This window comes from Mycolicibacterium sp. XJ1819, assembly GCF_053483675.1.
Genome location: NZ_JBEFST010000003.1, coordinates 285,990 through 343,237 on the forward strand (window position 1 = coordinate 285,990; position 57,248 = coordinate 343,237).

The window sequence follows — 57,248 nt, forward strand, 5'->3', positions numbered from 1 at the left end:
GGAAACGCCGCGAAGGCCGGCAGGTCGAGGCCGTCGAGGAAGACCAGCTCGGTCTCCAGCCCGCCGTCGGTGACGAACAGTCCGCCGCCGAGCTGCGCCAGCACGCTCATCGGGCGGTCTTTCGCGCGACGTAATAGTCGTTGATCGGATCGGAGTCGAGCCCGTGGACCGCCACGTCCTCGAAGCCGGCGTCGGCCAGCATCGAGGTGGCCGTCTGCCGACCCCAGCAGGTGCCCAGCCCGTCGCCGTCCAGCCCCAGCGACACGCTCATGCAGTGCATCGTCGACACGGTGTAGAGGTACGGCGCGAACGGCATTCCGACGTTGTCCTCCAGCCTGCTCGACGCCTTGATGTCGACCATCAGGAAGACGCCGCCTGGCCGCAGCGCGCGGTAGATGTTCTGCAACACCGTCGTCGGGTGGGCCTGGTCGTGAATGGCGTCGAAAGCGGTGATGACGTCGTAGGTTTCGGCCGCGTCGAGGTTCGCCACATCGGCGGCGACGAACGTCGCGTTGGTCAGACCCAGCCGGTGGGCCTCGTCTCGGCCGGCACCGAGACCCTCGTCGGAGAAGTCGATGCCGGTGAACCTGCTGGTCGGAAACGCCCGCGCCATCACGTTGACGGCATGTCCACTGCCGCAGCCGATGTCGGCGACCTCGGCGCCCTCCTGCAGCCGGTGCGGCAGTCCGTCGGCCATCGGCAGGATGACGTCGACCAGCGCGGCGTCGAACACCGCGCCGCTCTCCTCGGCCATCAGCGTGTGAAATCGCGGGTACTCGCTGTAGGACAGGCCGCCTCCGCGTCGGAAGCACTCGATGACCTTCTGCTCCACCTCCGCGAGCAGCGGGATGAATTGCGCGACGCGCGCGAGGTTGTCGGGCCCCGCGGCGCGGGTGAGCGCCGCGGCACGATGCGGCGGCAACGCGTAGGTGCCTGCGCCGGGGTCGTAGTCGACGACTCGCGCCGCCACCACCCCGCCGAGCCATTCGCGCACGTACCGTTCGTTGAGCCCCGCGGCGTCGGCGATCTGCGCGCTGGTGGCCGGGGGCAGGTTCGCCAGCGTGTCCCACAGCGCGGTCTGATGTCCGATGGACAGCAGGATCGTCAGGCTTGCGCTGTCGATGGCACCGACGAGCCGCTCGGCGAACTCCTCGGTGGTTTCCGTCTCGTGCTGCAGTGTCGTCATGGTCGAACGGTAGGCCTGCCGGGCCCCGGATGACATCGGTTGAACCATGTAATTTGCCCCCGCGCCGTGGGGCAAATGATGCACCTGGCTACAGCAGGTTGTTCTCGTGCGCCCATGTCAGCGCCGCCGTGCGCGACGAGACCCCGAGTTTGGCGTAGATGTTGGCGAGGTGGCGCCCGACGGTCTTCTCGCTGATGCAGATCTGCTCGGCGATCTGCCTGTTGGTCACGCCACCGGCGACCCGGCACAGGATCTCGACCTCTCGCTTGGTGAGGCCCCCTGGTGCGCTCGGACCGCACGGTTCGACCGGTTCGACCCCGAGTTGGCGGTAGATGTTCTCGGCCGTCGCGGTGTCGGCGGCGGCCGCCTCCGTGTCGCCGATGCCGTTGTGCGCCAGTGCCATCCACTCGTAGACCTGAGCGGTGTCATAGCGGGACTGCTGGGTGCGGTACTCCCGAAGCGCCGCCTCCAGCGCTGTCATCGCCTCGGCGTGTCGGCCCTGTCGCACCAGTACCGCACCGCGGGCGTGCGCGGCCCACGCCCGAAATCCCGGCGTCCCGAACATCTGCGCACCGGATTCCAGTTCCTCGCAATGTCTTTCGGCTTCGTCGAGGCTGTCGCGGACCAGCGCGACCTCGACCGCGCCGGGTAGCAACGACATCCGGTCGAGCAGGTCGAGCCCGGCCAGCGCCACCCGCAGATCCGTCCAGGCGGTGTCGCTGTCCCCGATGCGGCAGCGCAGCAGCGCCTCGCCGGGTTGCGGCTCGATGCCCCACGTCCTGGCCCGGGCGAACGCCGCGAACGCGCCCTCCACGTCGCCGCGCATGCGGCGCACCTCACCGAGTTGGTAGTAGCCCTCGCCCGCCGCCCAGCCGTTGACCTCCTCGAGCGTCCGGCTGGCGCTGTCCAGCTGTTCCTCGAGCAGGCGCAGGTCGCCGGTGGCCGCCTGCACCTGCAACCGGTGAACGTCGCAGACCCCGCCGTAGGTGTCCGATCCGGCGTACTCGTGGCACCACCGCTGCATCGACTGCGTCCAGGCCCGCATCCTGGGCAGGTCGGCCAGCCGGTGACAGTGGTGCAGCACGATGCAATAGATGTCGCCGGCCCATTCCAGCGGAATCTGGTCGGCCAGCACGGGCAGCATCGCCTCGTCGATCAGGCCGTAGGCCTCGGGCATCCGGCCGCCCAGCATCGCCTCCAGACCCTCGGCGACCCGGCACAACGCGGTCACCGGGGGCGATTCAAGCCGGGCGCACAGCTCCCGCAATTCCGCCACGCGCTGCGTGAGCATCGCGGTGTCTCTGCTCATCACCGCCACGACCGCATCGAGATAGGCCAGATATCCGTGGGTCGTGCTCTGCGGTGTGTCCACCAGCAGCCGCCGCGCCCGGTTCATCCAGCCCTGCCCGATATTGAGGTCGCCACGGGTCAGCCACGCCAGCGCGACGTCGACGGCCTTCATCGCCGCCGACTGCGGATCGCTGCGCGACAGCAGCGTGAACACCCGCTCGGCGACCCTCAGCGCCTCTTTGCCGCGGCCGAGGCGCCAGGCCGCGGCGGCCATCGCGTCGAGGTCGTCGACTCCCAGCGACATCTCCTCGGCCGCCCGCAGGTAGGCCTCGTAGGAGGTGTGCCAGTCGCGGCGGGCGTGGGCATTGCGAGCCGCGAGCAACAGCTCGGTGGTGTGGGTATCAATTCCGGTGACCATCTGTTCTGTGAACGGTATTCCCCTCAGTCCAGTTCGATCGACCGTTTGGCCAGGCCCATCCAGTATCCGTCGATCACCTGGCGCGGGGGTTCGCCGGCGTCGGAGGCCGCCCCGAGCGTGATGAACAGGGGCGCGAAGTGCTCGATCGTGGGATGCGCGTAGGGCATACCGGGCGCGCGGTGGCGGAAGTCGATCAGCGCGTCGACGTCGCCGGCGGCGAACCGCTCGGCGGCCCACGCGTCGAACTCCGTCGACCAGTCCGGCGGTGCTGCGTCCGGTGTCCAGTCGGTCAGGAACGGCAGCCCGTGCGTGGTGAACCCGGATCCGATGATCAGCACACCTTCGTCGCGCAGCGGCCGCAGCCGCCGGCCCAGCTCCAGCAGTCGTTGCGGTTCCAGCGTCGGCATCGAGATCTGCAGCACCGGGACGTCGGCGTCGGGATACATCACCGTCAGCGGGACGTAGGCGCCGTGGTCGAGCCTGCGGTGCGGGTTCTGGCGGACGCGTTCCCCCGACATCAGCGACTCGACGCGGGCGGCCACCTCCACGGCACCGGGCGCGTCGTAGGTGACGTCGTAGTAGTGCTCCGGGAAGCCCCAGAAGTCGTAGGTCAGCGGCGTTTGCGTGGAAGTGGACCCGATGGTCAGCGGCGCGGCGTCCCAGTGCGCGGAGACGACGAGGATCGCCGCCGGCCGCGGCAGCTCACGGGCCCAGGCCGCCAGTTGCGACACCCACAGTTCGTCGTCGACCAGCGGGGGCGCCCCGTGGGACAGATACAGCGCGGGGATCATGAGTTCAGCCTCGCACTTCGGCGTGATCGGCGAATCCCGATAGGTTGGAATGTATGAGTCAAACGGTGCGCGGTGTGATTTCACGCAAGAAGGGTGAGCCGGTCGAGGTGGTGGATGTGGTCATCCCCGACCCCGGCCCGGGCGAAGTGGTGGTCGACGTCGTCGCGTGCGGGGTGTGCCACACCGACCTGACCTACCGCGAGGGCGGCATCAACGACGAGTTTCCGTTCCTGCTCGGCCACGAAGCCGCCGGCACCGTCGAGTCGGTGGGGGCGGGCGTGACCAACGTGGCACCCGGCGACTTCGTGATCTTGAACTGGCGCGCGGTGTGCGGTCAGTGCCGCGCCTGCAAACGCGGTCGCCCGCACCTGTGCTTCGACACCCACAACGCCGCGCAGAAGATGACGTTGACCGACGGCACCGAGTTGACTCCGGCGCTGGGCATCGGCGCGTTCGCCGACAAGACCCTGGTGCACGAGGGCCAGTGCACCAAGGTCGACGGGGCGGCCGACCCGGCGGCCGCGGGCCTGCTGGGCTGCGGGGTGATGGCAGGGCTGGGCGCCGCGGTCAACACCGGCGCGGTGACCCGTGACGACACCGTGGCGGTGATCGGCTGTGGCGGGGTGGGCGACGCCGCGATCGCGGGGGCCCGACTCGTCGGCGCCAAGCGCATCATCGCGGTGGACACCGACGACAAGAAGCTGGCCTGGGCGCGCGAGTTCGGCGCCACCCACACCGTCAACGCCCGCGAACTGGACCCCGTCGAGACGATCCAGGACCTCACCGATGGGTTCGGCGCCGACGTGGTCATCGACGCCGTCGGTCGCCCGCAGACCTGGAAGCAGGCGTTCTACGCGCGCGATCTGGCGGGCACCGTTGTGCTGGTGGGTGTTCCGACGCCGGATATGACGTTGGAGATGCCGTTGGTCGATTTCTTCTCCCGCGGTGGCTCGCTGAAGTCGTCGTGGTACGGGGATTGTCTTCCCGAGCGCGACTTCCCCACCCTGATCGACCTGTACCTGCAGGGCCGATTCCCGCTGGACAAGTTCGTCACCGAACGGATCGCGCTCGACGAGGTAGAAGTAGCGTTCGGGAAAATGCATGGTGGAGAGGTTCTGCGCTCGGTGGTGGTGTTGAAATGAGCGCTCTGGGGAAGAGGAGACATTAAATGAACGGTGGACCGATTCAACGGGTGGTCACCTCCGGAAAGTTCGAACTCGACGGGGGCAGTTGGGACGTCGACAACAACATCTGGATCGTCGGCAACGACTCCGAGGTGGTGGTGTTCGACGCGGCCCACGACGCCGAACCGATCAAGGCGGCCGTCGGCGACAGGCATGTGGTGGCGGTGGTGTGCACGCACGGCCACAACGACCACGTGACCGTCGCCCCCGAGCTCGGCCAGGCGCTCGACGCGCCGGTGCTGATGCATCCGGCAGACGATGTGCTGTGGCGAATGACGCACCCCGACAGCGAATTCCGCACGGTCGACGACGGCGACACCTTGACCGTCGCGGGTATCGAGCTGCGGGCAATCTACACGCCGGGGCACTCCCCCGGGTCGGTCTGCTGGCATGCGCCCGAACTGAACGCGGTGTTCAGCGGCGACACCCTGTTCCAGGGCGGACCGGGCGCCACCGGCCGGTCGTATTCGGACTTCCCGACGATTCTGGAGTCGATCTCGGGGCGACTCGGCAAGCTACCCGGCGAGACCGTCGTCTACACCGGCCACGGCGACTCCACCACCATCGGTGACGAGTTGGTCAACTACGACGACTGGGTGGCCCGCGGACACTAGGGCCCAGCCGGGGTTCAACCGAGAATGCGCCGCTTCTCGGCGGTGTACTCGTCTTCGGTCAACGCCCCCGAATCGCGCAACGCGGCCAGCTGCCTGAGCTGCTCGAGCCGGATGCCCTGTTCGCTCGGTACGGCCGGCTGCTCGGGCGGCGGCGGCGTCGGCAGCGGGTCCGCCTCGGCGGCGTTCCTGGCGATACGCGCCGATCCTGTCAGCGCAGCCGCCAGCATCACCAGGCTCAGCGCGAACAGGCCGCCGAACGGCCACAGCAGCCAGCCGTGGGAACGGTCGTCGCCGAACGCCAGCCGGGGGTCGATGTAGCCGCCGACCTCTCCGTCGGTGACGATCTCGTAGTCACCCGGTTCGGCGATGTGGGCCGTCCAGACGCGGACGTGCGCGTCGTTGTTGACCGTCGTTGTGCCGCCGAGGCTCTCGGTCACCGTGGGCTCCGGTACGCCCGGCGGCGGGGTGATCGACATCTGCAGTTGCGGCACCGGCAGCCCGCTGGTGGGTTGGCCGCTGATCAGCGTGTGGAAGCTGATCGTCACCTCGCCCTGCGGCAGGTGCAGGCTGCCCGTGCCGGGGACGTCGACCTCACCGTGGGCGTCGAACTCGTCGAACACGAATGCGTTGAGGATCAGCACTGCGATGAAGCCGACGATCGCTGTCACCAGAGTCAAGATCGAGCCCACCAGCACGATCCGCACCGCGCGCCTCATGGGCGAAAGTCTGTCATGGCCGGGGGCTGACCACCGCGACAACGCGGACTACGGTCGGGGTTGAGACATATGTCCGCTGGCACGACACGGAGGTCGCGATGTTGCCCGAATCCAGCATCGTCGTGCGCCCGGAACCCTTGGGAAGCGCCTCCTTCACCGCGAGTTCGCGGCTGCAGGCGGCGGGTCTGCGCCCGGCGATCGCCCTGTTCGAGGCGGCGGCGTCGGATGTTCCGTTGCCGAGGCCGCCCCAGCCGATCGTCATCGCCGACTACGGCGCCGCGACGGGCCACAACTCGTTGCTACCGGTCGGTGCCGCGATCGCCGTGCTGCGCAAGCGGACCCGGGCCGACCACTCGATCCTCGTCGTACACACCGACGTGCCCGGGAATGATTTCACCGCGACCTTCCGCACCCTGGCCGACGATCCGGACAGCTACCTGCACAACGACGCGGCCACGTTCGCGTCGGCGGTCGGCCGGTCGTTCTACGAGCAGATCATCCCGTCCGGCAGCGTGCTTCTGGGCTGGAGTTCGTGGGCGGTGCAGTGGCTCAGTCGCGTGCCGGGGCCGGTTCCCGACCACATCCACGTGGCCTACAGCGCCGACGCCGACACCCGGGCGGCCTACGCCAGACAGGCGGCCCACGACTGGCGCGAGTTTCTCGCCTTTCGCGGCCGGGAGTTACGGCGGGGCGGCCGCCTCGTGGTGATGACCATGGCCGTCGACGAGCACGGTGAATTCGGGTACCGACCACTGCTGGCCGCGCTGGCCGACACGCTCGACGAGTTGGCCGCCCAGAAGGTGCTCACCTCCGACGAGGCCAGGCGGATGAGCATCCCGACGTTCGGGCGCAGCGAAGCCGACTTCCTGGCGCCGTTCGCGCCGAAGGACCGGTTCGAGCAACTCGAGATCGAACACCTCGAGGTGTTCAACGCCGAGGACCGCTTCTGGAACCAATACCAGATCGACGGGGACGCAGACGCATTCGGTGCACAGTGGGCGGCTTTCATTCGGGCGGCGGTGTTCTCGACCCTGGCACGCGGACTCGACGGTGGCCCTGCGGACCCGCGCACCGGGCAGTTCTTCGACCGACTGGAGGCCGGTGTCGCCGCGCGCATGGCCGCCGCACCCGAACAGCTTCACATCCCGCTGGCGCACGTGGTGTTGGTCAAGCGGCCGAGAGCGCACTGAACCGACGGCGGTCACGGCCGCATCTCGTAGGCGCCGTCGTAGGCGGCCACCCGCTGCCACACCCGGTCAAAGCGCTCGGCGTCGGGCACGGGTTTGCGGATCGCCGATACCGCCCAGTCCTGTTGGGCCGGGGTCGAACTCGGCTTACCGTGCAGCGCGACGGCATACGCGCTGAAGTCGCGCACCTGGAAGTCGAAGATCTGGTCCACGACGTCGTCCTCGAGGCCGGTGAGCGCCGCCTCCTCCAGAATCAACTGACCGTAGACGACCAACGAGAACAGATGCCCGACGTTGAGCAGAAAATCCAGGTCTTTCTGCTGCTCGGCGTCGGGCGCGGCGGTGAGCAGTAGATCCCGAAAGGCCTTGGCCTGCTCGTAGAACACCGCGACGTTCGGGATGCCGAGATGCCGTTCGTAGACCGGCGCCCAGTCCGCGAACCGCACCTTGCCCGCCCCGCGGGTCGGGCCCTGGTTCCAGAAGAACACGTCGTCGGCGGGATCGTGGCGTACCGGAATCTCGGGATACTCGGCGGGATTGAGCATGTAGTTCGGCATGAACTTGAGCACCAGGCCGACGTTGACGTGCACGGTGCCCTCCAGTCGTGGCAGCGTGCCGATCAACTGGGCCACCTCGCGGAACATGGTGTTCTTCTCGTAGCCCTTGGCGGCGATCACGTCGTGCAGGGCGCGCAGCACGGTCTCGCCCTCCATCGTGACCTTGGCCTTGGTCATCGGGTTGAACAACAGGTAGCGGCGGTCCTCGAGGCTGGCGCTGCGGAAGTAGTCGACCGCGCGCCTGCTGAACAGCTTCATCGCCACCAGCCGGGCGTACGCGTCGACGAAGTTGGCCCGCACATGGCGCAAGTCGGTGACCCGGTTGCCGTACAGGATGCGGTTGTGCGCGTGGGTGATCGCCTCGTAGAAGGCGTGTTCGGCCATGCCGATCGACGCCGAGCAAAGATTGAACTTGCCCACGTTGACGGTGTTGAGTGCCGCGGCGAACGCTTCCACGCCGGTGTGCAGGAGGTCTTCTTCCCGGACCGGGTAGTTCTCCAGCCGAAACGTGCTCACGTAGATCTGCATGTGCACGACGTTGTCGATCAGCTTGTAGTTCTCGTGTGCACTGTCGGCCACGAAGAACACGTATTCGTCCCCGTGCCTGCCGAACACCGACACCATGCTGGCAACGTTTCCGTTGCCGATGTAGTACTTCTCGCCCGTCGCCCGGTACCGGATGCCCTCGGCGCGGTCCTGTTCACTGGCCGGCGTCAGGATCATGTCGGTGTTGTAGACGTCGGCGCCGTGCTCACGTTCGGACAGCCCGAAGGCCATCACGTGCCCGGCGTCCAGATCCTCTGCCGCCCGCAGCTTGGCGTCCTTGTTCTGGCTCTGCCAGATCGGACCGAGCCCCAGGATCGTGACCTGTTCGGTGTACCAGTAGGTCAGACCGTAGAAACCGAGGATCTCGGCCAGCGCGGCGTTGCGGGCGGCATCCCAGCGCTTGTCCGGATCTCCGTCGGCGAACTCCGACGGAGTCAGAAACGTCGCGAACAGCCTTTCCTGCCTGACGAATTCGACGAAGTCCGCGGGCCACCGCGCCGCGAGGTCGTCGTCGAGGATGCGCTTCTTGCCCAGGCCCTCGAAGAAGTCGATGGTCGCCCGCAGCAGCCGCCGCGTCCCGGCGTCGAACTCCTGCGGGTCATAAGTGTTCGGATCGAAGAGCAAGCCGTCGGTCTTGGCCATGGCGACAGCCTAGGGGCCTGGGGCCGGCTGTCCGGGCAATTGCGGCGCCGGGACCCACGGCAGCCCCGGGATGGTCGGGTACGGCGCGGTGGGACTCCACGGCGGCGGCTCCGGACTCGGCGGCGGTTCCTCCGCCGGTGGCGGTGGCTCCTCGGCCGGCGGCGGGGGTGGCGGCTCTTCGGTCGGTGCCGGCGGAGGTGGTTCCTGCGTCGGCGGCGGTTCGGTGATCGTCTGGGTCACCGGTGGGGGCGCCTGCCGGGTCACCGTCTGGCGCGGCGGTGGCTGTTGTGTCGTCTCCGGTGGCGGCGGTGGTGCGGCGCTGGTCGGCGGCGGGGCCGGGCTGGTGGCGGGTTCGGTGGTCGACGCCGGCGCGGGAGTGGTGTCGTCGCTCATCACCCACAGCACCACGGCACCGAGGCCCACGACGAGCACCACCAGGCCGGTGGCCAGCGCGACGGTCGGCTTGCGATACCACGGCAGAGGCGCGGCGGCGTCGTCATACGCGTCGTAGGCGTCATCGCGGTGAAACTGCATCTGCGGGCGCACCGCGCTGGGGTCTTCGTAGGACTGGTAGTCGTAGGGGTCGGTGGCCGCCACCTCGGGGAGGTCGTCGGCGTCCGACCAGGCAAGCGCGTTGGACGCCTCCTCGGGGGGCGCGGTCACTTCGGGTGCCATCGCGGTGGCGGCCGCCGCGGCGGCTGCGGCGGCGGGGGCCGCCGACATCGAGGTGGCACCCTCCTCGACGGTGCCGCGCGTGGCGGCCAGGCCCGCGCCGATGGCGGCGGTCAATTCCGGTTGCCCGGTCGTGATCACCGGCACGCGAAGGTGTTCCGACAGCGTGGTGGTGATGATCGGAATCCGCGCGCCGCCGCCCATCGTCGCGACGGCCGCCAGCCCGGCAGCGCCGACTCCGTTGCGTTCCAACGATTCCTGCAATACCCCGGCGAAGTCGGCGAGCGGTTGGCGCAGCGCTTCGTCCAACTCGTTGCGGGTCAACCGCACCTCGCTGCGGTGGCCGGGCAGTTCCGCCATCAATGAGGTGACGCTGGTGGTGGACAGCCGCTCCTTGGCGCTGCGGCATTGCGCCCGCAGCGCGGAGAGCGACCCGATGGCCGAGGTGCCCGACAGGTCGATGGTGCCCGCGGCGGAGAGGTCCTCGATGACGTGGGTCAGCAGCGCCTGGTCCACCAGATCGCCGCACAGGTCGGTGTGGCGGATCGTCGCGCCCAGCGGGGCGTAGCCGTTGGCGGCGTCGACCAGGGTGATGCTGGTGCCGGTGCCGCCGAAGTCGCACAGCGCGACGACGCCGGTGCTGGGCAGCCCGGGGTCGTCCTGCAGCGCGGTCAACGCCGCGGTCGCGTCGGAGACGACGGGTGCGGGCGCCGGACGCTGGAATTCGGGGACGGCGGCGAGCGCGGTGCGCAGCGCGTCGGCGGCGGCCGGGCGCCAGTGCGCGGGATGCGTGACGACGACTGGTCCGGCGGGCGGACGACCACCTCCGACGGTGTGCAGCAGCGCGCGCAACGCGTCGGCGAGCACCTCCTCGGCGCGGTGGGTGGAGCCGTCGGCGGCGACGATGCCGACCGGGTCACCGACCCTGTCGACGAAGTCGGTGAGGATCAGCCCGCGCTCGTCGAGGTTGGGGTTTTCGCTGGGCACCCCGACTTCCGACGGCCGATGCGGGTAGCGGGTAACGACCGGTGACCGCGTCACGGCGGCCCGGCCGACTATCACCGCCGCCAGCCGGGTCGCCCCTACCGACAGCCCTACCCCGTCAGACATCTGCTCCCGCCTCGATCGAAAACACTAATCGGTCATCAGTGCGATTGGACGAGGTTAGCGTTAGTCAACGGATTGTTCCCAACCCTTGGCGTACCGCCGGTGCAGAAGTTGCCTCGCTACACCGAGTACCGCGCCGATCTCACCCCACGACAGGCCGCAGACTCGCGCCGACCGGATGGCCTCGGTGTATCGGGATTGTGCACGCTCGAGATCGTCGCGTGCTGAAGCGAGTTCACGTCGGCTGGCGCCGGAGAGAACGTCGTTGAGTATCGGGTCGGGCTCGTCATACGGTGGGCGCTCGGGTGCCGCGTCCACCTCCTCGAGCGCCTGACGACGAAGCGCCAACAACTCGGGATGGTTGAACCACCACGGCTCGGGCCCCACCCCACCCCACACACCGTCCGACCCAACGCCGTCATCAATTGATGACACCCCAGACTCGACACCCACCTCCCCGGGCTCGTCGGGCTCGTCACACGGTGGACGGTCCGGCGCCGCGTTCACCTCCTCGAGCGCCTGACGACGAAGCGCCAACAACTCAGGATGGTTGAACCACCACGGCTCGGGCCCCGCCCCACCCCACACACCGTCATCAATTGATGACGCCCCGGGTTCGTCGGGCTCATCACAGCTTCCCATCGGCACCCCCTGCTCCGGATCGTTGACCACAGCGTGCCAGCACCCTGTGACGAACGGAGCTCACAGATTGATGGGATCCTCCGGTACGGTCCTCGTGGAATCTCTCAGCGCCGCCTTGAATTGCATTGCGCGGTAAGGCCACCCGGTTTCGGTGTTCCACTGCGACACCACCAGCCCGATACCGCCCTGGATGTCGAAGCGCGAGCCGGGCAGCACGTATCCGCCGTAGAGTTGGGCGACCTGGTTCTGCCGGTGGTTCTCCCCGGGCCACGCGCATCCGAGCACCGGTGTCTGTAGCGGCGTCGTGTGCATGTTGGCCACCGGCGCGTCGACGACCCGGTAGGCCAGCGCATACCGTGAGGCCAGGAATCCGCCGAGCAGCCACTTGCCGCGCTCCATCCGCCGAAACGTCAGCTCGCCCCATCGCTCACCGTCGGGCGTGATCGGCGTGGCCCGACTTCCCCACCGCCAGGAACCGTCGGTAAAGCCCCAGCTGAGATAGCGCGACCGGGCGCCGATGTCCTCGGGCCGTACCCGCATCAGGATGATGCCCTTGTCGCGCTGGAAACCCGTGGCCGTCACGTACACCCAGTCGTCGTCGGGATCGTGGTCCCACGACCAGCACTGGGCGTGGCCGTCGTGCAGATCGGCCGGGAACTTCGCGTCCGGTCCCAGGTGGGTCCATGACACGCCGCTGTCGTCGGAGCGCCAGATCTCGGTCCAGATCACGTTGCCGAAACCGCGATTGACGATGGCGTGCAGGTAGATCGAGTCACCCACCCGCAGCAGGTCGGAGGGGATCACCGTGCTGATGCCGCCGCGCGTCCAACCGCTCGACGCGTCGTCGTGGACGTAGTGCCACAACTGGCGGGCGTAGTCGGGGTCGGCGCCGCCGGCGCGTTCGTAGACGATCTCGTGGTCGGCGTCGCCGCTGCCGATCAGCACCACCGGTGAGCGCCAGTCGCCTTCGCCGACCTTGCGACCCGAGAACGTGTCGCCGAACACCGACACCAGCTTGCCGTTCGGCGCCACCACCGACGCACCCAGGTCGGTGCAGGTGACGCCCCAGCGGTCGGTGAGCCCCGGCCCCGTCAGGTCGACCACCTTGCCGTTGAGCAGCGGCACCCGGGCGCGTTCGCGGGGATTCAGGCCCCGTCCCGCGCCCCGACCGATCGACGGCCCGTCGGACAAGGTCAGAAGCAGCGGCGCAGGCCGCCGGGCTCGCAGATCAGCGGATACTCGGTGACCGGGATCGGCAGCGGCTCCTTGAACGACATCGTCAGCGGGACGCTGTGCATGGCGGGTTGCTCGCCGCAGACCGCGCCGTGGATGACCTGCTTGGTGCCCACAAACGTGTAAGGGTCGAACGCGTAGAGAGTTCGTTGTGGGGCGGTGCTGCCGTCGGGGCATATGCGGCCGTCGATCGTGTCGTACTCCACCGTGAACCGGCCACCCACCAAGTCGGCCTCGGCGCCGGGCTGACCTTTCGGGGTCACCTTCAACCGGCACCCGACCGGCAGCAGCAGCGGTTCGCGAAGGTCACCGACCACCGGCGCGCAGATCGGAAAGATCTCCCAGGTGGTCGGCGGCTCCCCCTCGACGTTGACGGCGTAGACGCCTTCGGGCACACCCGGCGGGTTGACGTCGCCCTGGGCGTTGGCCGGAACGGCCAGCCCGAGCGCAACGCCGACGCAGACGGCGGCCACTGCAAGTCCGCGGATGATCCTCACGACGTGCATCCCTTCAGCCGGCCCCGACGTCAGACGCTCAGCAGTATCCCAGTGTGCACTGCCCTCGTCACCCGTTTGACTGGGCTGGGCGTTTCTAGCGGCCCGTTCTTCGGGTAGAGAGGGGTGATGGCCCCGGGAAGACCAGCGGTGCGGTCCGCTGTGGTCGCCGTCGCGGCGCTCGTCCTCGCCCTGAGCGGGTGTTCGGTCGGTGAGCGGGTGGATCTCGGCGGCGAGTCCTCGGGCCATCTCATCGCGGCGATCGCCGGCGAACCCGATCAACTCGACCCGCACAAGACCACCGCGTACTTCTCGTTCGAGGTGCTCGAGAACGTGTTCGACACGCTCGTCGAAGCCGACGCCAACCTGGAGATGCGGCCGGCGCTCGCCGAGTCGTGGCAAGTCAGCCCCGACGAACTCACGTGGACGTTCCACCTGCGCCCCGGGGTGCGATTCCACGACGGCAGCCTCCTGACGGCCGACGACGTCGTGTACTCCTATCGCCGCATCATCGACGAACAGTTGGCCAACGTCGACAAGTTCAGCGCCGTCGCCGACGTCAGCGCTCCGGATCCTGCCACCGTGGTCATCCGCGTCGACCGGCCTACCCCCAACCTGCTGACCAACCTCGGCGGCTTCAAGGGCATGGCCGTCGTGTCCCGGCGCAACGTCGAGAGCGGACAGATCGCCACCCACCCGGTCGGCACGGGACCGTTCGCCTTCGCCGGCCAGAAGAGCGGCGACTCGATCACGCTGGAGGCCAATCCGTCGTACTGGGGTGGCGCGCCGAAGGTCACGGGGGTGACTTTCCGGTTCATCTCCGAACCGTCCACCGCGCTCTCGGCGCTGCAGGCCGGTGAGGTCGACTGGACGGATTCGGTTCCGCCGCAGCGGGTTGCTCAATTACAAAACGACGACTCGATTCGCCTGGCGGTGACGCCGAGCAACGACTACTGGTATCTGGCGCTCAACCAGGCGCGGGCGCCGTGGAACGACGTGCGGGTGCGCCAAGCCATCGCCTACGGCATCGACCGCGATGCCATCGTGCAGGCGACGAGCTACGGGACGGCTACCGCCAACCAGCTCGCAATACCCGAGGCCAACCCCTGGCACACCGACTACCACCGCTACCGCCACGACACCGACGAGGCGCAGAAGCTGTTGGCGCAGGCCGGGATCGACGACACCGATCTCGACATGCTGGTGACAAGCGAGTACCCCGAAACCGTGACCGCCGCCCAGATCATCGCCGACAACCTTGCGGCGCTCGGCATCACGGTCAACATCCGCACGGTGGACTTCGCCACTTGGCTCGACGAGCAGAACAACGGCAACTTCGACATGCTGATGATGGGCTGGCTGGGGAACATCGACCCCGACGACTTCTACTACGCCCAGCACCACACCGACGGCACCAGCAACGCCCAGAAGTTCTCGGACCCCGAGGTGGACCGCCTGCTCGACGCCGCGCGAACCCAGACCGACAGGCCGGCCCGCGCCGACCTCTACGACCGGGCGGCGACGCTGATCGCCGACCAGGTCAGCTACATCTTCCTGTACAACCCGTCGGTGATCCAGGCGTGGACACCCGCGCTGTCCGGCTACCAGGCACGCCGCGACGGCGCGATCCGGTTTCGCAGCGCCGACCTGGCTGAGGACGAAAGCCCGTGACGGCGTTGACGACTCATCCGGTGGTGCGGTTTGTGGCCCGTCGCTTGCTGTATTCGACGGTGGTGCTGGCCGGTGTGCTGGTGGTGGTGTTCACCCTCGTGTACCTGGTGCCGGGCGATCCGGTGCGCATCGCGCTGGGCACGCGTTACACCCCGGAGGCATACCAGGCGCTGCGGTCGGCCAGCGGTCTGGACAAACCGATCGTCGAGCAGTTCTTCGGCTACATCGCGTCGGCGCTGACCGGTGATCTCGGCGTGAGCTTCCGCAACGGCGACCCCGTCACGGTGATCCTGCTGGAGCGGTTACCCGCGACCGTGTCGCTGGCCGTGGCGGGTATTTCCATCGCACTGCTGATCGCCCTTCCGGCCGGTATCTGGGCGGCACTGCATGAAGGGCGGCTCAGCGACGCGATCGTGCGGGTGGCCAGCCAGTTCGGGGTGTCGATTCCCGACTTCTGGATGGGCATTCTGTTGATCGCGCTGTTCGCCTCGACGCTGGGGTGGCTACCGACATCGGGATACCAACCGCTGCTTGCCAATCCGGGCGGATGGTTGCGCCATGTCGTGCTGCCGGCGTTGACGGTCGGACTGGTCGCGGCGGCGATCCTGACGCGCTACGTGCGCTCGGCGGTCCTCGACGTCGCCGCGATGGGCTATGTGCGCACCGCCAGATCCAAGGGGCTGCCGCCGCGCATCGTGACGTTTCGCCACACCGTGCGCAACGCGTTGATCCCGGTGCTGACGATCACCGGGATCCAACTGGCGACGATCCTCGGCGGGGTCATCGTCGTGGAGGTCGTGTTCGCCTGGCCTGGGTTGGGACGCCTGGTCTACAACGCGGTGGCGGCCAGGGACTATCCGGTCATCCAGGGTGCCGTGCTGCTCATCGCGACGCTGTTTTTGCTCATCAACCTGCTGGTGGACATGCTCTACGCGGTGGTCGACCCGAGAATCCGGCTGTCATGACCGACGATCGGGGCGGCCGGGTGTCGTCGTGGCGGTTGCTTGCCGCCAATCGGGTCACCGTGGTGAGCGCGGCGATGCTGGCCGTGGTCGCGTTCGTGGCGCTGGCCGCGAACTGGATCGCGCCCTACGGGGTCAACGACATCGACGTGCCGAACGCATTGGCACCGCCGAGCGGTTCGCACTGGTTCGGCACCGACGAACTGGGCCGCGACGTGTTGTCCCGGGTGCTGGTGGCAACGCAGGCATCGTTGCGGGTGGCGGTGGTCAGCGTGGCGTTCGCGGTCGTGGTCGGGGTGCTGATCGGGGTGGTGTCCGGTTACCGCGGCGGTTGGCTGGACGCGGTGTTCATGCGCGTCGTCGACGTGATGTTCGCGTTTCCGGTGCTGCTGCTGGCGCTGGCCATCGTCGCGGTGCTCGGCCCGGGGGTGACGACGACGATGCTCGCGATCGGGGTCGTGTTCACCCCGATCTTCGCCCGGGTGACGAGGGCCAGCACGCTGAGCGTGCGGGTGGAACCGTTCATCGCGGTGTCACGCACCATGGGCACCGGCCACCTGTACATCCTGGGCCGCCACGTGCTGCCGAATGTCGCTGGGCCGTTGGTGGTTCAGACGTCGCTGTCGCTGGCCTTCGCGATCCTGGCGGAAGCGGCGCTGTCGTTCCTCGGGCTCGGCATCCAGCCGCCCGAGCCGTCACTGGGCCGGATGATCTTCGACTCGCAGGGCTTCGTCACGCTGGCGTGGTGGATGGCGGTGTTCCCCGGCGCCGCGATCGTCGTCACCGTGCTGGCGCTCAACCTGCTCGGCGACGGCCTTCGCGATGTGCTGGATCCCAAGCAGCGCACGATGATCGAGGCGCGGAGGAGATCGTGAGTCCACCGGTGCTGAGCGTGCGCGAGCTGGAAGTCCGCATCGGACGGCGAGACGTCGTCCGCGGGGTGTCGTTCGACGTGCGGCCGGAGCAGACGTTGGGCATCGTCGGTGAGTCGGGCTCGGGAAAGTCGATGACCGTGCTGGCCGCCACCGGACTGCTCGACGCCCCCGGCGCCGCGGTCACCGGCAGCAGCACACTGGCCGGCCCCTCGGGGCGCACCGAACTGATCGGCGCGTCGAACCGGGTACTGCGCGGCGTCCACGGCGGCCGCGTCGGGTTCGTGTTCCAGGATCCGGGCACCTCGCTGAACCCGCTGCTGACCATCGAGCGACAAATCACCGAATCCCTTGAGACGCATCGCCGTCTGTCGCCACGGCAAGCCCACCAGCGAGCGCTGGAGCTGCTCGAGGCGGTGGGCCTTCCTGATCCGCAGTCGCGGCTGCGCAGCTATCCGCACCAGTTGTCGGGCGGCCAGAAGCAACGGGTGATGGTGGCGGTCGCGATGGCGTGCGACCCCGAGTTGCTGGTCGCCGACGAGCCGACCACGGCGCTCGACGTCACCACCCAGGCCCAGATCGTCAGCCTGATCAAGGATCTGCAGCGCGACTTCGGCACCGCGGTGGTGTGGATCAGCCACGATCTCGGCGTCATCGGGCAGGTCGCCGACGACGTCACGGTGCTGCGCGACGGTCGCGCCGTCGAACAGGCCCCGGTGACCACGGTGTTCGACGACCCACAGCAGTCCTACACCCGGGAGTTGCTCAACGCCCGCCCACTGGTGGGACATTCGGGACCCGCGGCGGTGTCCGACGACGCCGAGGTGCTGCTCGACGTCAGCGGTCTCGATGTGCGGTTCAGCGTCGCCACGCCCGTCGGCAAGTCCACGGTGCACGCGGTCAAAGACCTGTCGTTTCGGATCCGGCGGGCCAGCACGCTGGGCCTCGTCGGCGAATCCGGGTCAGGCAAGTCCACGGTGGCTGCCGCACTGACCGGTCTGGTCAAGCCGGATGCCGGATCGGCGACCCTGGATGGCGCCGCGGTCGTCGGGGTTCGCGGTGCGGCCGAGAAGGCGTTGCGCCGGCGGATCAGCCTGGTGTTTCAGGATCCGTTCGCCTCGCTGAATCCGCGGGCCCGGGTCGGCGCCGCCGTGGGCGAACCGTTGTGGGTGCACCGCCTGGCGCGGGGCCGGGGCGCGCGGCGGGCGCGGGTGGCGGAGTTGCTCGAACTCGTCGGGCTGCCCGCGTCGTTCGTTTCGCGTTACCCACACGAACTCTCGGGTGGAGAGCGTCAGCGGGTGAGCATCGCGAGGGCGCTGGCCGGTGAACCGGACCTGATCATCCTCGACGAAGCCACCGCGTCCCTTGACGTCTCGGTTCAGGCGCGGGTGCTGGACCTGCTGGCCGGCCTGCAGCGCGAGCTGGGGTTGACGTACCTGTTCATCGCCCACGATCTGGCCGTGGTGCAGCAGATGAGCCACGACGTGCTGGTCATGCGCGACGGTGAGGCCGTCGAGTATCGGCCCGCGGCGGCTCTGTTCGCCGGGCCCGAACACGACTACACCCGCGCGCTGCTGGCCGCCGTCCCACCCGAACACCCCGAATTCCGTGCCGCCTCAACATAGTTTGTGCTCGATCACCGTGACCAGGCGCGGCTTTCGCCAATTGCCGCGCACGCCTTCGATGCGTACGCCGACCTCACCGCCCGCGATCTCCAACGTGCCGATCTGGTTGCGGAAGTGCGGCATGGTGACCGGTCGCCACCGCAGCCGCGGCCACCCGACGCTCGTGGTCCGCACCAAGAGCCTGCCGAGGGCCTCCGCAGCCGCGGTGTGCCCGAGCCGCAACACGATTCGTTCGGCGGCCGAGGGTTCCTTGCGCAACCCGGAGCACACCACATGCCAGATCTTGGTCGCGACGCCGGGAGTGGCCGGGGTGTAGTCGGGCAGCTGCACTTCGGACACCCAGCAGTGGTGGACGTCGCCGCCGAACATCACCATCGACGTCGGCGGTGCGCCCTGGGCGCCGGTGGCCACGGCGACCACGAAGTCCTCCAAGCGCCGGAAGCTGTGCTGGAAACACGCCCAGTGGTCGAGGTTGGCGCCGATGCGCACCTTCTCCCCCAGCCCGCTCAGCCACCGCCCCCAGGCGCCGTCGGAGACCGCCTCCGACCAGGCCTCGATGTGGTGCACCCCGTACGGCAGCAACATCGGCAGCGAGCTGGCGAACAGGAGGTGTTCGTAGTTCCCGTCGGCTCTGTCGATGATCCAGTCCCACTCCTCGTCGGTCATGATCCGCCGCTGCCCCGGGCGAAGCCGGCGTCCGGTGCGCGAGTCGGCGACGATCAGGCGGGCGGGCCCGAGGTCGCGGCTCATGGAGAACTTCGATGTGCCGTCGTCGCTTTCGGCGCGCTTGGCCAGATGCCTGACCGCCTCGCTGCCGCGGCGCGACTCGACGACCTCGCGGTAGGTCTGGTCCTGCGCGAGTTCTTGCGGCGACAGGTTGCCGAGGTGCTGGTAGATCCAGTACGCCATCAGCCCACCGATGATGCGGGTCTGGTACCAGTCGGTCTTGCGCTTCTCCTCCAGCCAGGCCTGTGAGGTGTTCCATTTGTCGTTGATCTCGTGGTCGTCGAACATCATCGCGGTGGGCAGGGTCGAAAGCATCCAGCGCACAACGGGATCGCTCCAGGCGTCCCAATAGCCGATGCAGTACTCCTCGAAGTCCTCGAGAACCTCGACAGGCCCGTCGGCGTGTACCTCACGGTCGGCGACCAGGTCCTTGATGGTGTCGTTGACCTGGTCGGCGTAGAGCTGATCGCCCATCATCAGCAACGCGTCGGGCCACAGCGCAGAGGGTTGGCGGAGCATTCGCAGGCCGTAGGTGCGCAGCACGTCGATGCCCTTGCCCCGTGGATGCCACCAGTGCTGGTGGGTGTAGGGCGGGTGATGCGGGGCCGACGCGCGACACGAGCCGAACAGCAGCCGAAGCGAACCGTCGCGGGGCATCAGCCGCACCCGGGGCGGCGGGAACTCGTAGTCCGGCGGCGGCCAGGCGTGCACGCCGTCGAGGCTGACGGTGTAGGGATGCTCGCGGTCGGGGGCGAGGCCCGTCACGCAGACGAGCGCGAAGTGATGTCCCTCGACCTCAAAGGTGTTGGCGCTGTGGCCAAGGATGTCGACCCGGCACGGCCCGTCGGTCTCCAGCCAGATGGTCGCATCGGTGTGGCCGACGTGCCGGAGCAGCGGCCCCACCCGAACCGCGGACATCACCCCATCATGCCAGCGATTTCGGCGTGGCCGGTCGCGGTCAGCGCAACCAGCCACGCCGAAGTCACTCGACGATCAGTGCTCCGGGCGGCGGCGTCCGAGATAGAACGCCATCGCGATGGCGCCGAAGCCCAGCGTGCCGATCACCCCGGCGGTGACGAACAAGAAGATGTCCCTGCTCGTGAAGCCGGCGTCCGACGAGTCGTCGGCCAGCAGCCTCAGCTGATAGTCGCCGGGCAGCGGCGCCTCGGCCGGAGCGTCCAGACCGGGGAACTGCTGCGTGCGGTGCACCTCGAACTGCCGTTCACCGGTGGGCGTCTGGGTCCACACACCCCATGCCGGGGTGGCGCCGTCGAGCAGCACCTTGCGCTCGCCGAAGCGGGGATCCTCGCCGACATCGACGATCTGGCGCACCCGGAAAGGCTCGTACCGCGCGTTCGAGTAGTTCACGAAGACGGGCACGTTGTCATAGCGCAGCACCGGCGGCGGGGGCGGCGGCAGCGGCCGGCCGAAGCCCGGGTAGTAGCCACCACCGAAGAAGCTGCCCACCGCGATGTTGGTCAGCGCCTGAGCGGTGTCGATCGCGGCGTTGATCGGAGCCAGCACCGCGGCGGTGAAGCTGTACGCCGCGAACTGGGCCGCCTCGATCACCATCCGCGCCAGCGGCGGGATGATCACGAACCGTGGCCGCATGTCGTATACGTAGACGATGCGGACCGGGGCGCGGAACGGGTTGAGCACGATCGGCCGGTAGTACTCGTCGTACTCGATCCAGTCCGAACGCCATTGGCGCACGTTGCTGACCAACTCGACGTCACGTCGACGTTCGAGATTGATCTCGGTCTTGGCCTGCGCGCCGATGTCGAGGCCCGGCACCTTCAGCGTGGTCTCGATCGCGTTCGAGAACGCCGCCACGTCCTCCTCGGTGGCCGGCTCCGGTTGCTCCTCGATGACGATCGGCTCGGCGGCCCTGGCCAGCTGGACGTCCTCCACGGGCGCCTCCAGCTTCTGTGGCTCGACGGTCTCGATCTCCTTGGCCGCCTGCGTGAGTGAAACCGTGGGGGTCTCGGACTCGTCGGAGTTCGACTCGCTGGTCTCGCTGTCCTCAGCCGGCGTCTCGGAGGCGGACTCGCTGGGGGCGGTCTCGCGCGCGCTCGGCTCCGGTGTCCGGCCGTTCTCCGATTCGGGCGATCCCGGCGCGAGCGCCGCCGAGGGGGCCGTCGGAGTGGCCGAGGTCTCGGCGTCGTCCGACCCGGCGTCGTCCGCATCCGCGGCGGGTGCATTCGAGGTCCGCGGCGCCGAACTGGTCTCGGCGGGTGCCGACGACGTCGCGGGCGCACGCTGGGCCGTGGTCGGCTCCTGGGTGGGCTCGGCGGGCTCGACGCTGGTCACCGGCGGTTTGGTCGCGGTGCTCGGCGCCTGAGTCTGCGGCGCCTGAGTCTGGGGTGCCTGCGTCTGCGGCTCAGGGCGCAGCGCCGGCGCCTGCGATGCCGGGGCCTGCGTTTGCGGCGCCGGTTCCTGGGTCTGCGGCTGCGGAGCCTGCGTCTGCGGCTGCGGCGCCTGCGTCTGCGGCTGCGGGGCCTGGGTCTGTGGCGCCGGCGCCTTCGGTTCCGGAGCCTTCGGTTCCGGAGCCTTGTCCTGGCGGCCTTCTTGGCGTTCGGGCGCCTTGGGCTCGGGCTTCGGCGCGACGATCGTCGTGCTCGGCGCCACCGGCTCGTCGTCGGGCTGGGCGAGCGCCGGGGTGATCCCGCCGGTGAGCGCCGTCAGCGAAAGCACCATGCCGGATGCCAGTACTGCGACAACATTTCGCTTTGAGCAAAATTCAAGCGGTGCACTCATGGTGCATCGACTCCTCTGTTCCGGAGGAGCGCGGCGGTCACGGCGCTGAGGCACAGCCTTTCCCCGAGTCGGCCTGGTCCAGCAGCTGCCGGGAGACGTCACGCTCCTGCGACACCAATCTGGTCAACGAAACTGGAGCGAACGCCTTGACGGCGACCCCGACGCTCCGGTCTCAGATACTTCATCGTCGATCCGGCCGCAGCGTTACAGCTTCGTCGGCCCGGGTCGTCGCCGCCACGCCCCCACCGCCAGGGCCACGCCGATGAGCACGATGATCGGTCCCAGGATCGACCACGTGGTGGTGTTGCTCATCGGGCTGCCGCCGACGACACCGAACCCCTGCAGCGTGAACAGCAGGCCGAACAGCGCGACGATCACCCCGAGCACGGCTATGGCGACTCGCATGTCCCCCACCTTAGGCGCCGCGTGCTATCGCGAGCGGCGGTACTTCGCGTAGGCCTCGGCGGCGGCGGCCAACTCCGGACGCGCGTCGAGCAGCGGCTGCATCTTGCGCCGGGCTTCCTCGCGTTTGTAGGGCAGGAACTCGGTCGGGAAGTTGCCCTCGTGCGGCTCGTAGTCACGCAGCACCCGGCGCGCGACGGTGGCCTTGTGCACCTCGTCGACGCCATCGGCGATGCCCATCGTCGGGGCGCCCGCGTACATCGCCTGGATCGGGGTGAGGTCGGTGGTGCCCAGTGAGCCGAGGATGTGCAGGGCGTTGAACGACACCTCCCGCAGCACCCGCGCCATCGTGAACTTGACGGCGGCGATGTCGGTGCGGGCCTCCTGGGTGGAGGTCTGGTCGATCTTCCACGCAGTTTCCAGGACGAACAGCCGCAGCATCCTGATCATCGCGTAGGACTCGGCGATCTTCTCCTGCACCATCTGGTGTTCGGCGATGACCTTGCTGTGCGATTCGCGGCTGAGCGCCCGCTCACACATCATGTCGAAGGCCAGGTTGCACTGCGCGATCGTGCGCATGGCGTGGTGGATGCGGCCGCCGCCGAGACGGCGCTGCGCCAGGACCCTGGCGCCGTCCTCGGGGCCCAGCAGGTGGTCGAGGGGCACCCGCACATCGCGGTAGACGATGTGGTTGTGGTTGCGCGGTTCGGGTTTGATCTCCACTCCCGGCGTCTTGCGCGGCACCACGAACATGCCGTTGGTGCACATCACGAACAGGATGTCGGCCACACGCCCAGCCGAGGTGAACCACTTCTCGCCGTTGATCACCCACTCGTCGCCGTCGCGCACGGCGTGGGTCACGAACAGGCTGGGGTCGCTGCCGCCCTGCGGTTCGGTCATCGAGTACGCCGAGAACATGTCCTGGTTGAGCAGCGGCACCAGCCAGCGTTCCTTCTGCTCCTCGGTGCCGTAGGCGGCGAGCATCTCCATGTTGCCGGTGTCGGGGGCGGACGCGCCGAACATGTGCGGTGCGCCGGCGTAGCGCCCGATGACCTCGTTGAGCAGACCGAGCTTGAGCTGACCGAAGCCGGGGCCACCGAGTTCCTCGTCGAGGAAGATCGCCCACAGGCCCTGGTCCTTCACCTCCTGCTGAAGCTCACGCACATAGGCCTTGACCGCAGGGTCGGGCAGGCGCACCGCGTGCGGAAACACGTGGTCGAGCGGCTCGACCTTCTCCTCGCAGAACTGCTTGACCCAGTCCAGCTTCTGCTGAAATTCCGGTTCGGTGCTGAAATCCCACGCCATAGCGTGCAGTGTGTCAGCTGTGCCGAGGATAGGACTTCGAGACTGCGCAGTTGTGGTCGTCACCGCCCTGTTCGTTGCCGGTTGCTCGACGTCGGCACCCCCCGCTGTCACGGGTGCGCCGGTGAGCAGCGTGGCCCCCGCGGCCCCGCCACCGCCGCCCGCGCCCGAGAATCCGCGCCGGGAGTTGGCCTCCGATCCTGCCCAGATCGCCGAGGATCTCGTCGCCGACGAGCGCGTGCTGCGTGACCCGTCGTCGTCGGAGGCGGTGCTGATCGCGGCCGCACACCGCCAGCAAGCGGCCTACCGGACCATCGGACGCCACCCCGAGTGGGATCCGATCGTGCGCCCACGCATTCCCGCTGCGCTGCTGGAGGTCTATGACCGCAACGTCGACGCGCGTCGGCAACTCACCGCCCTCAGTGAGGGGACCGAGAAGGACACGGTGCCGGCGTGGCGGATCGTCGCACCCGTACCGGCCGACGAATTGCTGAGCCACTACCGCGAAGCGGAATCGGCCTCCGGTGTCGGCTGGAGCTATCTGGCGGCGATCAACCTCATCGAGACCGCGTTCGGGCGGGTCGCCGGGGTGAGCACCGCGGGCGCCCAGGGGCCGATGCAGTTTCTACCCTCGACGTTCGCCGCCTACGGCGACGGCGGCGACATCCTCTCCGCCCGCGACAGCATCATGGCCGCCGGCCGTTACCTGGCCGCCAACGGCTTTGCCACCGACCGCGCACACGCCCTGTACCGGTACAACAACTCCCACCGCTACGTGCGCGCGGTGGACCAGTACGCGACGGTGATCGCCGCCGATCCCGCCGCCTTCGGCGCCTACCACCGGTGGCAGGTCTACTACAAGACGACCGCCGGTGATGTCCTGCTGCCGATCGGCTATGCCTCCGACACACCGATTCCCGTCGCGGAATACCTTGTGTCCCAGACGTTGTCGACGGCTTCACCGACGCTCCCCGCACCGCCTCGCTGAACCGGGCACCGGCCGCGGGACACGCCGCGAACCACTTCTGTGATTCCAGCAAACGAAGCGCCCGCGAGGCGTAATTTGCGGGGAAGCAGATTTCTGCGGTGGTCTGCACCGCCGCGGTCCGGCGCGGGGTGAACGAACGAAAGGGAGCCGCCATGGGGTACGCCAAATACATCGGTCGCGTCGGAGCCCTGGCGGTGACCTTGGGGGTCGGAGCGGCGATGGCCACCAGCCCGGGTGTCGCGTTCGCCCAGGACACGGATTCGTCGGGCACGACGACCTCCACGGACGGTGTGACGACGACCGATACCTCGACGACGCCTGGTGGCGGCGACGCGGGCGAGGGGCTGGGTTCACCCTCCGCGTTGACCGAGGACGGCGCCGAACTGGCCGACGACCCCGAAGGCGAGGACGTCCCGCCGGGTGACGAGGGCGAACTCGGCGAGCTGGACGAGCTCGGCGGCGACGACGAGGTCGTCGACGAGGATCTGAACGAGGACCTCTTCCCCGGGGCCGACGGTGACGCGACCGGCGGCGGGAATACCGTCGCTTCGCAGATCAACCAACACGACACGGGTGAGCAGGACCTGAAAACGGTTGAGCAGGACGGATCGGACGGCGTCGAGCCGACGGGCACCGAAGGGCTCGAGCTCACCTCGACGGTCGACGAGGAACCGGAATTGAGTGGCGCAGGCGCGGCGGACGACGGCACTGCGCGCCTGCTGTCCGAAGACACCACCGCCGACGCGCTGTCCTTCACGACGACCGTTGCCCCGGAGGCCGAGGTGCCCGTGGTGGCACAGCCGCGGCCCACGCTGATCAGTCTGGTCTCGGATCTGGTGGCCGCGGTGTTGCAGCCGCTGATCAGCCTGGGTACCGGGGTGCCGATGCAGACACCGCTGTTGTGGACGATGCTGGCGGCGACGCGAAACGAGTTGCAAGGGCTGTCCCGCAACACCTCACCGGCCGCGGCCCGCTACACGGTGTCCCAACTCAACGGCCCGGCGCTCAACAACGTGGACGCGACCCCGCACGTGCTGGTGATCGGCGTGGACGGCACCAATCTGAGCCGGATCCTGGCCGACGACTACAACCAGAACTTCTTCACCCTGATGAACGGCAGCACCACCGCGGCGTCGAGCATCGTCGGGCACACCACGATCTCCAACCCGTCGTGGTCGGCGATTCTGACCGGCCAGTGGGGCGAGAAGACGGGCGTGATCAACAACGTCTTCACGCCGTGGACCTATGACAAGTGGCCGACGGTGTTCAACCAACTCGAGACGCACAATCCGAACATCGCGACCACGAGCATCGCCAATTGGGATGTCATCTCGGCCATCTCGGGGGCGGGCTCCATTCCCGCCGACAGGATCGTCTTCATTCCGCAAGAGGCCAACGACCCCAACTGGTTGGGCACCGACGACGCGGTCGGCCTGGCCACCGTCGACGCGATCAACGGCACCGCGGCGGGTGTGCCGTCCTTCATGTTCACCTACTTCGTCGGCGTCGACGAGAACGGGCACATGTACGGCGGCGCATCCGAGGAGTACAAGCTCGCGATCCGCAACGTCGACGACAACCTCGGCGAGATCATGGACGCGATAGCAGAGCGCGAGAAGTGCAACCCCGGACTGTGTGAGGCCTGGACCGTCATCGTGGTCACCGACCACGGTCATCAGCCGCAGAAGGGCTTCGGCCACGGGTTCCAATCACCGGACGAGACAGAGACATTCGTCATCGCCCGCGGTCCGAACTTCCAGGACGGCTACCTCAACCTCAAGTACGAGATCGTCGACACCACCCCGACGGTGGTGACCCTGCTCGGTGGCCAGGTGCCGACGGGTTCCGACGGCGTGCCGCTGATGTCGCTGAGCGAATTCGACGAGTTGCCAGTCGATCTGCACCTGGCGCTCGAAGAGGCGATCGCGATGAACCAGCCGCCCGACCTCATCACGAACGTGGCGTTGAGCCTGCGCACGATCTTCGCCACCATCCCCTATTTCATGTACGACTTCACCGGCGACGCACTGCCGATACCGTTCCTCGGCGACTTCCTGTATGTGGCGACCAACGTTCCCGCGCAGATCGTCGCGCGGCTGACCGGGGTGACCGGCGCGAGCATCTTCCCGCTGCTGCCGCCGCCGCCGCCGTCGTGGCCGGGCCAGGACCAGGCGCCGCAGATGATCACGGTGCTGACGTGCGGCAGCGGTGTCGGGGCGGCCACCGAGGCGCAGTGCAGCGCGAGCGTGGCCTAGGCAACTGGCACCGGTAGCGGGCCGGCACGCCGTTCAAATCTTGGCGAAACGCGGCTCTCCTACAACGTTACGTTGTAAAGTGCACGGCGATCGCAGAGCCCCGTCGACCCGGAGGGAAACGCATGACAAGTGTCACCACATCGTCGAGCGAGGCGCCCTACGACTTCCGCCTCTCCGACTATGCCCGCGCCATCGAGACGATGGAGCACCCGCAGCAGTACCTCGCCGACAGAGCAACGAGGCGCTACGAACGCTCGGCAGACGGCGCCATCTACCTCTACCGCCATGACGACATCCTGCGACTGAACCGGCATCCCAACGTGCTGGGCAATGGTGGTCGGGGTCCCCTGGTCGCGGGAATGCCGATGATCCCGCTGGAGATCGACGGCCAAGAGCACGTGAAGTGGCGCAGGCTCCTTGACCCATTGTTCGCGCCAAAGCAGGTCGCCCGACTCGAGACGACGATTCGTGAACTCACCGCCGATTTGGTCGAAGGCTTCTCCGAGGAATCGGCGGTCGAGATGTACTCGCAGTTCTGTGTGCCCCTGCCCTGCATCACTTTTCTGCGGCTGTTCGGCGCACCGGTAGCGGACCTCGAGTTCTTTCTCGACTACAAGCGAGACATTTTGACGCCGGACTGCGACACCCCAGAAGAAAACTTCGCCAAGATGACCGAGGCGGCGCTGCGGCTGGCGGGTTACTTCGGGGAGATCATCGGGCGGCGACGAGCAGAAGGCCCCCGTGACGACATTCTCTCGGCGCTCATGCAGGCGCGGGTCGACGGCGAACCGATCGCCGATGCCGACCTGATGAACATCATCATGTTGATGATGTTCGCCGGACTCGACACGGTGACGTCGTCGTTGTCACTCATGATCACCTGGCTGGCCCAGCATCCGGGCGAGCGGCGGCGGATCATCGACGACCCGACGTTGACGCGAGGGCTTGTCGAAGAGCTCCTTCGATACGAGTCGCCGGTGCAGGTGGGCACCCGCTATGCCGCCGAGGACGTCGACCTGGGCGACGGGCTCGTCATCAAGAAGGGTGAGGCGGTCCTTGCGTCGTGGGCGGCCGCCAATCTCGACCCCGGCGCCCATCCCGATCCGCTCAACGTCGACATCGACCGCCAGCGCCACCAACACATCGCCTTCGCCAGCGGCACACACCGGTGCCTGGGCTCCCATCTCGCGCGCCTCGAGCTTCGCGTCGCGATCGAGGAACTGCACAAACGGATGCCCGAGTACCAGATTCAGCCCGGCGAGACCATCCGATGGGTCAACATGCCGGTCCGGGCCGTCGAGTACCTGCCGCTGCGGATCGGAACGGACTGACCGAGCCCGACCGCGGAATCCGCAAACCTGCAGTCCAGCACGCCAGGTTTGGGACGCGACGGGCTGCTGTCGAGGAAGCGGGCAGCCGAATTGCGGGCTCGCGATACCGTATTGCTCTAGCCACCTCCCGAGTGAAGGGTGACCAATGGGGTCCATCTCTCTGTACGCGCGACGTTTGTTCATCGCCGGCGGCTTCGCGGTCGCGGCAGCTATCCCTGTGGCCGGGATCGCGGTGGCCGCTCCTGCGGACCTGCCGACTCAGGCCACCGCCTGCCCGGCGGGCGAGGAGACCGACCTCTTCACCGGGCAATGCGCCCCGTACCTGGTACCGACCGCTCCCGGCCGCTCGGCCACCCCGGCTTCCACCGACCTGTGTCCTGCCGGTGTCAGTGGCGCGGAATGCACCCCGTCGACGGGCAACGACCTCGGCTCGCCGCAGCCCAAGATGCCCGCCGCGGTTCCGCCGCAGGAGCCTGAGCAGGAACTCGCGGACGTCGTCACGCCCGACTACTGAGTCGAGCTCCCGACCACCGCGTGGATTCGTCCACGGGGGTAGGGCAGTTCGATGCCGTGCTCGTCGTAGGCGGACAGGATTTCCTTGCGCAGTCGGCGCTGCACTCCCCATTGTGCGTTCGGGCGGGTCTTCACCAGCATCCGCAGCGTGAGAAGGTCCGGCGACAACTCCTGCACGCCGAGCATCTCCGGTTCGCCGAGGACCTTTTCCGACAGTGACGGGTCGGCGATGGCGTCCTCGGCGGCTTCGAGTGCGACCTGCTGAGCGCGGTCGACGTCGGCGGTCAGCGCGACCGGGACCTCGATTCGTGCGACGGCGTACTCCTGGCTCATGTTGCCCACGCGCAGGATCTCGCCGTTGCGGATGTACCAGAGGGTGCCGTCGATGTCGCGCACGGTGGTGACCCGTAACCCGACGCTTTGCACCTCGCCGATCACCTCGCCGAAGTCGACGATGTCACCGACGCCGTACTGGTCCTCGAGCAGCATGAAAATGCCGCTGACGAAGTCACGAACCAGGTTCTGGGCACCGAAGCCGATGGCCAGTCCGACCACACCGGCCGAGGCGATGAACGGGGCGATGTTGACGCCGAGCACGTTGAGAATCGCCAAAGCGAGCCAGATGACCAGGATGATCGACACGGTGGACTTGAGGACCGATCCGATGGTCTGCGCACGCTGTTTACGCCGTTCGGCGACCTGCGCAGCGGTGGCCGCGGCCGTGGTGCGATCGCGCAGGTGGCGCAGCAACGGTGGCTTGGGGCGTGTCTCGTCATCGGATTTACGTGCCTTGCGTTCCCTGGTGGTCGCCCTGTCGATCATTCGGTGCAGGGCAAACCGAGCGACGAAAACCGCGACGACGTAGGCGGTTATCCGGATCGGAACCTCGATCAACCAGTGCCGATTGGTCTCAGTCCATTCGAAGGCGAGGTAGAGGAGATCCATGCCTCTCCACCATACAAACGAAATTCCTTAGTTCTGCGGCAGGCGGCCCCAGTCGACGGCGTCGCTGATCGGCTTGGAGTTGTTGCGTTTGGCGCTGCTACTGCCCTCCGGGCCGGGTTTACCGCAGAAGTCGTTGATCTGGGCCTGACCTCGTTGATCAACTGCACGTTCCAGGACATCTCGCGCTGTTCGAGCAGGTCGACGATGGATGAGGATTGGGTGTCTCCACCAGACTCGGCGGGAAGCAGAGGTCTTTGCGAATACTGATCGCAGGTCAAGCCTCCCTCACCCGAGTACGCAATGTATCCAAACACGGGGCGATTCAGGATGTGCTGGATTTGCGGACGTCCGATTCGATGAATTCATGTTGGTTGCTCGTCATTTGGCCGCCAGCTCGATCCCTCGGCGTAAACTCCGCCCGTGTAACAGTTCGTCGGCGGAGGGGGCCACGATCATGACGAAACTGTCCGGCGGTGCGCTGCTCATCGGTGCTGCGGTCACCGTCTCGGTAGCGCTGGTGGCATGTGCCCCAATGGAATCCGAACGGCCCTCATCACCGGCCGCGACCCAACCGATGACACAGGCCGACACTCCACCGCCCTCACCCGTCACCTCGGGGCCGCAATCGATCAGCGGTACGTGGACGACGTCCGACGGCGAAACCATCACCTTCAGCGACGACGGACCGTGCGAAGACGCGTTCTACGCGAGCGGGAAGCCGCTCGACATCGGCGGGCCGATGACCTGCCATCTGTCGAGCAACCCCGACTCGTCGGGCCGGTATCAGCTGATCGTGCGGCAGGAGCCCAACAAGGCGACGTACCTCGTGGAGTTCACGGGCGCAGACACCGCCAGCGTCTACACCAGAAAGGGCGAGTTGATCTACACGATGACACGGTTCTAGGCACCAGACGACCGGCGTGGGGGTATCAGATGAACTTCGACCTGTTTACTGTACGAGAGCCCGGTGAGCCCGAAACATGGTTGTGCCCAGGGCTGAACGACGATCTCTCGATTCGATGGGAAAGCATCGACGGACACGTCATCGGGCCGTTCGTCGGCACCACCGTGTCCGAGATGATCAAGGACGGCCGACGCAACAAGTTCGTCAAAATGGCCGGCGTCGAAGACACCGAGTTCTACTTCTACCTCACCGAGTCGCGACTCGTTTTCGTGTGCCCGAAGTACGACAAGGGCGGCGGATGGTGGGGAGTCGGCGAGTTGGGTCTGCCAGCCGCCATGGTGGCCAACGCGGTGAGCAAGGCCAGGGCGACACGACGCTCGCGCGGGAGCGCGCTGGTCGGACAGATCCGCCATCCGTGGGTGTGGAGCGTGCAGTTCTGGCAGAAGACAGGTTGGGCGAGCAATGAAACCATTCGCCTCTACTACACCCATCCCGGCCCGGAAAGGCCCAGCCAATACGCCGAAATCGTCCTGCGAAAGGATATCGACGCGGCGGACATCGCGTACAAGCTGACGCAGAACATCGTGCGCTATCGACTCAGTGACCGCGACCCCAAAGACGAACGGACCCGCACAGCACTCAACAACCTGCTGACCGCGGGTCCGGCCAAAATCGCCACCCGAGGAGACCTCACCGACTACGACATTCCCGGCGTAGCTTCGTCGCCGGCGGCGGACACGACGTCGCACCGCTGTACCCGCCGTCCTCCGGTCAGAACGTGCCCGTCATCGCGCCGCCACCAAAGCCCGAGGAGTCGACGTCGCAGGAACAGAAGGCGTCGCACGGCATCATCAGCGCCCACGAACCGAACGAGCCCGAAGACTTCTCCTACCCAACGCTCAATGACGATCTGTCAATTCGCTTCGACGCCCTCGACGGCGACATCGTCGGGCCGATCATCGCCACATCGGTGACCGACTACGTCTTCTATGACCAGCGCGACGCGTGGCTCGACGACGACCAGATCTTCGTGTACCTGACCGAGGCACGCCTGGTTTATGCGTGCCCGACCTACAACACGACGACGGGGATTCCCGACGGCCGATCCGCCGCGGCCGGCCAACTCAGATACCCGTGGATCAGCCTCGTCGAATTCACGCCTCGACACGGTTGGATCATCAAGAAGACGCTGCGCTTCTTCTACCACGACGACGGCACACACATCTTCCACATCACCCTGGACAAGAACGAAGACGCCGCGGCCCTGGCTCGAACCGTGGTGCAGCGCATAGCCAGCTATCAGTTGGCCGCGAGTGACCCCAAGGACCAGGACACGATTCGACAACTTCACGAGCTACGCGCGACGGATCACTTGCCAACTCCGGGAAAGTTGGACTACACCAGTGTGCCCATCCCGGTGTCCTCGCCCATGGGTAGCGGCCGACAACACGCCCCTAAAGCCGCGCCATCGCGCGTGTTGGGCAACCCCGCCGCCATGCGCCCAACACCGGCCCCAAAGACGTTGCGCTTCAATCCCCCTCCGACCCTGGCCCGCCCCGCCGCCCGGATGGACACCGCCGCCTGACTGGAAACCAGACCCGTCATGGCCGCCGCCTCCACCGGGCTGGAACCTGTGGGTGTGATCGTCGGGCAGCAGGCCGAGTGGCGGTGGATGTCGGACGCACCACCGGTGTTTGCGAATAGACCCGAAGGCCGCCGGGCACCCCGGTGTGGGGCGGCCCCCTGCCCACCACCGTCGAGATGGGCGCGCCGAGGGGCTACCAGACTGTCTCCGTACACCCAACTATGCGGATAACTGGGTGAAAAATGACGAGATGGACCCACGTGAGGTCGGCGATGTCTGCACTAACGGCCGCCTGATAGGTGCCTTTCTGTCGTTGCGCTGCGCGCACATGTGAATCTCCCAGATCAGCGTCTCGTAGTCGACGGCGGTGCTGGCATGCCGCCGGGTCACAAATATTGCTCTTCTGACCGAGGAGTTGGGCATCGAGTCGAAGCACGCGCGTCTGGCGCTCGCTTGAGATCATCGCAGCACTTGATGCCTTTGCCGACCGCGCACGTCGGAGAGTGTCAAGGATCAGCCGAAGCAACTGTCAGGCTTCACCCGACATAGGAATCTCACCCATCAACCGACGTAATACACATATACGGTGGGGCGGGCGGGGCTCGAACCCGCGACCAACGGATTATGAGTCCGCGGCTCTAACCAACTGAGCTACCGCCCCCGGCGATCGACGCGGCACCTATCGTGCCACGCGCGGTCACACCGGCACCGTCTGACCGTCGGCGTCCACCCGGAACAGTTCGGTGCCCTCAGTGACCAACGGCGCATCGGCGGCCAACGACACCGCAATCTTGTTGGCCGCGTTGCGCATGATGTCCAACGTCAACTCCAGCGCCTGACCTTCCGTGAAGTACGTGCGCACCCCGGCGACCACCTCCGCGCCGATCTGCGACGGGGACCAGATCAGCGCGTCCACATACTGCAGCGCCGCCCTGTGCGCGGCGCTCAGGCCCTCCGCCGTCTCGTACCGTTCTATCTGGCCGTACAGGTCCTCCGAACCGCCGGCATCCAGCGCGCTGCTTTCCCGCCGCGACTTGCACAACCGGCAGTTGTGCTGCGTGGCCCCTCGCAACCGCACGATCTCAGTCGTCACCGGGTCCAACGCGCGCATCCGCGCCACTGCAGGCACGAACCCGTTCAGCAGCGCGTCGACCGGATCGGAGTCCCGGTCCCACGACAGCGCCCGAATCTCCCCCGGCCTGTCCAGTCCCAACGCCGCGCATCCGGCCCACACTCTGGGCACGAAATCCGCGACGAAGATCGACACCACAGTTCGAAACGCATTGTCGCCCAGGATGATCAGCAGATGAGACCGCAGATCGTCGGTGATTCCGGACACGTCGACACTGAACTGCTCGGCGAACGCCGCCACAACCGACTCCCGCTCCGGGGCCAGCTCTGCCCCGTCGTCTCGCACCGGCAGCGCCGGCAACGCCAGTGCCCTACCGCACGTGGTCCTGATCAGCCGGTCCAGCGCGGCGTCCCCCGACGACATCGCTACCAAAGCGGCCAGGCGATCGGCCGGTTTCTCGTAGGTCACGCAAGGATTATTGCGCCTGGCTCACCGACGACATGTGAAAGTCCGGTATCCGCAGCGGCGGCATCGCCACCCGGGTCACCCAGTCGGCCCATTCGCGCGGCAGCGTGCGGTCGGTTGCCCCGGCTTCGGTGGCGCGCCGCAGCAGGTCAAGCGGGCTCTCGTTGAACCGGAAGTTATTCACCGCCGCCGTCACCTCACCGTCTTCGACCAGATAAACACCGTCGCGGGTGAGCCCCGTCAATAGCAGCACCGCGGGATCGACCTCGCGGATGTACCACAGCGTGGTCAGCAGCAGGCCCCGCTCGGTGGCTGCGATCATGTCTGCCACGCTGCCCGTGCCGCCGGTCATCAACAGGTTGTCGGCCGGCACCGCCACCGATTCGCCGAACTCCGCGGCCGCCGCGCGCGGATACGCCAGCGTGTTGATGCTGCCGTCGCGAATCCAGTCGACACGCCCGATGTCCATCCCGTTGTCGAACACCGAGAATCGCTCCGAGGAACTCGTCGCGGTGACAAACGGCGTGCACACCAGCCCCTCGGCGTGCGGATCGGAGTACATCGTCAACGGCAGATCAGTCAGCTTCTCCCCCACCCGCGTACCGCCGCCTGGCGCCGACAACGCCGTGCGGCCCTCCTGCGCGCCGCGGCCGTCCATCGACCAGGACAGGTAGATCATCAGATCCGCCACGGTCGACGGCGGCAATATCGTCTCGTACCGACCCGCGGGCAGCTCCACCGTGCGTTGCGCCCAGCCCAGCCGCGTCGACAGCCGCTCGAGCATCGAATCCGTTGGCACATCGGCGAAGTCGGGTGTGCCGTGTCCCACCCACGCGCTGGCCCCGTCGCGCTTTCCGGTGATCTCCACCGAACCGGTCGGCTGCGTGAAGCGCCGCCGCAGCCCGTTCGACGTCGCCAAGAACGTCGTCTCCACCTCGTGTCGGGCGAAACCGAACAACTGGTCACGGCCGCCGAACCCCCGCGCGGCGAGGCTGCCCGCCACCCCCATGAACACCTCGGCGCTGGTGTGCGGCACCGGCTCATCCCAGTCCTCCGGCGCCTCCGTGGCCGGCAGCGGCGGCGCGGTATCGCGGGCTTCGGGCGCCGTGCGCGCAGCGTCCTGCGATGCCGCCACCAACCCAGCGATCGTCGAGGGATCCACCTCACTGGACCGCACCGAACCCACGCGCGCGGACTTGCCCTCGCGCACAATCGATATCACGGTGGTGTGCCGACGCACCGATTCACCGTTGGTGGTCATCGAGTTGTTCGCCCACCGCAGTGAGGCGTCGGAGCGGTCGCTGACCATGACGACCGTCTCGTCGACCTTACCCAACCGCTTGGCCTCGGCCAGCGCCATATCCACGACCTGCTGTGCGCCGATCATCGACTACCGCCCCGCCTCGGTTCGGGTGTTGAGCACGTTGACGCCCCGGAACAACGCCGACGGGCATCCATGGCTGACCGCGGCGACCTGACCCGGTTGAGCCTTGCCGCAGTTGAACGCCCCGCCGAGGCGCCACGTCGACGGCCCGCCAACAGCTTCCATCGACCCCCAGAAGTCCGTCGTCGTCGCCTGGTAGGCGACATCACGAACCTGCCCGTCGAGCCGGCCGTCGCGGATCTTGAAGAAGCGCTGCCCGGTGAACTGAAAGTTGTAGCGTTGCATGTCGATTGACCACGACTTGTCGCCGACGATGTAGATCCCGTCGGTCACCCGGCCGATGAGGTCCTCGGTGCTGAGGTCGTCGGGTGCGGGCTGCAGCGACACGTTGGCCATCCGTTGGATCGGTACGTGATGCGGGGAGTCGGCATACGAGCAGCCGTTGGACCGCCCCACGCCCAGCCGCGGCGCAAACACCCGATCGAGCTGATAGCCGACGAAGACGCCGTCGCGCACCAGATCCCAGCTCTGCGCCCGCACGCCCTCGTCGTCGAACCCCACCGTCGCCAAACCGTGCTCGACGGTCCGGTCGGCGGTCACGTTCATCACCGGCGACCCGTACTGCATGGTGCCCAGCTTGTCGGGGGTGGCGAAGGAGGTGCCGGCGTAGGCCGCCTCGTAGCCGATCGCCCGGTCGTATTCGGTGGCGTGGCCGATGGATTCGTGGATCGTCAGCCACAGGTTGGTGGGGTCGATTACCAGGTCCGTCGGCCCTGGCGTCACGCTGGGCGCCTTGGCCTTCTCGGCCAGCAGCGACGGGATCTCGGCGATCTCCTGCGACCAGTTCCACACGTCGTCGCCGGCCAGCACCTCCCAGCCGCGTCCGGTCGGCGGCGCCAGCGTGCGCATGGTCTCGAAGCTTCCGGCGGCGGCGTCGACGGTCACCGCCTCCAGCGACGGCATCAGCCGCACCCGCTGCTGGGTGATCGACGACCCGAACGTGTCGGCGTAGAACGTCTGCTCCTTGACCGCGTGCAGGCCCGCCGACACGTGGTCCACGCCGTCGGCGGCCAGTAGCCGGCCGGAATACTCGCCGAGCACGGCGATCTTGTCCGTCGACGGCACCGCAAAGGGGTCGATCTGGTAGTCCGACACCCAGCTGACGTCGGAGTAGACCGGTTCGGGGGCGAGTTCGATGCGCTCGGCGTTCAGCGGCGCCAGCCGCAAGGCCACGTGCACCGCGCGCCGGGCGGTCTCGGCCGCGACGTCGGCGTCCAACTCGGCGTGCGAGGCGAAGCCCCACGTGCCGTCGACGATCACCCGCACCGCCAGCCCGATCTCGCGGTTGACGACGGCGGCTTCGAGTTCACCGTCGCGCAACTGCACGCGCTCGGTGGTGATCGCGTGAATGCGCAGGTCGGCATGGCTGGCACCGGCTGCCACGGCCGCGGACATCGCCGCATCGGCGAGGTGATGTCGCGGCAGCGCGAGGAAGTCGGCGTCGACTCGTCGGCGTGCTGTCACGCCCCTACCGTAATGGTGGCCCGCCGCGGCTGCGCCGCAGACGCCAGGAGCTACCCGCTGGTGCCGAGGATGGTCAACTCCAGCGCCAGCGCCGTGCCGCAGACCACCGCGACGACGGCCAGCGCGACCCAGTCGATGCGCTTGGGCCGTGACGGCGCCGCGGAGATCTGGCCCGCACCGCCGCGCGCGGTGATCGCGTCGCCCATCTCGTCGGCGCGGCGCAACGCGACGGTGACGGCCGCGGCCAGCAGGTCGATCACCCCCAGCCACCACCGGCGGTATCGGCCGCGGCGCGTGGCGGGCACCTCCTTGGGCCGCAGGCTGCGCGCCGCGTAGAGGATGCGGAACTCGTCGATCAGCAACGGAAACGCCCGCAGCGCCAGCGCCAACGACACCGCCCAGTCGTCGACGGGAATCCGCAACGCCCGCAGCGGACGGCCCAAAGTGGCCACCGCCGGGGCGATCTCGGCGACATTAGTGGTCCACGACACCATCGCGCCGAGTCCGAGCAACACGATCGACAACGCGGTGATGCGCAGGAACTTCAGCAGCCCACCGAGACCGACCTCCACCGAACCCAGGTCGATCACGGGGCTGCCGCCCGCAAGCGCGGCGGTGACGGCGCCGAGCAGCAGCAGAAGCCACAGCCAGCGCGGAATCGACGGCAGAGCGCCACGCGAAATGCGCGCCATCCGCGCCGCGCTCAACAACAGCACAGCCACCATGCCGATCGGCACCCAGCCGGGATAGAAGGTCATCAGCACCCCGATGCCGGCAACCGTGATGAGCTTGGTGCCCGCCCACAGCCGATGGATCACGCTGTCGCCGGGCACCGGGCGCAGCAGCACCACCGGTCGGCGTTGCCGCCGGGAAGCGGTGCGGCGGTCCCGAAGTGCGCCGGAGGTCATGTCATTCCTCCCGCGGTGGTCGGCGTCGGGGTCAGCATGCCGCCCTCCAGATGCAGGGTGCGCGGGCACAGGTCCTCCAGGCCGGAGAAGTCGTGGGAGATCACCACGACGGTCAACCCGGCGCGGCGGCGCAGATCCTCCAGCAGTCGCAGCAGCCCACGCGCGCTGGCGCCGTCGAGGCCGGCCAGCGGTTCGTCGAGGATCAACGCTCGCGGTGAGCGCGCGAGCAGGCCGGCCAGTACCACGCGACGCATCTGGCCACCGCTGAGTTGATCGATTCTCCGCCCGGCCAGGGTCTCGTCCAGACCGACGGCACTGAGCGCCCCCGCCACCCGGGCGTGGTCTCGCGGCGAGAACCCGGCCGCCGACGCCACCTCCCAGTCGACCCGGGCACGCATCAACTGAAGCCGCGCCGCCTGAAACGAGATCGCGACCGCCCCAACCTGATCGGAGACGGGCGCACCGTCGAGCAGGCAGTAGCCCGCGGTCGGGACGGCCAGGCCCGCCATGATCCAGGCCAGCGTCGATTTGCCCGAGCCGTTCAAACCGTGGATCAGCAGCCCGTCGCCCTCGCCCACGGTGAAGTTGATGTCGCGCAGAGCGGTTGTGGCCCAGAGTGTTCCGCTGCCGTACTCGTGGCTGACGCCGTCGAGTTCGAGCACCGGCTCTTCCCGCCGGTGGCCGGATGCGACGGTAGGGCTCGGCGCCTCGGCCGTCTCGACCATGTCGGTGTTGTCGGCGGCGCCACCGCCGGTGAGGTCGACGGTGCGGTCGGCGGCGTCGGCCTCGTCGTTGTAGTGGGTGATGTGCACCAGCGACATCCGGTGCCGCTGCGTCAGCCCGGACAGCACCGACAACAATGCGTCGCGGCCGTCCTGGTCGACCATGCTGGTGACCTCGTCGGCGATCAGCAGCGACGGTTCGCGCGCCAGCGCCGCCGCGACGGCGAGGCGCTGCAGCTCACCTCCCGACAGCCCGCCGGTGTCGCGCTCGGCGAGCCCGTCGAGGCCGACCTCGGTGAGCAGTTGATGCACGTCGGTCTGCTGGCCCGGCGGCAGACCCCAGACCACGTCGTCGGCCACCCTGGTCCCCAGCACCTGACTTTCCGGGTGCTGCATGATCACCGCTGTGCCGCCGAGTTTGCCCAGCCCCACCCCGCCGGACCGCTCGACGGTGCCCGAGGTGGGTGCGCGCCCGGCCAGCATCAGCATCAGCGTGGTCTTCCCGGAGCCGTTGACGCCGGTGACCGCCAGGTGCTCACCGGGTTCGACGCTCAACGACACGGGGCCCAGCGCGTCGTGATCGGAGTTGGGGTAGCGGAACCGGACGTCGGTCAGCCGCACGGGCACCGGCGCGATCGGGCCGATGTCGTCGGAGACTTCGAGCTTGTGCACATCGGGGATGACGAGCAGGCGCTCCATCACCCGCGACAGCGCCCACCAGCCGACGAGGCTGACGAAGGTGATGGACAGCACGCCCGCGCCGAAAATGACCAACGGCCAGTAGTGCAGGGCGGTGGCGAAGTCGCGTTTGAGTTGGTCGGCGACACCGGCCATGTTGGGCAGGTGCGCGAGCACCGCGGCCACGCCGTCGATGTTGGCGGTCATCGTGTCGAAGATCAGGTGGCGCAACCGGGCCAGGATGGCCAGCGCCACCACGCCGGCCACGCCGAAGACCGCGCCCGCCACCAGCGCGGAGAACAGCACGGTCGGCGTCCCGCGGCCGCGGCGCTTGACAATGCCGGTCAGCCCGCCGATGTAGGCGCAATTGACCACGGTCATGAAGCCGCCCATGCCCGCGATCAGGAACGCGATGACGCCACCGGCCACGGTCGCGGCGATCAGCACCCGCAATCGGTAGCGGTAGGACAGCAGTCCCATCGGGACCGTGCCCAGCAGCGCGAGCCCGGCCGCGAACGGGACGACGACGGCGATGATCGCGGTGGCCGCACACAGTGCCGCCATCACCGAGGCCTGCGCGAGTTCGGCGGGATGCAGCGCACCGGTGCGTCGAGTGATGCTCGAGCCCCCGGTTGCGGTCATTTCACGATTCTGCCAGCATGCGGCCGGATACTCGGCGGGCCGGGTTGATAACATAGAGAACCTATGCAAATATGGCGGCATGCCCCAGATTCTCGGAGCCGATCTGCTTTCCGTGGTCGCCCGGATCAATCGACTGGCCACCCAGCGGGCCCGATTGCCGCTGGGCTACGCCCAGGCCCGGCTGCTTTCGACCATCGAGGACCAAGGGGAGGCACGGATCTCCGATCTGGCCGTACTCGACCACTGTTCGCAGCCGACGATGACCACCCAGGTGCGCAGGCTCGAAGACGCCGGACTGGTGTCGCGCACCGGTGACCCGTCGGACGCGCGGGCAGTGCTCATCCGGATCACGCCCAAGGGCGTGGAAACCCTGCGGCAGGTGCGGGTGAATCGCGGTGCGGCGATCAGTCCGTATCTTGACCGCCTCGACGAGGCCGACCTGCAGAAGCTCAGCGATGCGGTGGGCGTGCTGCGGCGGATCCTGCAGGATGCGGCGGTGCCGCTGCCGCCGTCGGACACCGCCGACTCGACCGTCTGACTGTCTATCCGACTATCTAAGGAGAATCCGCCCCGAATGTGGCGTCAATCCAAGGCCGTCTGGGCCGTTGCCTTCGCGTGTGTGGTCGCGTTCATGGGCATCGGTCTGGTGGACCCGATACTCAAGCCGATCGCCGAAGGCCTCGACGCGTCGCCGTCGCAGGTTTCGCTGTTGTTCACCAGCTACATGGCGGTGATGGGGGTGGCGATGCTGATCACCGGCGTGGTGTCCAGCCGGATCGGTCCCAAACGCACACTGCTGCTCGGTCTGGTGATCATCATCGCGGGCGCCGGGCTGGCTGGCTTGTCCGACACGGTGATGGAAATCGTTGGCTGGCGCGCTCTTTGGGGGCTGGGCAATGCGTTGTTCATCGCCACCGCCCTGGCCACGATCGTCAGTTCGGCGCGCGGGTCGGTGGCGCAGGCCATCATCCTCTACGAGGCCGCACTGGGTGTCGGCATCGCCGTCGGCCCACTCGTCGGCGGTGCGCTCGGATCGATCTCGTGGCGCGGCCCGTTTTTCGGGGTGTCGGTGCTGATGGTGCTCGCGGTGCTGGTGACGGCCTTCTTGCTGCCCTCGACGCCACCGTCCGCGCGCGCGACGACGCTGCTCGATCCGTTCCGCGCCCTGCGGCACCGGGGTCTGTTCGGCGTGGCGATCACCGCGCTGCTCTACAACTTCGGCTTCTTTACACTGCTGGCGTTCACGCCCTTCCCGCTGGACATGGGCGCGTATGCGATCGGGCTGATCTTCTTCGGCTGGGGTGTGGCGCTGGCGTTCACCTCGGTGGTGGTCGCCCCGCGACTGCAGCGCCGCTTCGGCACGCTGCCCACGCTGCTGGTCAACCTGCTGGCCATGACCGCGACGCTGGTGGTGATGGCGATCGGCACCGACGACAAGGCCGTGCTGGCGACGTGCGTGGTGGTCGCGGGTCTGTTCATCGGCATCAACAACACCCTGATCACCGAGACCGTGATGAAGGCCGCGCCCGTCGAGAACGGCGTCGCCTCAGCGGCTTACAGCTTTGTGCGTTTCTCCGGCGCGGCGCTGGCGCCGTGGCTGGCCGGCTTCCTCGGCGAGCGGGTCAACGTGCATCTCCCCTATTGGGTCGGCGCGGGCGCGGTGTTGGCCGGCGCGGCGATCCTGATGCTCAGCCGCCCCCATCTGCCGCGGATCGACGTCGACGAGTCCTGGGACGTCGACGAGCTAAGCACCGCTGAGCGAACCTACGCGCACCGAAGCCGCTGAGGCACGGGCACGCGACTGTCGGACCTCCTTGACGACGCCGTCGCCGAACATGTTCAGCAGCGCCTTGGTCGCCGTGCGGCGGGCCAGCCGGCCCGCGGGGGTGAACTGCGGGGTGTTCATCAGCTGCTGTGCCCACCGCGGGTGCAGATCCTGAACCGCCCAGTGGATCAGCGAATAGAGCGGGCGCTGATAGCGGGGATACCGCCAGGGCGCCAACGGATTCAGATATCCCACCGTGGGCAGCGTGACGGCCAGGTAGGGCACCGAGTCCTCGAGCACCTGCGTCAACGCGATCCTGGTCAAGTCGAAGGTGCTGCTGGCCGGGATCAACGCCCGCGGGCAGGCGGTCGACAACCTGCTCGAACGGGTGGCGGCGGTCTCGACGCAGGTCCGCGGACTCATCGACGACAACCCCAACCTCAACAAGGTGCTCAAGCAGGTCGGCACGGTCAGTGATCTGCTGGCCAAGCACAAGCACAACCTCGCCGAATTGCTGGTCACCATCCGCAACTTCTCCGCGGCGCTGAGCGAGGCGGTCGCGTCGGGGCCGTATTTCAAGGCCATGCTCGTCAATCTGCTGCCGGGCCAGATTCTGCAGCCCTTCGTCGACGCGGCGTTCAAGAAGCGCGGTATCGATCCCGAAAAGTTCTGGCGCGGCGCCGGATTCCCCGCCTTCCAGTTCCCGGATCCGAACGGGCAGCGGTTGCCCAACGGGGCGCCGCCGCCGGCACCGCCGGCGCTCGAAGGCACCCCCGAGTTCCCCGGACCGGCCGTGCCACCCGGATCGCCGTGCTCCTACACCCCGCCCGCCGACGGCCTGCCGCGGCCCGGTGACCCGCTGCCGTGCGCCCATCTCGACCAGGGCCCGTTCGGCCCCGTGCCCGGCGGTTTCGGTCCGCCCAATGTGCTGAGTTCCCCGCCGAATCGGCACGGTCCGTTGCCGTCGGCGGGCCTGCCGGTCGCCGCGATACCCGGCCAGCCACCACCGGCGGTGCCCGGCTCCCCGGTGCCGATCCCGCACTCGCCCAACCCCGGCGCAGGAACGGGAGGCTGACCGATGTCGACGATTCTGGACATTCGCAAGATCCGGCTGCCGCGGCTGTCGCGCACCACGATCACCGTGTCAGCGCTGTTGGTCGTCGCGGCGCTGACCGTCACCGTCGGCGGCTGGAAGCTGTACCGGTCGATGACCACCAACACCGTCGTCGCGTACTTCTCCTCAGCCAACGCGCTGTATCCGGGCGATCAGGTCGAGATCCTGGGCGTCCGAGTCGGTTCCATCGATTCGATCGAGCCCGACGGCGACAAGATGAAGGTCACCTTCCACTACCAGAACAAGCACAAGGTGCCCGCGGACGCGACCGCCACCATCCTCAACCCCAGCCTGGTCGCGTCACGCACCATCCAACTGGGGCCGCGTTACGCGGGCGGTCCGACGCTGCCCGACGGTGCGGTGATCCCCATCGAGCGCACCCAGATCCCGGTGGAGTGGGACGAACTGCGCAACGAACTCGGCCGCATCGTCGACGATCTGGGACCGACACCGCAACAGCCCAAGGGCCCGATCGGTGAGGTCATCGAGTCGTTCGGCGACGGACTCGAGGGCAAGGGTAAGGCCATCAACGCCACCCTGACCAGCCTGTCGGAGGCGATCACCGCGCTCAACGACGGCCGCGGCGACTTCTTCTCCGTGGTGCGCAGCCTGGCGCTGTTCGTCAACACGTTGCAGGCCAATGACGAGCAGTTCGTCGAGCTGAACTCCAACCTGGCGGAGTTCACCGGCGCGCTGAGCAACTCCGACCGCGAACTGGCCACCGCCGTCGACGCGGTCGATGCGCTGGTGTCGACCGTGCGTACGTTCGTCAAGGACAACGGTTCTCAGCTCGCACACGACATCAACACGTTGTCGGAGGCCACCACCGCGCTCGTGCAGCCCGAACCCCGCGAAGGGCTGGAGATGGGGTTGCACGTGCTGCCCAACACCGCCGCGAACCTGGCGGCGATCTACGAGCCCGCGCACGGCGCGACGACCGGGTCGCTGGTGGTCACCAACTTCGCCAACCCCCTGCAGGCGGTCTGCAGCATCATCCAGGCGGGCTCGCGGCTGGGGTATCAAGAGTCGGCCGAACTGTGCGCGCAGTACCTGGCGCCGGTGTTTGACGCGATGAAGTTCAACTTCCCGCCGTTCGGCATGAACATGTTCTCCACCGCCTAGACACTGCGCGAGCAGGTCGCCTACTCCGAGGAGCGGCTGCGGCCGCCACCGGGATACAAATCGACCACGGTGCCCGGAGTGTTCTCCCCCGACACCTGGTGGTCACACGGCAACCACGAACCCGGATGGCGCATCGCGGAAGGAATGGAGGGCCTGCAGGTGGGACCGTTCACCAAGAACATGCTGGCCCCCGCCGATCTGGCCGGCCTGCTCGGATCGCCCGCACCGACCGCGACGGAGGCCGGCCGATGAACCGGATCGTCCGGCGCACAGCCGCTTTGCTCACGATCATGCTGGTGACCGTCTCGTGCGGGCAGTGGCGGGGCATCGCCAACGTGCCGTTGCCGGGCACACCGGGAAGCAGCGGCGGCCACTACACCGTCTACGTGCAGATGCCCGATGTGCTCGCGTTGACGGTCAACAGCCGGGTCCGCGTCGCCGACACCTACGTCGGCACCGTGCGCGCGATCCAGTTGAAGGACTGGGTCGCCACGATCTCGCTCGATCTGCAGGACAGCGTTCGCCTGCCGGCCAACGCCACCGCCAAGATCGGCCAGACCAGCCTGCTGGGCACCCAGCATCTCGAACTCGCCGCACCGAAAGACCCCTCACCGCAACCCCTGCGCAACGGTGACACGATCCCGCTGCAGAATTCCTCGGCCTATCCCACCACCGAACGCACACTGGCCAGCGTGGCCACCGTGCTGCGCGGCGGAGGCATCGAACGTCTCTAGGTCATCTCGACCGAGGTCGACAACCTGCTGTCGGGCAACGCCGAGCGGATCCGTCAGTTCCTCGGCAAGCTGGACACCTTCACCGCGGGGCTCAACGATCAGCGCTACGAGATCGCCCGAGCCATCGAGGAAGTCCGCGAACTGTCCGGGATCGTGGCGGCCAACGACACCACACTGGACCGGGTGCTCACCGAATTCCCGCCGTTGGTAGCGTATTTCGCCGACCAGCGGCAACTGTTCGGCGACAGTGTCGAGGCATTCGGGCGGTTCAGCCTGGTCACCGACCGCACGCTGACCGCCGCGCGCGCCGATCTGCACGAGAATCTGCGCCTGCTGCAGCGGCCGCTGAAGCAATTGGGCCGCGCCGCCCCGCATCTGCCCGGCGCGCTGGAGATCCTGCTCACGCTGCCGTTCACCGCCGACGAGGTCGGCAAGTTCGTACGCGGCGACTACATCAACTTGTCCCCGACGTTCGATCTGACGTTGAGCACCATCGACAACTCGTTCCTTGCCGGGACCCGGTTCTCGGGGGCGTTGCGCGCGCTCGAACAGTCGTGGGGTCGCGATCCCAACACCATGATTCCCGACATCCGGTTCACGCCCAATCCCCTCACCGCGCCGGGCGCCCCACTGGTGGAAAGGTCGGAGTGAGGTGCTGACCCGGTTCGTACGTATCCAATTGGTCGTCTTCACCCTGTTGACGCTCGTCGCGGTGACCGTGTTGTGCGTCTACTATCTGCGGTTGCCGAGCATGGCCGGGGCCGGTCAGTACACCCTCTACGCAAAGCTGCCCGCATCGGGCGGGCTGTATGCGACGGCCAACGTCACCTTCCGCGGAGTGACCGTCGGCAAGGTCACCGATGTGCAACCCACCGGCGAGGGTGTCACCGCGACGTTGAGCATCGATGACCGCTACCGCATTCCTGCCGACACCGCCGCCAACGTCCACTCGGTGTCGGCGGTCGGTGAGCAATACGTCGACCTGGTCGACGCCCCCGGCACGTTGGCCACCAACGGCCGATTCCTGGCCAACGGCCAAACCATTACCGACACCACGGTTCCCGCCGAGATCGGCCCGATACTGGACTCGGTCAACCGGGGCCTTTCGGCTCTTCCGAGGGAGAAACTCGCCACGCTACTCGACGAAACCTCGCAGGCCGTTGGCGGTTTGGGCCCAGCGCTGCACCGGCTGGCCGACTCCACGCAGTTGCTGGTCGGCGACTTCGACGCGCACATCGCCGACATCGACGACATCATCGACAACTCCGCGCCGATCATCGACAGCCAGGTGACTTCGGAGTCCTACATCGACCAGTGGGCGGTCAATCTGAAGACACTGGCCGCGCAGACCGCGGAGAAGGATCAGACGGTGCGCCACGTGCTCGCCGAGGCGGGCCCCACCGCCGCCGAGGCCACCGAGGTGTTCCGCGACATGCGCGACTCCCTGCCGCAGCTGCTGGCCAACATGACCATCGTGTTGGACATGCTCAAGCGCTATGACAATGGGCTGGAACAGTTCCTGGTGATCCTGCCGCAGGGCGCCGCGGTCGCCCAGACGGTGCTGGCACCGTTCCCCGGCACCGTCGGGCTGAACTTCAACCTGACCATCAACAACCCGCCCGCGTGCCTGACCGGGTTCTCACCGCCCGGCGAATGGCGTTCTCCCGCGGACACCAGCACCGCACCGCTGCCGACCGACGTGCGGTACTGCAAGATTCCCAAGGATGCGCCCAACGTGGTGCGCGGTGCGCGCAACTACCCGTGCGCCGACGTGCCGGGCAAACGCGCCGCCACGCCCGCCGAATGCCGCAGCGACGAACCGTATGTGCCACTGGGCACCAACCCGTGGTACGGCGACCCGAACCAGATCGTCGACTGCCCGGCACCCGCGGCGCGCTGCATCCGCCCGGTGGAACCCGGCCTGGTGCGACCCGCGCCGACCATCAACACCGGCGAGAACCCGCTTCCGGCCGACCGGTTGCCGCCCACCCCCGCCGCGGTCAGCGACCCGCTCACCGCCCCCGGTCAGGGCAGCGTGCAATGCGATGGGCAACAACCCAACCCGTGCGTGTATCTGCCGGCACCGATGCCCTCGGGCGTCTACTCCCCGTCCAGCGGACAGGTGGTGGGGCCCGACGGCGTCACCTACCGGGTGGACAACTCCGCCCCTGATGTCGCCAACGGCTGGAAGGAGATGCTCGCACCGGCAGGCTCGTAGCTCGTGCCGCGAAAGTACGGTTTGTGACGGGATTTCGCCGATTTTCGTCCACAACCGTACTTTCGTCGGAGCCCGAGGCGGCTCGAGGCGGCTCAACCGAAGTGCGCGGCGCGCACCTCGGCCTTGCGCACCTTGCCCAGCGGTGTGCGCGGCAACCGGTCGACCACGATCAGCCGCTCTGGGCATTTCTGCCGGGCCAGACCGGCCGCGGCGAAATGCGTCCGCAGATCGGCGAGGGTGAGCGCGGCGCCGGGGGTGAGGACCACCACCGCGGCCACCACGTCGCCGTACCGGGGATCGGGTGCGGCCACCGCGGCGGCCTCGGCCACCGCCGGATGGGTCAGCAGGACGTCTTCGACCTGAGCCGACGAGATCGTCTCCCCGCCGCGGATCACCACGTCCTTGATCCGGTCGGTGATCGTCAGGCGGCCGTCGCCGTCGAGGTGGCCGAGATCGCCGGTGCGGAACCAGCCGTCGGCGGTGAACGCCTCGGCGTCCAGCGTCGAGTCGCGGTAGCCGACGAACTGATCCGGTCCCTGCAGCACGACTTCGCCGTCCACGCCGGTCGGCACGTCGGTTCCGTCGGGCCCGACGATGCGCACCGCCGATCCGGGCAGCGGCATCCCGTCGGTGCCCAGCCGCGCCGAACGCGGTTCGTCGGCGTGCCCGGCGGTCACAGTCGGATGTTCGGTGGAGCCGTAACAGCGGAAGGTCGCGATGCCGCGGTCGGCGGCCCGCAGGCCCAATTCCTCGCTGACCGGTGCGGCGCCGACGAGGAACTCACGCAGTGTCGCGAGTTTCGTTGTGGCGTCGGGCACCTCGAGAATGCCCTGCAGATGGATCGGTGCGCCCGCGGTGGCCGTCACACCGAACTGCGCCACCGCGTCCACGGCGCGCTGCGGCGACCACTCGTCGACGAACACACAACGCTTCTCGGTGGTCATCGGCCGCAGGATGTTGCCCACCCCGGCGATGTGGCCGGGTGGAAAGCCGACGAGCAGCACGTCTCCGGCTGCGCCGGCGAGCAGGCCCGCCGCGGTGCGCTGTTCGGCCAGCACCGTGTTGTGCGTGTGCTGAACCCCCTTGGGCGCGGCGGTGGTTCCCGAGGTGTAGAGCAGCAGGCAGACGTCGTCGGCGTGCACCGCGGGGCGCCGGTAGCTTCCCGGGTCGCCGTCCAGTTGCGACCACGCCAGGTGGTCGGGCCCCGGCGCGGCGTCGACGATGACGATGTGGCGCAGTGTGTCGATGCGCGACAGGTCCGCGAGTCGTTCGGTGTAGTCGATGGAGCGGTAGCGCCGCGGCATGATCAGCACCGCCGCGCCCGACTCGGCGACGATGAATCCCACCTCGGCCGGGCCGTAGATGTGCACGATCGGCACCAGCACCGCACCGCACAACAGCACCGCCTGATAGGCGATCGCACACTCGACGCGGTTGGTGAGTTGCACCGCGACCGCGTCACCGCCTGCCACGCCGAGATCCTGCAGCGCCGCGGCCAGTGCGCGGGCGCTGCGATGGATCTCGCCGACCGTCACGGTGTCCGCGGTCGTCCCGGCCAGAAACACCACCGGGGTCGACGGTGCGCTGGCAGCGGTGGATTCGAAGGCGTCCAACAACGTCCGGTCGCTGAACCAGCCCTCGCGGTGCCACCGCTGCCGCAGCGTTGTCAGCCCTCCCAACTCAGTTCGAGCGAGTCCACCCCGAACACCTGGCCCGCGTGCTCCTGCGGCTCGCCGACCACGCGGTAGTCCGGGATGCGGCGGTGCCATTCCTCGAGAATGATCGTCATCTCCTGGCGGGCCAGATGCGAGCCGAGGCAGCGGTGCGGCCCCGCTCCGAACGAGATGTGCCGGGTGATACCGCGGTCCAGATCGACACGGCGGGCGTCGGGGAACATCTTCTCGTCGCGACCGGCGGCGGCCAGCGGGAACGACGCCATATCACCGGCCTTGACCGGGCAGCCGTGGAAGTCCATGTCGCGGGTGGCCTTCCGGGCCGTCTGCACGATCGGATATACCCGCAGCACCTCCTCGACGGCGTTCGGGACGAGGTCCGGCTCGGCGACGATGCGTTCGCGGTCCTGCGGGTGGGTCGCCAGATGCAGCATGGCGTAGGACAGTTGGTTGGCGACGGTGTCCAGGCCGGCCATGAACAACAGCAGCAGACAGTTCAGCAGGTCACCGTCGTTCACCGGTTCGCCGTCGATGGTCCACCCGAGCGCCGCGGTGACGATGTCCTGTGCATCCGGGTCGGGGTTGGCGCGGCGCTCCTCGATCAGCGACTGGAAGTAGGTGATCACCTGCCCCATGCCTTCCATGCGCACCGCCATGGTGGCGTCGTCGGAGCCCATCTGGTGCAGGATCTTGTCCTCCCACTCCATGAACTCGTCGAGACGCTCCACAGGCATCCCCATGATGTTGAGGAAGATGTGCGACGGGAACACCCGTGCCACCTCAGTGACGAAGTCGCACTTGCCCTGTGCGGCGACCTTCTCGACCAGTTGGCTTGCGAGGCGGCGATGCTCGTCGCGCAGACCCTTGACCCGTTTCGGGGAGAAGTACTCGGCGAGCACCTGGCGCCACTTGGCGTGTTCGGGCGGATCGACCATCACCGGGATCCACTTGTACGGCGGGTCGGGGTCCGTCGGCACGATCACGCTGCTCGACCACCACTCGGGGTGTTGCAGCCCTTCGAGGATCGCCTCGTATTCGGTGAACATCCAGTAGCCGTCGCCCTCGGTGTTGCGGAACACCGGACGCATCCGGTCCTGCCGCGAGTCGATGTTGGCGAAACCGGTGAGCGCCGGGCCCACCAGTGCGGTCAGTTCGAACTCGTCCACCGGACACTGGCCCACTTGTCGATCACCGCTCATTTCGTCTGTCCTTCCTGTAACCGTTCAGTCAACCTCTGCGCAGCGGACATCGCCGTCGCAATCGTGTCTTGGAGTTCCTTTGCGCGGGAGAGGATCTCACCGCCCGGGCCGTCGCGTGCCTCGATCGCGGGCACGACGAACCGCCGGAACCGCCTGCGCACCGCGGCTTCGGAACGATCGGGGGCCTCGGCGGCCAGATAGGTCTGCTCCACCAGGAAGACGATGAGATCGTCGAGGCCGACGTCGGTTCGGATCTCACCGGTGCGCTGGCCCTCCCGCACCACCGCGCCCATCGCGCCCACCGCCTGTTCGTGCACGCGCGGGTCGTTGCTCGCCGTGGAGTGCTGGGCGATCAGTGCGGCGATCGCCGCGTCGGTGGGCAGTTCGCGGGCGGTGTAGACCAGCGCGGCCTCCAACTTCGCGAACACCCCGGACTCGGTTTCCATCAAATCCTGCACCGCGGCGATGTGTCGTTGCGCGCGGCGCAGTGCGACCTGGACGACGACCTCGGAGAAGCTGCCGAGTCGACGAAACGCGGTGGCGCGAGACACACCTGCGCGCCTGGCGATGGCCTCCATCTGGACCGTGCCGGGTTCGTTCGCGGCGAACTCCTGTTCGGCGGCGCGAAGCAGTCGGTCCCGAACGAAGTCCTCGGTCTGGTCCTCGGCGTTGCCGGCGGTCATGTGATCGCCCCGGCGAACTTCAACTCGGTGAGGGTGTCCTCGTCGAACCCGAGTTCTCGCAGCACGTCGTCGGTGTGTTCGGCGAACCGCGGTGCACGCCTTAGGTTCAGCGCTCCGTGGTCGAACTTGACCGGGTTGGCGACCAGCTTGTGGCTCTCCCCCGTGCAGTCCACGACCTCGGCGATGCGCCCGTTGGCGATCAGTGACGCGTCGGTGCCGACGTCCCAGGCGTTCTGCACCACCGACCACGGGCCGGTGCCCTGATCGAGTAGCCGGGCGCATTCGGCGAGCGAGCGACTGCCGATCGCCGATCGGACGATTTCGATTGCGTCGTCGAGGTTTTCGACCAGGGCCTCCAGCGTTGCGAAGCGCGGGTCGAACGCGTACTGCGCGCAGTCCATCAGTCGACAGAACTCCGGCCAGTGCCGGGTGGGCTGCAGCATGGCCAGCTGGATGTAGCGCCCGTCGGCGGTGCGGTAGTTGCCGGTCAGCGGATTGCAGGGGGCCTGGGTCGTGTCGTCGAGCTTGGGCAGCGGTCCGCCGGCCTGCAGGGCCATGTTGACGCTGAACTGCGTGGCCCACGCACCGACGGCCAGCAGCGACACGTCGAGCACCGAGGGCTCGCCGGTCATCTTCCTGCCGTACAGGGCGGCGGCCACCCCGCCGGCGATCGCCAACCCGCCGATGTTGTCGCCGTAACCGCCCGCGGGCATGTACGCGGCCTGCTCGGCGCCCGACGGGGTGACCCCGTCCGCGCTGCCGCCGCGGGCCCAGAACGCCGTCGAATCGTAGGCCCCCGCTTCCCGGTCGGGCCCTTCGGTGCCGAACCCGCTGCCGGTGACGTAGATGATGTCGGGGTTGATCCGGCGCACCTCGTCGACGTCGATGCGTAACTTCGCCCGAGCGGTCGGCAGATAGTTGGTGAGGAACACGTCGCTGCGCCGGATCAGTTCCTCGAGCACCGGGCGTGCCTGCATCACCGCGAGTTCCAGGCCGATGCTGCGTTTACCGCGGTTGGGTGCCTCGATGACGGGCGCGAAGGCGGCGCTGTCGACTCCGGTTCCATGGCCCAGCACGGTGGCCAACCCGCGCTGGCCGTCTCCGGTCACCGGGTTTTCCACCTTGATCACCTCCGCGCCCCAGTCCGCGAGCACGGCGCCCGCCGACGGCACGAAGGTGAATTGCGCGACCTCGAGTACCCGTACGCCCGTCAGTGGCCGGTGCATCGTCAAACCCTCCCAGCCGGTGTGATTTGATCCACAGTATGCAACTGGTAGAAACCTACCGTATCAATTTGAGACTTTAATGTGATGTCCGCGTCAGCTCACCACTTCCGACCGTGAAAGTCCAGAGAACCGCCCGAAAGAAAGCAACCGCATGGCCGATATGGATCTGCAGACCCTCGAGTTCACCGTCCACGACCACGTCGCGACCGTCGCACTGAACCGCCCGGACCGGTTGAACAGCTTCAACCAACGGATGGCCGGTGAACTCGCCGAGGTGTGGCGGCGGGTGCGCGAGGACGAGGACATCCACGTCGCGGTGCTGTGCGGCAACGGTGAGCGCGCGTTCTGCACCGGCATCGACGTGTCCGAAGGCGTCTGGTGGGCCGACGAACCGATCTTCAACCAGGAAGACCCGGGCGCGTTCCTCGGCCCGAAGGGGCACAAGGTGTGGAAGCCGGTGATCGCCGCGTTGCACGGCATGGTGGCCGGTGGCGCGATGTACTTCGTCAACGAGTGCGACTTCTCGATCTGCGCGGAGTCCGCGGTGTTCTTCGACCCGCACGCCAGCGCGGGCATCGTCTCGGCGCTGGAACCGATGGGCATGCTCGCGCTCGGGGTGCCCTACGGCGAGGTGATGCGGTGGGCCCTGACGGGTAACGAAGAACGGATGACGGCGGCCACCGCGCTGCGGGTCGGACTGGTGACCGAAGTGGTTCCCGACGACCAGTTGCGTGCCCGCGCAGCCGAACTCGCCGCCGAGATCGCCGCCCGCCGGCCCAAGGCGATCCAGGGCACGGTGCGTGCGATGTGGGAGGCCCGCGACCTGTCCCCGACGATCGCCCAGCGGCACGGGCTGTCCTACACCCACCTGGGCAATGTCGGCAGCACGGGCCCGGACCCGAGTCGCAACCGCAAGCCCCGGATCCGTTAGCGGCCTTCGAAGCGCGGGGCGGTACGGTTTCGAAACGCCGTCACCCCGATTCGGAAGTCCGCCGAGGCGATGAGTTCGGCCTGGCCCTGGGTCTCGACGGTCTGTGACCGCGTCAGCGGTTCGAGCGTCGATTCGACCAGCGCGCGCTTGATCCAGCCGTAGGACCGCGTCGGCCCACCGGCCAACGCGCCGATCACCGACTCCAACTCCTGCTCGTAGCCGTCGTCTGCGACCAGATGCGAGATCATTCCCCAGTCGAATGCCGTTGCAGCCGTGATCTTCTCGGCCAGAAGCGCCATCCTGCTCGCACGAGCCCGTCCGATGGCCACCGGAAGCAGCGCCGAGGCGCCTCCGTCGGGCATCAACCCCACCTTCGCGAACGCCAGCTGGAAGAACGCCGACTCCGCGGCGACCACCAGATCGCACGCCAGCGCCAGTGGGCAGCCGAAACCCGCGGCGGCGCCGCGCACCCCGGCGACGACGGGTTTGGACAGGGCGGTGATGGCGGCCACCACGTCGTTGGCGGCGGCCGCCGCACCGGCGGTGTCCACGCCGGTGAGGTCACCGCCGGCGCAGAACGCCCGCCCGGCTCCGGTCAACACCACCACCCGCACCGCGGTGTCGTCGCCTGCCCGCGTGAGATGGCCGTGCAGGTCGCGCAACATGCTGGTGTTCACCGCGTTGAGCGCATCCGGGCGGTTCAGCGTCAGTCGCAGCACGGCGCCGTCGCGGACGGCGAGGACGGTGGGCATCGCGTCACTCACCATGCAGGCGACGCATCTCCTCGCCCACCTTGCCGCTCATCCTCGACACCACCTGTGCGCCACGACGTCTCAGATCCATATCGGGCACCGGCAGCACCACCGCCCCGGTTTGTCTGGAGGGCAACAGCACCTTGGCGGTGCCCGTGGTGGTGGCCTCGTCGCGCTGATTGGTCGCGCGTACCTGTAGCGACACCTGCTCGTCGGGGCTCTGACCCTTGGCGGCGACCTCACCGGTGCACAGGTGGATGTCACCGTGGTAGTTGAAGCCGCGCACCTGCACGTCCATCTCGGCCAGCCAACCGTCGTCGCCGATCCAGTTGGTCAGCAGATGGGTGATCCAGGCCGCGCGCATCTGGCCGTAGTCATACGGCGCCGGGATGCCCAGCGCCTTGGCACGGTCGGCGTCCCAGTGCAACCGTTGGACGACATCGAGCACCCCGTACTCGTCGGGGACGTAGAAGCCGGGCATCCGTTTGCGCGATTGGTGGGCGTACTTCAGCGGTCCGAGGCCGTAACCGCCCCAGCCCCACCCCATGTGCATGCTGATGATGTCGACGACGGTCAACGGGCCCTTCATCACCGAGGGCAGTTCGTCGCCGACGTTCACGTCCTCCCACCACTGCGGGTCGGCGCCGCGACGCACCTCGGCCTCGTAGGCCGCCTCCACCTTGGCCAACTCCTCGTCGGTCCAGTGCTGCCGCTCGATGTGGGAGTACTTACCCGCCTTCTTGCTGCCGTGACGTTCGGCGTTGATGTAGGCCTCGTCGCGGGTGGCGATCGGGTTTCCGTCGAGGTCGACGTAGAGGTAGCGGTAGGTCTCCTTGACCGACCGGCCCCCCGAGAATTCGCTCTCCTTGACCTGCACATCGATGGTGTATGTCTCCATCAGCACCGGGCGTCCCGGGTAAATCGGTTGGTACCACGTCCATTTCACTCCGGCGTAGTACTTGCCCGTGCCGCGGAAGAGCCCTTTGAACAGCTTCTTGCGTTCCGGGTCGGTGAACCTGGGCGTCTGATCGACCCCGGTGGCGATCGGGAACGTCGGCGGGGCGATCTGGCCGTGCCAGCGGGTGCCGGCGCCGTAAGCCGGATCGTGAAACAGCGGATTGTCGTCACCGCACCCGAACGCGAAATGGCTGAGCGCATCCGACGACGGTGCCTTGTTCCACGCCTCGTCACGTGAGTTCACCGGGATGCCGATCTGCGCGCGTGCCCGCTCGATGTCCTCGTCGGTGATGCGGCCCTCGACGGCGGCGGTGTCGTTCTCGGTAGTGGTCATCGAATTCTCCTGTCAGAACTTCAGCATTGCGCCGGCGTCGACCTTGAACTGACCGCCGGTCATGTAGCGGGACTCGTCGGAAGCCAAGAAGACCACCACGTTGGAGATGTCCTCGGTCTCGACGTAGGGAACGGGCATGGACTGCATCATCGGGAAAGTCAGCAAGGCATCCTCGCGTGTCGGGTGCTCCAGGTCGGGCCGGAACTGCCGATACATCGGATCGCTGTTGAGCATGTCGGTGTTGCAGTTGGTCGGATGGACCACGTTGGCGCGGATGGATTTCGGCGCCAGCTGGATCGCGATCTGGCGGGTGTAGGAGTCCACCATCTGCTTGGCGTACGAGTAGCCGGCGCCGCCGGGGCCCATCGGCCCGCCCTCGGCGGGAGGTTGGTTGGCGGCGACCAACCCGGCGATCGAACCGGTGGTGATGATCGAGGCGCCCTCCGTCAGGTACGGCAACGCGGCGTGCACCGTGTTGACCACCCCGACGAAGTCGACGTCGAACGCGTCGGCGAACGCGGTCATCGGTTGATCGCCCAGCGGGCAGATGCCGGCATTGGCGACGACCACGTCGAGCCTGCCGAGTTCGTCGACGGCGGCCTTGAGCGCGCTGACCACCGCGGCCTTGTCCCGCACGTCGACCTGTGCGGTGATCGCGCGCCGTCCGGTCTTCTCCACCTCGAGTTTGGCCTCCTCGAGGTCGTGCGGTGTCGCCAGCGGATACGCGTTGGTTTCGATGTCCTCGCAGATATCGAAGAGGATGACGTCGGCGCCCTCCTCGGCGAGCCTGACCGCGTGGCTGCGGCCCTGTCCCCGTGCGCCGCCGGTGATCAGCGCGATCTTGTCCTGTACTCGGCCCATATGATGTGTCCTTTTTCCGGTTGTGGTCATTTGGCGGTGGTGGATCGCGGCCGGCGCGCCTCGATGTCGTCCAGCATCGCGTTCAATTGCTGGCGGTCCACCTTGAGCGCGGCGCCGCGCGGAAGTTCGTCGACGATGTACACCTCGGTGGGCACCTCGTAGGGGGTGAGCGTCGAGCGGCAGTGGGTCCGCAATTCCTCGCCGGTCACCGATGCGCCACTGCGCAATTCGACAGCGGCCACCGGCACCTGCCCGAGCCTGGGATCCGGCCTGCCGGTGACCGCGGCGTCGTGCACGCCCGGATGGCTGCGCAGCGCCTGCGCCACCGTGTCGGGCGCGACCTTGAAGCCGCCGCGCACGATGACGTCGTCGGCACGGCCGTCGATGTACAGAAAGCCGTCGGCGTCGAGGTGGGCCAGATCGCTTGTGGTGACCCATTCCCGGCCGTCCCCGGCCGGGCTGGTCTGCGCGGCCGAGACCTGAAGCCTGCCGGTCTCGCCGGTGGGCAGCTCGGTCCCGTCCTCGCTGATGATGCGCAACCGCACGCCGGGAAACGCGCGCCCGACGCTGCCGTGCTTGCTGCCCCACGTCGAGCGGAAGTCCTTGACGGACCAACCCGCGATGGCCCCGGAGAACTCGGTGGCGCCGTACATGATGAGGATCGGGATGCCGTACTTGGCCAGGAACTCGTCGACCAGTGCCGGATCCACCGGGGCGGTGCCGGAGTTCACCCCCCGGATGCTGCTGAGATCCTCGCGCGGCAGGTCGGCGTCCAGCACCGCCCGCACCGCGGGCGGCGGCAGTCCCACCAGTCGCGGCCGGTGCTCGGTGACCGCGGCGTGCCATGCCTCTACGGTGAACCGCTCCAGCATCGCGATCGGCCGCGCACCGGTCAGCGACGAGATCACCGCCCACATGCCGCCGATGTGCACGATCGGGAACGGGACCAGGGTGACCGGCCCGCTCAGCGGGGCGCGCGCAGACAGCGGCTTGCCCGCATAGGACCGGACCGCGCTGAGCGCGGCACCGATCTGGCGCCGGCTCAACGGAACCCGTTTGGGCGGGCCGGTGGTTCCCGAGGTCAGCATCTCGATCGCGACGCTGGAATCACCGCCCGCCACGGGTGCGCCGACGGCTTTTTTGCCCATCCCGGACTCGTCCAGCGCCCACCCGCTGGCGTCCAGTTCGCCGACGGTGTCGGTGAAGACCTGCTCGGCCCACAGCGCCGGTGGCGCCAGCACATACGACGCTTCTGTGGCGGCCAGGTCCGCGCTCAGCCGCGGCGGCGGTTGCAGCGGGCTCAGCGTCACCAGGGTGCGGTCACCGCGCAGGATCGCGATCAGTGCCGCGACCGACTGCGGCCAGTTGCCGAGGACCACCGCGACGCGGCCGCCGGCGCCGCAGCCCGCGGCCCGCAACTCGTCGTCGATCTTGTCCGCGAGTGCGCGTATTTCGCCCCAGCTATACCAACGGCCCTTGTACTGCACCATGGGCGCGTCGTCGTCGGCGCTGGAAAGGCTCGCGAACTCTTCAGCGAGATCTGTCATGCTCGTCCTGACTATCCGGTGTCTCAACGTAATTGGCGTGGTTTACTGGGTCAACCGACTCGAAAGGTGCAACAGGATGGATTTCGGGCTCAGTACCGAACAGGAGCAACTTGCCGCCGCGGAGCGGGCCTGGCTGCAACGCCACGACCCCGTCACGCGGCTTCGCCCGCTCATCGACGCCGGGCCGGTGACGCTCGACCCGGATGCTGTCACCCATGCCGCCGAGGCCGGACTTCTTGTTCTTCTGAACGACGAAATCGGCGGCACCCATGTCGATTTGGCGCTGCTGTCCGAGGAGCACGGCCGCGCGGCCAGTTCGCTGCCGGTGGCCGATGCGGCCGTCGCCGCGCGCCTGCTCGCCGAGGCCGGTGTCGACGTCGCCGAGGATCAGGTGTGGGGCGTGACCCGCGCCCGGGGCGAGCTGGGTAGTCCGGTTCCGATGGCAGCCGATCTGGCCGGTGTGGTGGTGATCGCTGAGGAATCCGGCGTCGAGTCTGTTTCGGTTGTGCCACAACCGGAGTTGGCGCCGATGTCGACTCTCGATCTCACCCGCTCGTGGGCCAGGCCGGTGCTCGACGGGAAGACGACGCAGCGCGAGGTGGCTGCGGGCACGTTCGCGC

47 protein-coding genes, 1 tRNA gene and 3 pseudogenes (2 of these 51 cut by a window edge) are annotated in these 57,248 nt (G+C 67.9%); 21 read left to right on the top strand and 30 right to left on the bottom strand.

Features of this window, described 5'->3' with window-relative positions; genetic code table 11:
* The 4 genes from ABQE89_RS04920 to ABQE89_RS04935 all read right to left on the bottom strand — a co-directional run.
* On the bottom strand, positions 1-110 hold the beginning of the coding sequence (locus ABQE89_RS04920; protein WP_448414699.1) for a homocysteine S-methyltransferase family protein. It extends 832 nt beyond the left edge of the window; only the first 110 of its 942 coding nucleotides appear in the window; it begins with the start codon at positions 108-110; its stop codon lies off the left edge, out of view.
* Positions 107-1,186, bottom strand: coding sequence for a class I SAM-dependent methyltransferase (locus ABQE89_RS04925; protein WP_448414701.1), 1,080 nt, complete (start codon positions 1,184-1,186; stop codon positions 107-109). The genes ABQE89_RS04920 and ABQE89_RS04925 overlap by 4 nt, the downstream gene beginning before the upstream one ends.
* 88 nt (positions 1,187-1,274) lie before the next feature.
* Complete coding sequence (locus ABQE89_RS04930) at positions 1,275-2,894, bottom strand: LuxR C-terminal-related transcriptional regulator (protein WP_448414703.1); 1,620 nt, start codon at positions 2,892-2,894, stop codon at positions 1,275-1,277.
* 23 nt (positions 2,895-2,917) lie between these two features.
* Positions 2,918-3,685: a dioxygenase family protein gene (locus tag ABQE89_RS04935; RefSeq protein ID WP_448414704.1), complete on the bottom strand. Its 768-nt coding sequence runs from the start codon at positions 3,683-3,685 to the stop codon at positions 2,918-2,920.
* A gap of 53 nt (positions 3,686-3,738) precedes the next feature.
* Between ABQE89_RS04935 and ABQE89_RS04940 the strand changes: the two genes are divergently transcribed.
* Both ABQE89_RS04940 and ABQE89_RS04945 read left to right on the top strand, forming a co-directional pair.
* Complete coding sequence (locus ABQE89_RS04940) at positions 3,739-4,827, top strand: S-(hydroxymethyl)mycothiol dehydrogenase (RefSeq protein WP_448414705.1); 1,089 nt, start codon at positions 3,739-3,741, stop codon at positions 4,825-4,827.
* A gap of 26 nt (positions 4,828-4,853) precedes the next feature.
* Positions 4,854-5,483 carry an MBL fold metallo-hydrolase gene (locus tag ABQE89_RS04945; protein ID WP_448414707.1) on the top strand — a complete coding sequence of 210 codons (630 nt, stop codon included), beginning with the start codon at positions 4,854-4,856 and terminating at the stop codon, positions 5,481-5,483.
* 14 nt (positions 5,484-5,497) lie between these two features.
* Here ABQE89_RS04945 and ABQE89_RS04950 read toward each other — a convergent pair whose 3' ends face one another.
* Positions 5,498-6,199, bottom strand: a complete 702-nt coding sequence (locus tag ABQE89_RS04950; RefSeq protein WP_448414708.1) for an SHOCT domain-containing protein — start codon at positions 6,197-6,199, stop codon at positions 5,498-5,500.
* Positions 6,200-6,300: 101 nt separating this feature from the next.
* Here ABQE89_RS04950 and ABQE89_RS04955 point away from each other — a divergent pair, with 101 nt between their 5' ends.
* A complete protein-coding gene (locus ABQE89_RS04955) occupies positions 6,301-7,389 on the top strand; it encodes a class I SAM-dependent methyltransferase (RefSeq protein ID WP_448414831.1) in 1,089 nt (362 codons plus the stop codon).
* Between the two features lie 11 nt (positions 7,390-7,400).
* Here the strand turns inward: ABQE89_RS04955 and ABQE89_RS04960 are convergent, their stop codons facing one another.
* The 5 genes from ABQE89_RS04960 to ABQE89_RS04980 all read right to left on the bottom strand — a co-directional run bounded on the left by ABQE89_RS04960 (position 7,401) and on the right by ABQE89_RS04980 (position 13,291).
* A complete protein-coding gene (locus ABQE89_RS04960; RefSeq protein ID WP_448414709.1) occupies positions 7,401-9,131 on the bottom strand; it encodes an acyl-CoA dehydrogenase family protein in 1,731 nt (576 codons plus the stop codon).
* A 9-nt stretch (positions 9,132-9,140) separates the two neighbouring features.
* On the bottom strand, positions 9,141-10,913 hold the full coding sequence (locus ABQE89_RS04965) for an Hsp70 family protein (protein WP_448414710.1): 1,773 nt from the start codon (positions 10,911-10,913) through the stop codon (positions 9,141-9,143).
* 60 nt (positions 10,914-10,973) lie between these two features.
* Positions 10,974-11,582, bottom strand: coding sequence for a sigma-70 RNA polymerase sigma factor region 4 domain-containing protein (locus ABQE89_RS04970; RefSeq protein ID WP_448414712.1), 609 nt, complete (start codon positions 11,580-11,582; stop codon positions 10,974-10,976).
* Positions 11,583-11,612: 30 nt separating this feature from the next.
* Complete coding sequence (locus tag ABQE89_RS04975; protein ID WP_448414833.1) at positions 11,613-12,677, bottom strand: glycoside hydrolase family 183 protein; 1,065 nt, start codon at positions 12,675-12,677, stop codon at positions 11,613-11,615.
* A gap of 68 nt (positions 12,678-12,745) precedes the next feature.
* A complete protein-coding gene (locus tag ABQE89_RS04980; protein ID WP_448414714.1) occupies positions 12,746-13,291 on the bottom strand; it encodes a hypothetical protein in 546 nt (181 codons plus the stop codon).
* 117 nt (positions 13,292-13,408) lie between these two features.
* Between ABQE89_RS04980 and ABQE89_RS04985 the strand changes: the two genes are divergently transcribed.
* The 4 genes from ABQE89_RS04985 to ABQE89_RS05000 are packed head-to-tail and all read left to right on the top strand — an operon-like array spanning position 13,409 to position 18,409.
* Positions 13,409-14,950, top strand: coding sequence for an ABC transporter substrate-binding protein (locus tag ABQE89_RS04985; protein ID WP_448414716.1), 1,542 nt, complete (start codon positions 13,409-13,411; stop codon positions 14,948-14,950).
* Complete coding sequence (locus ABQE89_RS04990) at positions 14,947-15,915, top strand: ABC transporter permease (RefSeq protein ID WP_448414718.1); 969 nt, start codon at positions 14,947-14,949, stop codon at positions 15,913-15,915. Before ABQE89_RS04985 ends, ABQE89_RS04990 begins: the two co-directional genes overlap by 4 nt.
* Positions 15,912-16,787: an ABC transporter permease gene (locus ABQE89_RS04995; protein WP_448414719.1), complete on the top strand. Its 876-nt coding sequence runs from the start codon at positions 15,912-15,914 to the stop codon at positions 16,785-16,787. The genes ABQE89_RS04990 and ABQE89_RS04995 overlap by 4 nt, the downstream gene beginning before the upstream one ends.
* The gene (locus tag ABQE89_RS05000) at positions 16,784-18,409 is read left to right on the top strand and encodes a dipeptide ABC transporter ATP-binding protein (RefSeq protein ID WP_448414721.1); all 1,626 of its coding nucleotides are present in this window, start codon (positions 16,784-16,786) and stop codon (positions 18,407-18,409) included. Before ABQE89_RS04995 ends, ABQE89_RS05000 begins: the two co-directional genes overlap by 4 nt.
* Here the strand turns inward: ABQE89_RS05000 and ABQE89_RS05005 are convergent.
* The 4 genes from ABQE89_RS05005 to ABQE89_RS05020 form a co-directional block, all read right to left on the bottom strand.
* The gene (locus tag ABQE89_RS05005; protein ID WP_448414723.1) at positions 18,401-20,053 is read right to left on the bottom strand and encodes a DUF7800 domain-containing protein; all 1,653 of its coding nucleotides are present in this window, start codon (positions 20,051-20,053) and stop codon (positions 18,401-18,403) included. The genes ABQE89_RS05000 and ABQE89_RS05005 overlap by 9 nt on opposite strands.
* Positions 20,054-20,128: 75 nt before the next feature.
* Positions 20,129-21,832: a hypothetical protein gene (locus tag ABQE89_RS05010; RefSeq protein WP_448414724.1), complete on the bottom strand. Its 1,704-nt coding sequence runs from the start codon at positions 21,830-21,832 to the stop codon at positions 20,129-20,131.
* A 264-nt stretch (positions 21,833-22,096) separates the two neighbouring features.
* On the bottom strand, positions 22,097-22,297 hold the full coding sequence (locus ABQE89_RS05015; RefSeq protein WP_448414726.1) for a hypothetical protein: 201 nt from the start codon (positions 22,295-22,297) through the stop codon (positions 22,097-22,099).
* A gap of 24 nt (positions 22,298-22,321) precedes the next feature.
* Positions 22,322-23,599, bottom strand: a complete 1,278-nt coding sequence (locus ABQE89_RS05020) for an acyl-CoA dehydrogenase family protein (RefSeq protein ID WP_448414728.1) — start codon at positions 23,597-23,599, stop codon at positions 22,322-22,324.
* 10 nt (positions 23,600-23,609) lie between these two features.
* On the opposite strand from ABQE89_RS05020, the gene ABQE89_RS05025 reads away from it, so the two are divergent.
* The 4 genes from ABQE89_RS05025 to ABQE89_RS05040 all read left to right on the top strand — a co-directional run bounded on the left by ABQE89_RS05025 (position 23,610) and on the right by ABQE89_RS05040 (position 28,684).
* Entirely contained in the window at positions 23,610-24,584 is a 975-nt protein-coding gene (locus ABQE89_RS05025; protein WP_448414730.1) for a lytic transglycosylase domain-containing protein, read from the top strand.
* A gap of 152 nt (positions 24,585-24,736) precedes the next feature.
* Positions 24,737-26,839 carry an alkaline phosphatase family protein gene (locus ABQE89_RS05030; protein ID WP_448414732.1) on the top strand — a complete coding sequence of 701 codons (2,103 nt, stop codon included), beginning with the start codon at positions 24,737-24,739 and terminating at the stop codon, positions 26,837-26,839.
* A 122-nt stretch (positions 26,840-26,961) separates the two neighbouring features.
* Positions 26,962-28,170, top strand: coding sequence for a cytochrome P450 (locus ABQE89_RS05035; protein WP_448414735.1), 1,209 nt, complete (start codon positions 26,962-26,964; stop codon positions 28,168-28,170).
* Between the two features lie 145 nt (positions 28,171-28,315).
* Positions 28,316-28,684, top strand: a complete 369-nt coding sequence (locus tag ABQE89_RS05040) for a hypothetical protein (protein WP_448414737.1) — start codon at positions 28,316-28,318, stop codon at positions 28,682-28,684.
* Here ABQE89_RS05040 and ABQE89_RS05045 read toward each other — a convergent pair.
* Complete coding sequence (locus ABQE89_RS05045) at positions 28,678-29,628, bottom strand: mechanosensitive ion channel family protein (RefSeq protein WP_448414739.1); 951 nt, start codon at positions 29,626-29,628, stop codon at positions 28,678-28,680. The genes ABQE89_RS05040 and ABQE89_RS05045 overlap by 7 nt on opposite strands.
* A 454-nt stretch (positions 29,629-30,082) precedes the next feature.
* Between ABQE89_RS05045 and ABQE89_RS05050 the strand changes: the two genes are divergently transcribed.
* Both ABQE89_RS05050 and ABQE89_RS05055 read left to right on the top strand, forming a co-directional pair.
* Positions 30,083-30,532, top strand: a complete 450-nt coding sequence (locus ABQE89_RS05050) for a hypothetical protein (protein WP_448414741.1) — start codon at positions 30,083-30,085, stop codon at positions 30,530-30,532.
* Positions 30,533-31,310: 778 nt separating this feature from the next.
* Positions 31,311-32,117: a hypothetical protein gene (locus tag ABQE89_RS05055; RefSeq protein ID WP_448414743.1), complete on the top strand. Its 807-nt coding sequence runs from the start codon at positions 31,311-31,313 to the stop codon at positions 32,115-32,117.
* Positions 32,118-32,704: 587 nt separating this feature from the next.
* Here the strand turns inward: ABQE89_RS05055 and ABQE89_RS05060 are convergent.
* From ABQE89_RS05060 to ABQE89_RS05085, 6 genes are all read right to left on the bottom strand, one after another.
* Positions 32,705-32,778 (bottom strand) — tRNA-Ile (locus ABQE89_RS05060).
* 36 nt (positions 32,779-32,814) lie between these two features.
* On the bottom strand, positions 32,815-33,612 hold the full coding sequence (locus tag ABQE89_RS05065; RefSeq protein WP_448414835.1) for a carboxymuconolactone decarboxylase family protein: 798 nt from the start codon (positions 33,610-33,612) through the stop codon (positions 32,815-32,817).
* 52 nt (positions 33,613-33,664) lie between these two features.
* Complete coding sequence (locus tag ABQE89_RS05070; protein WP_448414745.1) at positions 33,665-35,041, bottom strand: metallopeptidase TldD-related protein; 1,377 nt, start codon at positions 35,039-35,041, stop codon at positions 33,665-33,667.
* Positions 35,042-35,044: 3 nt separating this feature from the next.
* Entirely contained in the window at positions 35,045-36,562 is a 1,518-nt protein-coding gene (locus ABQE89_RS05075; protein ID WP_448414747.1) for a TldD/PmbA family protein, read from the bottom strand.
* Positions 36,563-36,612: 50 nt separating this feature from the next.
* Complete coding sequence (locus ABQE89_RS05080; RefSeq protein WP_448414749.1) at positions 36,613-37,470, bottom strand: CbiQ family ECF transporter T component; 858 nt, start codon at positions 37,468-37,470, stop codon at positions 36,613-36,615.
* Positions 37,467-39,512: an ATP-binding cassette domain-containing protein gene (locus ABQE89_RS05085; protein ID WP_448414751.1), complete on the bottom strand. Its 2,046-nt coding sequence runs from the start codon at positions 39,510-39,512 to the stop codon at positions 37,467-37,469. Before ABQE89_RS05085 ends, ABQE89_RS05080 begins: the two co-directional genes overlap by 4 nt.
* 79 nt (positions 39,513-39,591) lie before the next feature.
* Here ABQE89_RS05085 and ABQE89_RS05090 point away from each other — a divergent pair, with 79 nt between their 5' ends.
* Together ABQE89_RS05090 and ABQE89_RS05095 are read left to right on the top strand one after the other, a co-directional pair.
* Positions 39,592-40,050 (top strand): MarR family winged helix-turn-helix transcriptional regulator, encoded by a 459-nt coding sequence (locus tag ABQE89_RS05090; protein ID WP_448414753.1) that lies wholly within the window; start codon positions 39,592-39,594, stop codon positions 40,048-40,050.
* Between the two features lie 36 nt (positions 40,051-40,086).
* The gene (locus tag ABQE89_RS05095; protein ID WP_448414755.1) at positions 40,087-41,298 is read left to right on the top strand and encodes an MFS transporter; all 1,212 of its coding nucleotides are present in this window, start codon (positions 40,087-40,089) and stop codon (positions 41,296-41,298) included.
* Here ABQE89_RS05095 and ABQE89_RS05100 read toward each other — a convergent pair.
* Positions 41,257-41,601 (bottom strand): oxygenase MpaB family protein, encoded by a 345-nt coding sequence (locus ABQE89_RS05100; RefSeq protein WP_448414757.1) that lies wholly within the window; start codon positions 41,599-41,601, stop codon positions 41,257-41,259. The genes ABQE89_RS05095 and ABQE89_RS05100 overlap by 42 nt on opposite strands.
* Here ABQE89_RS05100 and ABQE89_RS05105 point away from each other — a divergent pair.
* The 4 genes and pseudogenes from ABQE89_RS05105 to ABQE89_RS05120 all read left to right on the top strand — a co-directional run.
* Positions 41,582-42,352, top strand: a pseudogene (locus ABQE89_RS05105) (mammalian cell entry protein); the annotation flags it as partial. The gene ABQE89_RS05100 and the pseudogene ABQE89_RS05105 sit on opposite strands and share 20 nt — an antisense overlap.
* A 3-nt stretch (positions 42,353-42,355) precedes the next feature.
* A pseudogene (locus ABQE89_RS05110) lies at positions 42,356-43,765 on the top strand (virulence factor Mce family protein).
* Positions 43,762-44,898: pseudogene (locus ABQE89_RS05115) on the top strand (MCE family protein). Before ABQE89_RS05110 ends, ABQE89_RS05115 begins: the two co-directional pseudogenes overlap by 4 nt.
* A 1-nt stretch (position 44,899) precedes the next feature.
* Positions 44,900-46,465 (top strand): MCE family protein, encoded by a 1,566-nt coding sequence (locus ABQE89_RS05120; protein WP_448414759.1) that lies wholly within the window; start codon positions 44,900-44,902, stop codon positions 46,463-46,465.
* A 92-nt stretch (positions 46,466-46,557) separates the two neighbouring features.
* Here the strand turns inward: ABQE89_RS05120 and ABQE89_RS05125 are convergent, their stop codons facing one another.
* From ABQE89_RS05125 to ABQE89_RS05140, 4 genes are read right to left on the bottom strand one after another with little or no spacing between them, the layout of a single operon-like run.
* Positions 46,558-48,144 (bottom strand): class I adenylate-forming enzyme family protein, encoded by a 1,587-nt coding sequence (locus ABQE89_RS05125; RefSeq protein WP_448414761.1) that lies wholly within the window; start codon positions 48,142-48,144, stop codon positions 46,558-46,560.
* Positions 48,132-49,337: a cytochrome P450 gene (locus ABQE89_RS05130; protein ID WP_448414763.1), complete on the bottom strand. Its 1,206-nt coding sequence runs from the start codon at positions 49,335-49,337 to the stop codon at positions 48,132-48,134. The genes ABQE89_RS05125 and ABQE89_RS05130 overlap by 13 nt, the downstream gene beginning before the upstream one ends.
* Positions 49,334-50,020, bottom strand: coding sequence for a TetR/AcrR family transcriptional regulator (locus ABQE89_RS05135; protein WP_448414765.1), 687 nt, complete (start codon positions 50,018-50,020; stop codon positions 49,334-49,336). The genes ABQE89_RS05130 and ABQE89_RS05135 overlap by 4 nt, the downstream gene beginning before the upstream one ends.
* Entirely contained in the window at positions 50,017-51,246 is a 1,230-nt protein-coding gene (locus tag ABQE89_RS05140) for a CaiB/BaiF CoA transferase family protein (RefSeq protein ID WP_448414767.1), read from the bottom strand. Before ABQE89_RS05140 ends, ABQE89_RS05135 begins: the two co-directional genes overlap by 4 nt.
* Before the next feature lie 151 nt (positions 51,247-51,397).
* Here ABQE89_RS05140 and ABQE89_RS05145 point away from each other — a divergent pair, with 151 nt between their 5' ends.
* Positions 51,398-52,177 carry an enoyl-CoA hydratase/isomerase family protein gene (locus tag ABQE89_RS05145; protein WP_448414769.1) on the top strand — a complete coding sequence of 260 codons (780 nt, stop codon included), beginning with the start codon at positions 51,398-51,400 and terminating at the stop codon, positions 52,175-52,177.
* Here ABQE89_RS05145 and ABQE89_RS05150 read toward each other — a convergent pair.
* From ABQE89_RS05150 to ABQE89_RS05165, 4 genes are read right to left on the bottom strand one after another with little or no spacing between them, the layout of a single operon-like run.
* Positions 52,174-52,929, bottom strand: coding sequence for an enoyl-CoA hydratase-related protein (locus ABQE89_RS05150; RefSeq protein ID WP_448414771.1), 756 nt, complete (start codon positions 52,927-52,929; stop codon positions 52,174-52,176). The genes ABQE89_RS05145 and ABQE89_RS05150 overlap by 4 nt on opposite strands.
* A gap of 4 nt (positions 52,930-52,933) precedes the next feature.
* Positions 52,934-54,220 (bottom strand): FAS1-like dehydratase domain-containing protein, encoded by a 1,287-nt coding sequence (locus ABQE89_RS05155; protein WP_448414773.1) that lies wholly within the window; start codon positions 54,218-54,220, stop codon positions 52,934-52,936.
* 12 nt (positions 54,221-54,232) lie between these two features.
* Positions 54,233-55,081, bottom strand: coding sequence for a mycofactocin-coupled SDR family oxidoreductase (locus ABQE89_RS05160; RefSeq protein ID WP_448414775.1), 849 nt, complete (start codon positions 55,079-55,081; stop codon positions 54,233-54,235).
* Between the two features lie 26 nt (positions 55,082-55,107).
* Positions 55,108-56,628: a class I adenylate-forming enzyme family protein gene (locus ABQE89_RS05165; RefSeq protein ID WP_448414777.1), complete on the bottom strand. Its 1,521-nt coding sequence runs from the start codon at positions 56,626-56,628 to the stop codon at positions 55,108-55,110.
* A 76-nt stretch (positions 56,629-56,704) separates the two neighbouring features.
* On the opposite strand from ABQE89_RS05165, the gene ABQE89_RS05170 reads away from it, so the two are divergent.
* A protein-coding gene (locus tag ABQE89_RS05170; RefSeq protein WP_448414779.1) for an acyl-CoA dehydrogenase family protein crosses the window boundary here: on the top strand, positions 56,705-57,248 show its 5' portion. Its footprint extends 422 nt past the window's final position; 544 of the gene's 966 nt are visible here — the first part of the coding sequence; its start codon is at positions 56,705-56,707; its stop codon lies off the right edge, out of view.

Excerpts from the sequence above, each read along its gene's own strand:
- ABQE89_RS04925 (WP_448414701.1), bottom strand. The coding sequence starts at position 1,186 with ATGACGACACTGCAGCACGAGACGGAAACCACCGAGGAGTTCGCCGAG.
- ABQE89_RS04930 (WP_448414703.1), bottom strand. The coding sequence starts at position 2,894 with ATGGTCACCGGAATTGATACCCACACCACCGAGCTGTTGCTCGCGGCT.
- ABQE89_RS04935 (WP_448414704.1), bottom strand. The coding sequence starts at position 3,685 with ATGATCCCCGCGCTGTATCTGTCCCACGGGGCGCCCCCGCTGGTCGAC.
- ABQE89_RS04940 (WP_448414705.1), top strand. The coding sequence starts at position 3,739 with ATGAGTCAAACGGTGCGCGGTGTGATTTCACGCAAGAAGGGTGAGCCG.
- ABQE89_RS04945 (WP_448414707.1), top strand. The coding sequence starts at position 4,854 with ATGAACGGTGGACCGATTCAACGGGTGGTCACCTCCGGAAAGTTCGAA.
- ABQE89_RS04950 (WP_448414708.1), bottom strand. The coding sequence starts at position 6,199 with ATGAGGCGCGCGGTGCGGATCGTGCTGGTGGGCTCGATCTTGACTCTG.
- ABQE89_RS04960 (WP_448414709.1), bottom strand. The coding sequence starts at position 9,131 with ATGGCCAAGACCGACGGCTTGCTCTTCGATCCGAACACTTATGACCCG.
- ABQE89_RS04965 (WP_448414710.1), bottom strand. The coding sequence starts at position 10,913 with ATGTCTGACGGGGTAGGGCTGTCGGTAGGGGCGACCCGGCTGGCGGCG.
- ABQE89_RS04980 (WP_448414714.1), bottom strand. The coding sequence starts at position 13,291 with ATGCACGTCGTGAGGATCATCCGCGGACTTGCAGTGGCCGCCGTCTGC.
- ABQE89_RS04985 (WP_448414716.1), top strand. The coding sequence starts at position 13,409 with ATGGCCCCGGGAAGACCAGCGGTGCGGTCCGCTGTGGTCGCCGTCGCG.
- ABQE89_RS04995 (WP_448414719.1), top strand. The coding sequence starts at position 15,912 with ATGACCGACGATCGGGGCGGCCGGGTGTCGTCGTGGCGGTTGCTTGCC.
- ABQE89_RS05005 (WP_448414723.1), bottom strand. The coding sequence starts at position 20,053 with ATGTCCGCGGTTCGGGTGGGGCCGCTGCTCCGGCACGTCGGCCACACC.
- ABQE89_RS05010 (WP_448414724.1), bottom strand. The coding sequence starts at position 21,832 with ATGGTGCTTTCGCTGACGGCGCTCACCGGCGGGATCACCCCGGCGCTC.
- ABQE89_RS05015 (WP_448414726.1), bottom strand. The coding sequence starts at position 22,297 with ATGCGAGTCGCCATAGCCGTGCTCGGGGTGATCGTCGCGCTGTTCGGC.
- ABQE89_RS05020 (WP_448414728.1), bottom strand. The coding sequence starts at position 23,599 with ATGGCGTGGGATTTCAGCACCGAACCGGAATTTCAGCAGAAGCTGGAC.
- ABQE89_RS05030 (WP_448414732.1), top strand. The coding sequence starts at position 24,737 with ATGGGGTACGCCAAATACATCGGTCGCGTCGGAGCCCTGGCGGTGACC.
- ABQE89_RS05035 (WP_448414735.1), top strand. The coding sequence starts at position 26,962 with ATGACAAGTGTCACCACATCGTCGAGCGAGGCGCCCTACGACTTCCGC.
- ABQE89_RS05040 (WP_448414737.1), top strand. The coding sequence starts at position 28,316 with ATGGGGTCCATCTCTCTGTACGCGCGACGTTTGTTCATCGCCGGCGGC.
- ABQE89_RS05045 (WP_448414739.1), bottom strand. The coding sequence starts at position 29,628 with ATGGATCTCCTCTACCTCGCCTTCGAATGGACTGAGACCAATCGGCAC.
- ABQE89_RS05050 (WP_448414741.1), top strand. The coding sequence starts at position 30,083 with ATGACGAAACTGTCCGGCGGTGCGCTGCTCATCGGTGCTGCGGTCACC.
- ABQE89_RS05065 (WP_448414835.1), bottom strand. The coding sequence starts at position 33,612 with ATGTCGTCGGGGGACGCCGCGCTGGACCGGCTGATCAGGACCACGTGC.
- ABQE89_RS05070 (WP_448414745.1), bottom strand. The coding sequence starts at position 35,041 with ATGATCGGCGCACAGCAGGTCGTGGATATGGCGCTGGCCGAGGCCAAG.
- ABQE89_RS05080 (WP_448414749.1), bottom strand. The coding sequence starts at position 37,470 with ATGACCTCCGGCGCACTTCGGGACCGCCGCACCGCTTCCCGGCGGCAA.
- ABQE89_RS05085 (WP_448414751.1), bottom strand. The coding sequence starts at position 39,512 with ATGACCGCAACCGGGGGCTCGAGCATCACTCGACGCACCGGTGCGCTG.
- ABQE89_RS05090 (WP_448414753.1), top strand. The coding sequence starts at position 39,592 with ATGCCCCAGATTCTCGGAGCCGATCTGCTTTCCGTGGTCGCCCGGATC.
- ABQE89_RS05095 (WP_448414755.1), top strand. The coding sequence starts at position 40,087 with ATGTGGCGTCAATCCAAGGCCGTCTGGGCCGTTGCCTTCGCGTGTGTG.
- ABQE89_RS05130 (WP_448414763.1), bottom strand. The coding sequence starts at position 49,337 with ATGAGCGGTGATCGACAAGTGGGCCAGTGTCCGGTGGACGAGTTCGAA.
- ABQE89_RS05135 (WP_448414765.1), bottom strand. The coding sequence starts at position 50,020 with ATGACCGCCGGCAACGCCGAGGACCAGACCGAGGACTTCGTTCGGGAC.
- ABQE89_RS05140 (WP_448414767.1), bottom strand. The coding sequence starts at position 51,246 with ATGCACCGGCCACTGACGGGCGTACGGGTACTCGAGGTCGCGCAATTC.
- ABQE89_RS05145 (WP_448414769.1), top strand. The coding sequence starts at position 51,398 with ATGGCCGATATGGATCTGCAGACCCTCGAGTTCACCGTCCACGACCAC.
- ABQE89_RS05150 (WP_448414771.1), bottom strand. The coding sequence starts at position 52,929 with ATGCCCACCGTCCTCGCCGTCCGCGACGGCGCCGTGCTGCGACTGACG.
- ABQE89_RS05155 (WP_448414773.1), bottom strand. The coding sequence starts at position 54,220 with ATGACCACTACCGAGAACGACACCGCCGCCGTCGAGGGCCGCATCACC.
- ABQE89_RS05160 (WP_448414775.1), bottom strand. The coding sequence starts at position 55,081 with ATGGGCCGAGTACAGGACAAGATCGCGCTGATCACCGGCGGCGCACGG.
- ABQE89_RS05165 (WP_448414777.1), bottom strand. The coding sequence starts at position 56,628 with ATGACAGATCTCGCTGAAGAGTTCGCGAGCCTTTCCAGCGCCGACGAC.